Annotated in this window: 50 protein-coding genes (1 of these 50 only partly in view); 31 read left to right on the forward strand and 19 right to left on the reverse strand. The window is 61.6% G+C overall.

Going from position 1 to position 57,492, the window contains the following annotated elements; genetic code table 11:
• The 3 genes from AC1RP7_RS19885 to AC1RP7_RS19895 all read left to right on the forward strand — a co-directional run.
• Positions 1-181 (forward strand): hypothetical protein (locus AC1RP7_RS19885; RefSeq protein WP_493184000.1); only part of this gene is annotated, 181 nt, incomplete at its 5' end.
• Between the two features lie 27 nt (positions 182-208).
• Positions 209-1,096 (forward strand): threonine/homoserine exporter RhtA, encoded by an 888-nt coding sequence (gene rhtA / locus AC1RP7_RS19890; protein ID WP_057713888.1) that lies wholly within the window; start codon positions 209-211, stop codon positions 1,094-1,096.
• A gap of 169 nt (positions 1,097-1,265) precedes the next feature.
• Positions 1,266-1,547: a hypothetical protein gene (locus AC1RP7_RS19895; RefSeq protein ID WP_090456987.1), complete on the forward strand. Its 282-nt coding sequence runs from the start codon at positions 1,266-1,268 to the stop codon at positions 1,545-1,547.
• Between the two features lie 14 nt (positions 1,548-1,561).
• Here the strand turns inward: AC1RP7_RS19895 and AC1RP7_RS19900 are convergent, their stop codons facing one another.
• Positions 1,562-2,122: a TetR/AcrR family transcriptional regulator gene (locus tag AC1RP7_RS19900; protein ID WP_218494496.1), complete on the reverse strand. Its 561-nt coding sequence runs from the start codon at positions 2,120-2,122 to the stop codon at positions 1,562-1,564.
• 93 nt (positions 2,123-2,215) lie between these two features.
• Between AC1RP7_RS19900 and AC1RP7_RS19905 the strand changes: the two genes are divergently transcribed.
• Both AC1RP7_RS19905 and AC1RP7_RS19910 read left to right on the forward strand, forming a co-directional pair.
• Positions 2,216-2,944: an SDR family oxidoreductase gene (locus tag AC1RP7_RS19905; RefSeq protein WP_057713885.1), complete on the forward strand. Its 729-nt coding sequence runs from the start codon at positions 2,216-2,218 to the stop codon at positions 2,942-2,944.
• Positions 2,945-2,982: 38 nt separating this feature from the next.
• Positions 2,983-3,573 (forward strand): 2-hydroxychromene-2-carboxylate isomerase, encoded by a 591-nt coding sequence (locus tag AC1RP7_RS19910; RefSeq protein ID WP_057713884.1) that lies wholly within the window; start codon positions 2,983-2,985, stop codon positions 3,571-3,573.
• A 108-nt stretch (positions 3,574-3,681) separates the two neighbouring features.
• Here the strand turns inward: AC1RP7_RS19910 and AC1RP7_RS19915 are convergent, their stop codons facing one another.
• From AC1RP7_RS19915 to AC1RP7_RS19935, 5 genes are all read right to left on the reverse strand, one after another.
• The gene (locus AC1RP7_RS19915; RefSeq protein ID WP_493181020.1) at positions 3,682-5,490 is read right to left on the reverse strand and encodes a M24 family metallopeptidase; all 1,809 of its coding nucleotides are present in this window, start codon (positions 5,488-5,490) and stop codon (positions 3,682-3,684) included.
• 65 nt (positions 5,491-5,555) lie between these two features.
• A complete protein-coding gene (locus tag AC1RP7_RS19920) occupies positions 5,556-6,713 on the reverse strand; it encodes a cysteine desulfurase family protein (protein ID WP_057713882.1) in 1,158 nt (385 codons plus the stop codon).
• Between the two features lie 206 nt (positions 6,714-6,919).
• The gene (locus AC1RP7_RS19925) at positions 6,920-7,534 is read right to left on the reverse strand and encodes a LysE family translocator (protein ID WP_493181021.1); all 615 of its coding nucleotides are present in this window, start codon (positions 7,532-7,534) and stop codon (positions 6,920-6,922) included.
• 101 nt (positions 7,535-7,635) lie between these two features.
• Positions 7,636-7,905: a hypothetical protein gene (locus AC1RP7_RS19930; RefSeq protein ID WP_057713880.1), complete on the reverse strand. Its 270-nt coding sequence runs from the start codon at positions 7,903-7,905 to the stop codon at positions 7,636-7,638.
• A gap of 117 nt (positions 7,906-8,022) precedes the next feature.
• Positions 8,023-8,394, reverse strand: coding sequence for an antibiotic biosynthesis monooxygenase (locus AC1RP7_RS19935; RefSeq protein ID WP_493181022.1), 372 nt, complete (start codon positions 8,392-8,394; stop codon positions 8,023-8,025).
• 96 nt (positions 8,395-8,490) lie between these two features.
• Here AC1RP7_RS19935 and soxR point away from each other — a divergent pair, with 96 nt between their 5' ends.
• From soxR to AC1RP7_RS19985, 10 genes are all read left to right on the forward strand, one after another.
• A complete protein-coding gene (gene soxR / locus AC1RP7_RS19940) occupies positions 8,491-8,946 on the forward strand; it encodes a redox-sensitive transcriptional activator SoxR (RefSeq protein WP_090456997.1) in 456 nt (151 codons plus the stop codon).
• Between the two features lie 126 nt (positions 8,947-9,072).
• Entirely contained in the window at positions 9,073-9,531 is a 459-nt protein-coding gene (locus AC1RP7_RS19945; RefSeq protein ID WP_493181023.1) for a VOC family protein, read from the forward strand.
• 289 nt (positions 9,532-9,820) lie between these two features.
• Positions 9,821-11,023, forward strand: coding sequence for a PepSY-associated TM helix domain-containing protein (locus AC1RP7_RS19950; RefSeq protein ID WP_057713876.1), 1,203 nt, complete (start codon positions 9,821-9,823; stop codon positions 11,021-11,023).
• Positions 11,020-11,562: a PA2404 family protein gene (locus tag AC1RP7_RS19955; RefSeq protein ID WP_493181024.1), complete on the forward strand. Its 543-nt coding sequence runs from the start codon at positions 11,020-11,022 to the stop codon at positions 11,560-11,562. The genes AC1RP7_RS19950 and AC1RP7_RS19955 overlap by 4 nt, the downstream gene beginning before the upstream one ends.
• Positions 11,559-11,888: a hypothetical protein gene (locus AC1RP7_RS19960; protein ID WP_057713874.1), complete on the forward strand. Its 330-nt coding sequence runs from the start codon at positions 11,559-11,561 to the stop codon at positions 11,886-11,888. The genes AC1RP7_RS19955 and AC1RP7_RS19960 overlap by 4 nt, the downstream gene beginning before the upstream one ends.
• Complete coding sequence (locus tag AC1RP7_RS19965; protein WP_493181025.1) at positions 11,885-12,460, forward strand: DUF6162 family protein; 576 nt, start codon at positions 11,885-11,887, stop codon at positions 12,458-12,460. The genes AC1RP7_RS19960 and AC1RP7_RS19965 overlap by 4 nt, the downstream gene beginning before the upstream one ends.
• Before the next feature lie 35 nt (positions 12,461-12,495).
• Complete coding sequence (locus AC1RP7_RS19970; protein WP_493181026.1) at positions 12,496-13,422, forward strand: metal ABC transporter substrate-binding protein; 927 nt, start codon at positions 12,496-12,498, stop codon at positions 13,420-13,422.
• Between the two features lie 83 nt (positions 13,423-13,505).
• Complete coding sequence (locus AC1RP7_RS19975; RefSeq protein WP_493181313.1) at positions 13,506-14,264, forward strand: metal ABC transporter ATP-binding protein; 759 nt, start codon at positions 13,506-13,508, stop codon at positions 14,262-14,264.
• Positions 14,264-15,163 carry a metal ABC transporter permease gene (locus AC1RP7_RS19980; protein ID WP_003226663.1) on the forward strand — a complete coding sequence of 300 codons (900 nt, stop codon included), beginning with the start codon at positions 14,264-14,266 and terminating at the stop codon, positions 15,161-15,163. The genes AC1RP7_RS19975 and AC1RP7_RS19980 overlap by 1 nt, the downstream gene beginning before the upstream one ends.
• Positions 15,164-16,066, forward strand: coding sequence for a metal ABC transporter substrate-binding protein (locus AC1RP7_RS19985; RefSeq protein ID WP_493181027.1), 903 nt, complete (start codon positions 15,164-15,166; stop codon positions 16,064-16,066).
• A 185-nt stretch (positions 16,067-16,251) separates the two neighbouring features.
• On the opposite strand, the gene AC1RP7_RS19990 is transcribed toward AC1RP7_RS19985, so the two are convergent.
• From AC1RP7_RS19990 to AC1RP7_RS20005, 4 genes are all read right to left on the reverse strand, one after another.
• Entirely contained in the window at positions 16,252-16,479 is a 228-nt protein-coding gene (locus AC1RP7_RS19990; RefSeq protein WP_057713869.1) for an MbtH family protein, read from the reverse strand.
• A gap of 81 nt (positions 16,480-16,560) precedes the next feature.
• Positions 16,561-17,961 carry an aspartate aminotransferase family protein gene (locus AC1RP7_RS19995; protein WP_057713868.1) on the reverse strand — a complete coding sequence of 467 codons (1,401 nt, stop codon included), beginning with the start codon at positions 17,959-17,961 and terminating at the stop codon, positions 16,561-16,563.
• A 197-nt stretch (positions 17,962-18,158) separates the two neighbouring features.
• Positions 18,159-19,484 carry an ATP-binding protein gene (locus AC1RP7_RS20000; protein WP_057713867.1) on the reverse strand — a complete coding sequence of 442 codons (1,326 nt, stop codon included), beginning with the start codon at positions 19,482-19,484 and terminating at the stop codon, positions 18,159-18,161.
• Positions 19,481-20,161: a response regulator gene (locus AC1RP7_RS20005; RefSeq protein ID WP_493181028.1), complete on the reverse strand. Its 681-nt coding sequence runs from the start codon at positions 20,159-20,161 to the stop codon at positions 19,481-19,483. Before AC1RP7_RS20005 ends, AC1RP7_RS20000 begins: the two co-directional genes overlap by 4 nt.
• 154 nt (positions 20,162-20,315) lie before the next feature.
• On the opposite strand from AC1RP7_RS20005, the gene dsbD reads away from it, so the two are divergent.
• Genes dsbD through dsbG form a run of 3 tightly spaced genes read left to right on the forward strand, consistent with a single transcriptional unit; the run spans position 20,316 to position 23,649 of the window.
• Positions 20,316-22,052 (forward strand): protein-disulfide reductase DsbD, encoded by a 1,737-nt coding sequence (dsbD, locus tag AC1RP7_RS20010; protein WP_493181029.1) that lies wholly within the window; start codon positions 20,316-20,318, stop codon positions 22,050-22,052.
• Positions 22,052-22,906, forward strand: coding sequence for a TlpA disulfide reductase family protein (locus AC1RP7_RS20015; protein WP_223532737.1), 855 nt, complete (start codon positions 22,052-22,054; stop codon positions 22,904-22,906). Before dsbD ends, AC1RP7_RS20015 begins: the two co-directional genes overlap by 1 nt.
• Positions 22,882-23,649, forward strand: a complete 768-nt coding sequence (gene dsbG / locus AC1RP7_RS20020) for a thiol:disulfide interchange protein DsbG (protein ID WP_057713862.1) — start codon at positions 22,882-22,884, stop codon at positions 23,647-23,649. Before AC1RP7_RS20015 ends, dsbG begins: the two co-directional genes overlap by 25 nt.
• 94 nt (positions 23,650-23,743) lie before the next feature.
• Here the strand turns inward: dsbG and AC1RP7_RS20025 are convergent, their stop codons facing one another.
• The gene (locus tag AC1RP7_RS20025) at positions 23,744-24,556 is read right to left on the reverse strand and encodes an alpha/beta fold hydrolase (protein WP_493181030.1); all 813 of its coding nucleotides are present in this window, start codon (positions 24,554-24,556) and stop codon (positions 23,744-23,746) included.
• A gap of 222 nt (positions 24,557-24,778) precedes the next feature.
• The gene (locus AC1RP7_RS20030) at positions 24,779-37,777 is read right to left on the reverse strand and encodes a non-ribosomal peptide synthetase (RefSeq protein ID WP_493181031.1); all 12,999 of its coding nucleotides are present in this window, start codon (positions 37,775-37,777) and stop codon (positions 24,779-24,781) included.
• Positions 37,778-38,153: 376 nt separating this feature from the next.
• Here AC1RP7_RS20030 and AC1RP7_RS20035 point away from each other — a divergent pair, with 376 nt between their 5' ends.
• A complete protein-coding gene (locus tag AC1RP7_RS20035) occupies positions 38,154-38,702 on the forward strand; it encodes an RNA polymerase factor sigma-70 (protein WP_057713859.1) in 549 nt (182 codons plus the stop codon).
• Positions 38,703-38,833: 131 nt separating this feature from the next.
• Here the strand turns inward: AC1RP7_RS20035 and AC1RP7_RS20040 are convergent, their stop codons facing one another.
• The 3 genes from AC1RP7_RS20040 to AC1RP7_RS20050 all read right to left on the reverse strand — a co-directional run bounded on the left by AC1RP7_RS20040 (position 38,834) and on the right by AC1RP7_RS20050 (position 41,461).
• A complete protein-coding gene (locus tag AC1RP7_RS20040) occupies positions 38,834-39,847 on the reverse strand; it encodes a GNAT family N-acetyltransferase (protein ID WP_493181032.1) in 1,014 nt (337 codons plus the stop codon).
• Between the two features lie 75 nt (positions 39,848-39,922).
• Positions 39,923-40,741, reverse strand: a complete 819-nt coding sequence (locus tag AC1RP7_RS20045; protein ID WP_349734900.1) for a substrate-binding periplasmic protein — start codon at positions 40,739-40,741, stop codon at positions 39,923-39,925.
• 93 nt (positions 40,742-40,834) lie between these two features.
• Positions 40,835-41,461: a TetR/AcrR family transcriptional regulator gene (locus AC1RP7_RS20050; protein ID WP_218494478.1), complete on the reverse strand. Its 627-nt coding sequence runs from the start codon at positions 41,459-41,461 to the stop codon at positions 40,835-40,837.
• A gap of 178 nt (positions 41,462-41,639) precedes the next feature.
• Between AC1RP7_RS20050 and AC1RP7_RS20055 the strand changes: the two genes are divergently transcribed.
• From AC1RP7_RS20055 to ppnP, 8 genes are all read left to right on the forward strand, one after another.
• Positions 41,640-43,442 (forward strand): acyclic terpene utilization AtuA family protein, encoded by a 1,803-nt coding sequence (locus AC1RP7_RS20055; protein ID WP_493181033.1) that lies wholly within the window; start codon positions 41,640-41,642, stop codon positions 43,440-43,442.
• Positions 43,443-43,454: 12 nt separating this feature from the next.
• A complete protein-coding gene (locus AC1RP7_RS20060; protein ID WP_057713854.1) occupies positions 43,455-44,324 on the forward strand; it encodes an SDR family oxidoreductase in 870 nt (289 codons plus the stop codon).
• A gap of 3 nt (positions 44,325-44,327) precedes the next feature.
• Positions 44,328-45,944 carry a geranyl-CoA carboxylase subunit beta gene (gene atuC / locus AC1RP7_RS20065; RefSeq protein ID WP_057713853.1) on the forward strand — a complete coding sequence of 539 codons (1,617 nt, stop codon included), beginning with the start codon at positions 44,328-44,330 and terminating at the stop codon, positions 45,942-45,944.
• Between the two features lie 25 nt (positions 45,945-45,969).
• Positions 45,970-47,127, forward strand: coding sequence for a citronellyl-CoA dehydrogenase (atuD, locus tag AC1RP7_RS20070; protein ID WP_108219601.1), 1,158 nt, complete (start codon positions 45,970-45,972; stop codon positions 47,125-47,127).
• Positions 47,124-47,921 carry an enoyl-CoA hydratase/isomerase family protein gene (locus AC1RP7_RS20075; RefSeq protein ID WP_090457028.1) on the forward strand — a complete coding sequence of 266 codons (798 nt, stop codon included), beginning with the start codon at positions 47,124-47,126 and terminating at the stop codon, positions 47,919-47,921. The genes atuD and AC1RP7_RS20075 overlap by 4 nt, the downstream gene beginning before the upstream one ends.
• Before the next feature lie 119 nt (positions 47,922-48,040).
• Positions 48,041-50,002: an acetyl/propionyl/methylcrotonyl-CoA carboxylase subunit alpha gene (locus AC1RP7_RS20080; protein ID WP_493181034.1), complete on the forward strand. Its 1,962-nt coding sequence runs from the start codon at positions 48,041-48,043 to the stop codon at positions 50,000-50,002.
• Positions 50,003-50,072: 70 nt separating this feature from the next.
• Positions 50,073-50,615: a 3'-5' exonuclease gene (locus tag AC1RP7_RS20085; RefSeq protein WP_057713849.1), complete on the forward strand. Its 543-nt coding sequence runs from the start codon at positions 50,073-50,075 to the stop codon at positions 50,613-50,615.
• 69 nt (positions 50,616-50,684) lie between these two features.
• On the forward strand, positions 50,685-50,969 hold the full coding sequence (gene ppnP / locus AC1RP7_RS20090; protein WP_007940055.1) for a pyrimidine/purine nucleoside phosphorylase: 285 nt from the start codon (positions 50,685-50,687) through the stop codon (positions 50,967-50,969).
• A 71-nt stretch (positions 50,970-51,040) separates the two neighbouring features.
• On the opposite strand, the gene AC1RP7_RS20095 is transcribed toward ppnP, so the two are convergent.
• Both AC1RP7_RS20095 and AC1RP7_RS20100 read right to left on the reverse strand, forming a co-directional pair.
• Positions 51,041-51,847, reverse strand: coding sequence for an MOSC domain-containing protein (locus AC1RP7_RS20095; RefSeq protein ID WP_090457032.1), 807 nt, complete (start codon positions 51,845-51,847; stop codon positions 51,041-51,043).
• Positions 51,848-52,039: 192 nt separating this feature from the next.
• Entirely contained in the window at positions 52,040-52,975 is a 936-nt protein-coding gene (locus tag AC1RP7_RS20100; RefSeq protein ID WP_007973464.1) for a chemotaxis protein CheV, read from the reverse strand.
• Between the two features lie 463 nt (positions 52,976-53,438).
• Between AC1RP7_RS20100 and AC1RP7_RS20105 the strand changes: the two genes are divergently transcribed.
• The 3 genes from AC1RP7_RS20105 (at position 53,439) to AC1RP7_RS20115 (ending at position 55,858) form a co-directional block, all read left to right on the forward strand.
• Positions 53,439-53,909, forward strand: coding sequence for a hypothetical protein (locus AC1RP7_RS20105; protein WP_057713847.1), 471 nt, complete (start codon positions 53,439-53,441; stop codon positions 53,907-53,909).
• A gap of 399 nt (positions 53,910-54,308) precedes the next feature.
• A complete protein-coding gene (locus tag AC1RP7_RS20110; RefSeq protein ID WP_057713846.1) occupies positions 54,309-55,202 on the forward strand; it encodes a sensor histidine kinase in 894 nt (297 codons plus the stop codon).
• Positions 55,199-55,858 carry a response regulator transcription factor gene (locus tag AC1RP7_RS20115; RefSeq protein WP_057713845.1) on the forward strand — a complete coding sequence of 220 codons (660 nt, stop codon included), beginning with the start codon at positions 55,199-55,201 and terminating at the stop codon, positions 55,856-55,858. The genes AC1RP7_RS20110 and AC1RP7_RS20115 overlap by 4 nt, the downstream gene beginning before the upstream one ends.
• Here AC1RP7_RS20115 and yegS read toward each other — a convergent pair.
• Complete coding sequence (gene yegS / locus AC1RP7_RS20120) at positions 55,842-56,759, reverse strand: lipid kinase YegS (protein WP_218494472.1); 918 nt, start codon at positions 56,757-56,759, stop codon at positions 55,842-55,844. The two genes, AC1RP7_RS20115 and yegS, sit on opposite strands and share 17 nt — an antisense overlap.
• A gap of 208 nt (positions 56,760-56,967) precedes the next feature.
• Here yegS and AC1RP7_RS20125 point away from each other — a divergent pair, with 208 nt between their 5' ends.
• On the forward strand, positions 56,968-57,282 hold the full coding sequence (locus AC1RP7_RS20125) for a hypothetical protein (protein WP_224795438.1): 315 nt from the start codon (positions 56,968-56,970) through the stop codon (positions 57,280-57,282).
• A 64-nt stretch (positions 57,283-57,346) separates the two neighbouring features.
• Here AC1RP7_RS20125 and AC1RP7_RS20130 read toward each other — a convergent pair whose 3' ends face one another.
• Positions 57,347-57,492 carry the 3' end of a molybdopterin molybdotransferase MoeA gene (locus AC1RP7_RS20130; RefSeq protein ID WP_090457036.1) on the reverse strand. It continues 1,081 nt past the right edge of the window, so 146 of the gene's 1,227 nt are visible here — the last part of the coding sequence; its start codon lies off the right edge, out of view; it ends in the stop codon at positions 57,347-57,349.

The raw sequence follows: 57,492 nt of genomic DNA on the forward strand, positions 1-57,492 counted from the left end.
GTTTACCAAGGAGTTTTCCGTTTCGACTGCGCCGGAAGTGGGGCGAATTATAGACACCTGGAATCTGCCGTCAAGCATTGATTTAGGTTTTCTATCGACATGTGCAAAAACACTGCTTATATATAGACGCGCCTGCAAGGAATGCGCAGTATATTGCCCAACACAAATAGAAACGCCCTGATTCCTATATTTCGGACGATGCCACGTAATGAATGACCAGCCTCGCAGCCTAGCCTCTACCCTGTTCTCGGTTGGGCTGCTGCTCATAGCCATGGCATCGATCCAGTCCGGAGCCTCCCTGGCCAAAAGCATGTTCTCCGTTGTCGGTCCTCAGGGGACGACAACATTACGACTGATTTTTGCCAGTGTGATCATGATGCTGATACTGCGTCCATGGCGGGCAAAATTCACTGCAAAGTCCCTGCGCACCGTCATCGTCTACGGAATGGCGCTGGGCGGCATGAACTTCCTCTTCTATATGTCGTTGCAAACCGTCCCGCTGGGCATCGCGGTGGCGCTTGAATTCACCGGCCCACTGGCGGTGGCGATCTACGCCTCGCGTCGCGCGATCGACTTTTTGTGGATTGCCCTGGCTGCCGCAGGCTTACTGTTACTGATACCGACGGGAGAAACGACCACCGGCATCGATCTTGTAGGCGCCGGTTATGCCTTGGGCGCAGGGGTCTGCTGGGCACTGTACATTTTGTTCGGTCAAAAAGCCGGGGCCGACAATGGCGTGCAAACCGCCGCGCTGGGAGTAATGATCGCTGCGCTCTTCGTAGCCCCCATCGGTATTGTCCATGCAGGCTCGGCTCTGCTGAGCCCGTCATTGATCCCTATAGCCCTTGGCGTCGCCATCCTGTCCACAGCCCTCCCCTACACCCTGGAGATGGTCGCGCTGACCCGCATGCCGGCCAGAACCTTCGGCACACTGATGAGTATCGAGCCAGCCTTCGGCGCGCTATCTGGCTTGCTGTTCCTTCATGAATACCTCTCGCTGTCACAATGGATGGCAATCATGTGCATCATTCTGGCATCCGTCGGTGCCACCATGACCATGAGCACTAGCACCAGACCAGCCGTAGCGGCGGATTGAAAGCAGATATGAAACGGCTCTGGTATTTGCCGCTCAATTAGGCCATGTTTAGCCCCGCACCCCAGTGTCATGACATGGACCATTTCAGATAGGGATATCGGTACGCGTCAAGCGAAAGTGAAAGCGGCCAAACCCGGGCACAAGATCCGGGGACGCTATAAGGACAGTAATGAAACGATTTTTGATGCTGATCGCCGTACTTGCAATTGCGGGCTGCGCAGCGACTTCGGAAACACAGATCAAGCACGGTAAGAAAGGGCTGCACATCAACTGTTCCGGACTGTCTTCGTCCTGGGACAAGTGCTACGCCAGCGCCGCCAATTCCTGCGCCCCCAAGGGATACAAGGTCATTGCCAAGTCGGGAGATTCAGTGGAAGAGCCCGGCGATTACCCGTTTGGCCTCAATCCTGCGGGTTATACCAGCCGCAGCATGATTGTCATCTGCAAATAGGCAGGGCCGTCGGGTCAGGTTCTCGGGCTTGCGATCTGACGGCCAATTTCCTCGTAGCTGGAGTTCAGCACTGTGCGCTGGATATCCGGGCTAGCCAGCATGCGCGCTACGACCAGCGCGCCAATACATTGCGACAGAATCGCCCACGCCAGGCTGTCGCTTTGCAGAATACCCGCCCAACTTTCCTGAAGCCGACAAATCCAGTGCTCTGCCTGTTGACGGACAGTCAGGTCGGAACGGGCAATTTCCGCCCCCAATGCCGGCAATGCACAACCGGTTTCCGGATTCTCGACGTGAGACATACTCAGGTACTGCTTCAAGCAGCGCTCAAGCTTGTCACGGTCCTGTCCCTCCCCCAATCGCGCCAGGCTTTGCCCCAACTCGCGCTCGACAATGCTGGCGAACAACTCGTCTTTCGACGAGAAATGGCTGTAGAAGGCGCCGCCACTCAAGCCAATCGCTTTCATCAGGCCGTCCACGCCCACCGTTGAAAATCCGGACTTCTTGGCCGATACCGCACTGCTTTCCAGCAGCCTTTGCCTGGTTTCCAGCTTGTGACTGGCCGAATAACGCATTGCCTTTCTCCCTAGCTTGCTCGCCTTGACGTCTGTCGAATCATAGCATAACGTTCGTTTAGTTAACGATCGTTTACCAAAAGGGATCTACCCATGAATAACAAGAAGGTCGTTCTTATCGTCGGTGCAGGTGATGCCACGGGTGGCGCCATTGCCAAGCGTTTTGCCCGGGAGGGTTTTGTCACCTGCGTTACCCGCCGCAGTGCGGACAAGCTCCAGCCGCTGGTGGATGCCATAAAGGCCGATGGTGGCGAGGCCCACGGTTTCGCCTGCGACGCCCGCAAGGAAGACGACGTGGTCGCACTGGTCGAGCAGATAGAAAGCGAGATCGGCCCTATCGAGGCATTCGTGTTCAACATCGGCGCGAACGTGCCGTGCAGCATTCTCGAAGAAACCGCCCGCAAGTATTTCAAGATCTGGGAAATGGCCTGTTTTTCCGGTTTTCTCAATGCGCGTGAAGTGGCCAAACGCATGGCCAAGCGCCAGCGGGGCACGATCCTGTTCACCGGCGCCACTGCAGGCCTGCGTGGCGCAGCCGGCTTCGCCGCATTTGCCGGTGCCAAGCACGGCATTCGTGCGCTGGCGCAAAGCATGGCCCGAGAGCTCGGCCCCATGAACATTCACGTTGCCCATGTCGTCGTCGACGGCGCCATCGATACCGATTTCATCCGCGACAGCTTCCCCGAGAAATACGCGACCAAGGATCAGGACGGCATCCTTAACCCCGAACACATTGCCGAGAATTACTGGTACCTGCACAGCCAGCCCCGCGACGCCTGGACTTTCGAACTGGACCTGCGCCCCTGGAGCGAACGCTGGTAATTCCCCCCACACACAACAACAAGACGAGCGCCTTGAACATGAGCAAAACCGTGGAGTTCTACTTCGACCTCGGCAGCCCCGCCACCTATCTGGCCTACACCCAGCTACCGAAGATCTGCGCGCAAACCGACACCCGGTTGATCTACATTCCGCTCTTGTTGGGCGGAGTGTTCAAAGCCACCGGTAACGCCTCTCCGGCGACTGTCCCGGCCAAAGGCCGCTACATGTTTGAGGATCTGGACCGCTACGCCAAACGCTATGGCGTGCCTCTGAAATTCAATCCCCACTTCCCGATCAACACCTTGATGCTCATGCGCGCCGTAACAGGCATGCAGTTGCGCCACCCTGAACGCTTTGCAGCTTTCATCGATTGCCTGTTCAAGGCCATATGGGTCGAGGGTCGCAGCCTGGATGAACCGGCAACCGTCGCGGCAGTGCTCAGCGAAAACGCTTTCGATCCGCAAGAGGTGCTGGCCCTGACCGCCGATGAAGAAGTAAAAGCCCTGCTCAAGGACAACACCGAAAAAGCCGTTCAGCGAGGCGTATTCGGAGCCCCAAGCATGTTTGTCGACAATCAGTTGTACTTCGGCCAGGATCGACTGGACTTCGTGCTCGAAGCCTTGAGCTGAATCTCGACCACCAACCGCCCCTTCGCCGCCCTATGGCTCAGGCGCTGGATAAAGCGCCTGAGCTGCACATAAACAAACAGCTACGCCGGAACCAATAGCAGCTCCCGATCAGATAGCCGCCGTGCGGGTATTGAGCCACTCCAGCGCGGCACCTTCGACCAACGGACTCAAGCGCTCGCGCACTTCGGCGTGGTAAGCGTTGAACCACTGCTTCTCGTCCTCGGACAACAGCGAAGTTTCCAGGCAGCGCGTGTCGATCGGGCACAGGGTCAGTGTTTCGAACTTGAGGAACTCGCCGAATTCGCTTTTGCCCGCCTCACGGTTCATCGCCAGGTTTTCAATGCGCACACCCCAACGACCCGGACGATAGGTGCCCGGTTCAATGGAGGTGATCATGCCGGGTTGCATCGCGGTTTGCGGGGCTGGCGCGGCCTGATAAGCAATGACTTGCGGACCTTCGTGGACGTTCAGGAAGTAACCGACGCCATGACCGGTGCCGTGACCGTAGTCGACACTTTCCGCCCAGATGGGCGCACGGGCGATGGCATCGAGCAGCGGCGACAGAATGCCTTTCGGGAACTGCGCGCGGGACAAGGCAATCACACCCTTGAGCACGCGGGTGCAATCGCGTTTTTGCTCATCGGTCGGTGTGCCCACCGCAACCATGCGCGTGATGTCGGTGGTGCCGCCCAGGTACTGGCCGCCGGAGTCGATCAGCAGCAGGCCGTCCCCTTCGATCACCGCGTGTTCTTCTTCGGTGGCATGGTAGTGCGGCATCGCGCCATTGGCGTTGAACGCGGCAATGGTGTTGAAACTCAGAGACACATAATCCGGACGGCGTTCACGGGCCGCGGTGAGTTTTTCGTCGATGGTCAGTTCGGTGATGCGCTCGCGCCCCAGCGCCGAATCCAGCCAGGCAAAGAATTCGCACAGTGCTGCGCCGTCCTGTTCCATGGCCTGACGGATGTGTTCGGCATCGGCCAGGCTTTTTTGCGATTTGGCCAGGGTGGTCGGGTTCAGGCCTTCGATCAGGTTCACCCCGCTGTCGAGGTTGTCCAGCAAGCCCGCCGTGACCCGCGCCGGATCGACTTGCAGGCTCGCGCCGCTCGGTACGGCACGCAATGCAGTAGCGACTTCGCTGTAATCGCGCAAGGTCACCCCGTCCCGTTCGAGGATGGCGCGCAGTTCGGCGCTGACTTTGCTCAAGGCGACAAACAGCGTGGCCTGTTGCTGATTGATCAAGGCGAAGGAAACAAACACCGGGTTGAACGATACGTCGCCGCCACGCAGGTTGAACAGCCAGGCGATATCATCGAGGGTGGCGATGAAATGCCAGTCGGCACCCCGCGCCTGAAGGGTTTCACGCAGTTTGGCGAGTTTTTCGCCACGGCTGACGGTCGCCTGTGGTGGCAAGTGCTGATAGATCGGTTCGTTCGGCAGGCCTGGGCGGTCGCTCCAGACGCCGCTCAGCAGGTCGATGTCGGTGCGCAGGCGAGCGCCACGCTCTTCCAGTTTACCGCCCAGGGTCCGTGCCGAAGCCACGGCCATGACCGCGCCATCGACCGCGACAACGCCACCCTCGGGGGTTTGCTCGGCCAGCCATTCCAGTGGTCCGGGTTGACCCGGTTGCAGCTTGACCAGATCAATGCCGCTGCCGTTGAGCTCCTTGGTCGCCTGCTCCCAGTAACGGCTGTCGGCCCAGACGCCGGCAAAATCCGGGGTCACGATCAGGGTCCCGACCGAACCATGGAAACCCGACAACCACTGGCGCCCCTGCCAGTAACCCGGCAGGTATTCGGACAGGTGCGGGTCGGCCGACGGCACCAGCAAGGCGTGAATGCCCTCCCGGCTCATCAGTTCGCGGGTTTGCGCCAGGCGCTGGGGCACCGATCCATTGATCGAAAGCTGCGTATTCATCGTGTCTCCTGCTAACCACTTCATCATTATTGTTGAGTGCCGATCAATGTCGGCGCTTCGTCGCCCTATTGCCAGAATGCCGGAGCACTGGCGCAGGCTGCCTTGATCAGTTGAACCGCCTGGTCGATGTCCTGCTCGGTGGTGAAACGCCCGAGGCTCAAGCGGATGGTGCGACCGGCCGAGCGGGCATCGTGCCCCAGGGCCAGCAGTACATGGGATGGGGTATTGCTCGCGGAATTGCAGGCCGAGGTCGCGGAAAACGCGATCGAGGCCAGCAACGCCGCCGGGTTGAACTCGCCTTCGTCGAAGGTCAGGCTCAGGGTATGGGGAATGCGCCGGGTCGGGCTGCCGTTGAGACGCACGCCGGGAACGCTCTGCAATTGCTCGAGCAAGCGCTCACGCAAACGCACGATGGTGGCTTTCTCTTCATCGAACGCAGCCGCCGCCAGTGCAAAGGCCGCGCCCATGGCCGCGATCTGATGGGTCGCCAGCGTGCCGGAACGCAAACCGCCCTCATGCCCGCCGCCATGGATCTGCGCCTGCAAACGCTGTTGTGCACGCGGACCGACGTACAACGCGCCGATGCCCTTGGGGCCGTAGAGCTTGTGCGCGGAAAACGACATCAGGTCCACCGGCCACAGTGCGAGGTCGATCGCCACTTTGCCCGCGCCCTGTGCGGCGTCGACATGGAACAACGCCCCGCGATCACGCACGATCTGACCGATGGCGGGAATGTCGTTGAGGGTGCCCAGTTCGTTGTTGACCAGCATCAGCGACACCAGGAAGGTGTCTTCGCGCATGGCTTCGCTGACTGCTTGCGCCGTGATCAGGCCCTCGGCGTCCGGCGCCAGATAAGTCACGGCTACACCGGCATCCTCCAGTTGCCTGGCGGTATCGAGAATGGCCTTGTGTTCGATCTGGCTGGTGATGATATGGCCCCCGCCAATGCGGCGGGCTTGGGCCACGCCTTTGAGCGCGAGGTTGTTGGATTCGGTGGCGCCGGAGGTCCAGACGATCTGCCCGGGTGTCGCGCCGACCAGTTCGGCGACCTGGCGTCGCGCCTGTTCGACTGATTGCCGGGCCTGCTGGCCGAAGACGTGGGAACTGGAAGCAGGGTTGCCGAAATTGCCGGTAAAGCCCAGACACTCGATCATCACCTTGATGACCCGCTCATCCACCGGCGTGGTGGCGGCGTAATCGAAATACAACGGACGTTTATTCATAAAAGACTCGCAGAGCGTGTTCCGGGATCAGGAAGCTCGTGACTGCAAACGGCAAAGCGCAGCCTTGTGAGCTGCGCGCGGTTTTCAGAACGTTACCAATACCTGATCGGATGCCGTTAAAGAAGAATTACTTCATTTAAAAGTGCGTAGGAACGCTCCTGAAAAGTCAGCTTAACAGGCATCGGGCAACCGGTTGAAGCAATGCGTCAGCTAAAGCTTTCGAGTATCAGCGGATACAGCGAACCCACAAGCAGCGCGGCCATGCCCCAATTGAACAGGCGCAGCCAGCGGCGATCCTTCAGAAGATTGCGCAACAGCGTGCCGCAAGCGGCCCAGACACCCACGCTCGGCAGGTTGATGATCGCAAAGACGGCCGCGATCACGATCACATTCGTGAAGTATCCCTGCATCGGCGTGTAAGTGCTGATAGCGCCGATGGCCATGATCCAGGCTTTGGGATTGACCCACTGGAACGCGGCGGCACCCAGATAGCTGATCGGTTTCGCCTCGCCCTGCTGGCTCTCCGACATTGGCCCGGAATGGGCGATTTTCCACGCCAGATACAGCAAATACGCCGCCCCCACATAACGCAGCACGGTGTAGAGCAAAGGGTAGGTCTGGAACACCGCGCCAAGGCCAAAGCCGACCGCCACCACCAGTACGAAGAAGCCACAAGTGATGCCGAGCATGTGCGGAATCGTGCGGTTGAAGCCGAAGTTCACCCCGGAGGCCAGCAACATGGTGTTGTTCGGGCCGGGCGTGATCGAGGTGACGAGGGCAAACAGGGCGAAGCCCAGCAGCAGGTCGAGTGAGAGCGTCATGGGTGGCAGTCCGTCAGGGTCGGTCAGGTGTTGACCCTATCGCACACCTTCGGCGAAACCCATGGACAGTTACGCGAAACTTGGAGCAGTACAGTTTCGCCTCAGCTCGGACGACCGTGAAGCTGTACAGATCGCCCGACGTTCATTTCACCCTGGTTGTCGAAACCGAACGACTTTTGCGGCTGACCGAGCAGCTCGGCTTTTTTCGCGTGGTACTCGTCGAAGGACAGTCCGCGGCGGTTCAGCGCTTCCAGTGCCAGTTCCTTGCTTTCTTCAGCCGTGTAAGGCCGAAGCTCAGGGGAAACATGGCTGGCACATCCGGCGAGTACGGAGACGGCGAGCATCAGCAAAGTGGCGATCATCGGTTTCATTTCTGGCGTCCTGGCGACTGGGTTCGAGGCAATGAACACAGGCTACCCGCGCCTCCCGGGCAGCAGAAATCAACGCTTTCAATAGTGGCTATCAAGAAATGGCGATCATTGCCCTTGTCAGCGCCAGCCCACCAGGCTGCAGTGCAATGCATTGTCGTGGCTGCGCTCCAGGCTGTGCAGGACCTGGAACGAGCCGAAGGTCACGGCCTTCGCCTGATGGGCGCGGATCAACTGCCAGAAATCCTCTTCGCCGCTTTCAAAGGACCGGAACGCAGCCTCCCCGGCTTCGCGGGTTTGCCATTGCAGATAATTGAGTACCCGCCGGCCATCATCGCTGGCCTGGATGCTGGCACTGAGAAAGCCGCGGTGCTGCCGGGCCAGATGTTCGGTCTGCGCCGACAATGCCAATACCAGCGCGGGTTGTTGATGCGGCTCGATCTGGAACTCGATCAGTTGAGTAAAGCTGCGATTGTTCTCTGAGGCTTGCATGAAATGTCCCCCACTCACATGTAAGGCGAATCTTGCGATCCGAAGGTGTGCAGGGTAAAACCTCAAGTTAACTAGAGGTCAAGAGGCAATTTTTAAATGATCACCCCGGAAAACCTGCACAAGGAACTTACCGTTGGCCAAGTCGCGGCGCGCAGCGGTGTGGCGGTCACGGCGCTGCACTTCTATGAGTCCAAGGGGCTGATCAAGAGCAACCGCAATCAAGGCAACCAGCGCCGCTATCCCAGGGAAGTGCTGCGACGGGTGGCCTTGATCAAGGTTGCCCAGCGCCTGGGAATTCCTTTGGCGGAAATCGGCGAAGCCCTCAAGTCACTGCCCGACAACCGGGCGCCGACGGCGGCGGACTGGAAAATGCTGTCGGCGCAATGGAGCCGGGAACTGGATGAGCGCATCAACCAACTGACCCTGCTGCGCGATCGCCTCAACGGCTGCATCGGGTGTGGTTGCCTGTCGATGGAGGCTTGTCCATTGCGCAACGCAGGCGATGTGCTGGGAGAGCGCGGGCCAGGAGCGCACTGGTTGGAGCCAACTTGATGGCACTTGAATGGCGCTGCTGCTCGTCGGGCACTCGGTGAGGCGAAAGAGGCTGGCCTATATTTATTCGGTCGTACAACGGCACAGGTACTTTCCATTCACAAAACAACAACAGGGAGTTCCATCATGAGCGTCAAACCCATTCCAGAGGGGTATCACAGCGTCACCCCCTATCTGGGCATCAACAAAGCCGCCGAAGCCATCGCCTTCTACAAAAAAGCCTTCGGCGCCATTGAAATCATGCGCCTGGACATGCCCGATGGCGGTGTCGGCCACGCGGAACTGCGCATTGGCGATTGCCCGATCATGCTGGGCACGCCATGCGATCAAGGACCGTTGAGCAACCCGGACAATTCGCCGTCCGTGGGTCTGCATTTGTACGTGACGGATGTCGACAAGTCCTACAAACAGGCGATCGATGCCGGCGCAACCGTCGTATCGGAGGTCAAGGATCAGTTTTACGGCGACCGTTCAGGGACCTTGAAAGATCCCTACGGGCACCTGTGGTTCCTGGCCACGCACAAGGAAGACCTGACCCAGGAACAGATCGAGCAACGGGCCAACGAGATGTTTGCCCAAGGTTGATATCTTTGGTGCTGGAGCGGGCCTCTTCGCGAGCAGGCTCGCTCCCACAAGGGTCCCGTCTTCAGCAGCACCGCCGACATGCCAATCACTTGCGCAAGCAAGCCCGCCCGCGACCTGTCGACAATGAGAAACATTTTCTTTCATTTCCCCTTTCGGGATTTCCCCTGCTCATCCGTCCTACTTAGATGCAGTCCTTTCGCGTAGGCAAAAGCCACGACCGGACCTTCTGGGCGCTCATCCCTGCGAAGCCCGCAGCCGAGCTGCCTCTCATCCAGGCAAGACCTCCAACATGTCAAAGAAGTCCCGTTCAAAAATCTGGTTCCTGGTCCATAGCTGGCTGGCATTGCCGATCTGGTTTTTCGTGCTGATCGTCTGTGTAACCGGAACCCTGGCCGTCATCAGTCAGGAGATCGTCTGGCTGGCCAACCCGCCAATGCGCGCCAGCCAGCCCTCGGACGACGCCCCGCTACTCAGTTATCAGCAGGTCATCGAGGCCATCAACAAGGCCGAACCGCAGACCGTGGTGCAGAGCATCAGCCGCCCCGACGAGTCGCATTTCGCCCTGGATGTCGAAGTCAGCTACCCCGACGGGCGCTCGGTGGTGATTTATGTCAATCCGTACAGCGGCGTGATCCAGGGTGTCGCGCCGGAGTTCAACTTCCGCGCCTTCACCCGGGCGCTGCACGGCTGGTGGCTGGTGCCGTTCACCAACGGTTACAGCTGGGGCTGGTACCTGGTGTCGTTTCTCGGCTTGCCGCTTCTGGCATCGCTGGTCACGGGGCTGGTGGTCTACAAACGCTTCTGGAAAGGCTTTTTTCGGCCAACCCTGCGTATTCGCCACGGCGCGCGGATTTTCTGGGGCGACTTTCACCGTTTGAGCGGCATCTGGTCGATCTGGTTCATCGCGGTGATTTCCATCACCGGCACCTGGTTCCTGATCCAGGCATTGCTGTTCGATAACCAGATTTCCATTTCCACGGAAAAGATCATCCCGGCGATGTCCCGCGAAGCGGTGCCGCTGTCAGCCGATGGCTCGCCCCCGCCGCGTATCGACCTTGATCGCGCGATTGAAATCGCCACGCAGAAAATCTCCGGGCTGGAGGCCAGCTTTGTCAGCTTGCCGGGCAATGCCTACAGCCACCTGGATGTCGGCGGACGCGGTTGGTATCCGTTGATGTTCCAGACCGCCACGATCAACCCGTACAACGGCGAAATCGCCGCCTCGCGCCTGATCTCGGACCGTTCGACCCTGGAGTTCGTCACCGAGTCCATGCGCCCGCTGCACACCGGCGATTTCGGTGGCCTGTGGATCAAGCTGATCTGGGCGTTCTTCGGCCTGTTGCTGAGCATGATGGTGCTCAGCGGTCTGTTGATCTGGACCAAACGCACGGCACTGGCCACGGCCAATGCCTTCAAGCGCAGCAACAAAAAACAGCGTGGCACCGCGGCGCAACCGGTCACGAACAACGAACCCTCGGAGGCCCACCTGTGAGCAAAGTCATTGCGGCCTCGCAACCCTCGCGCCTGCACGTGTTCTGGCACAAATGGCGCTTTCATCTGAACGTCCTGTTACTGCTGATTCCCCTGGGTTTCATGCCCAAGTACTTCGCCGACGAGGCATTGATGCGCGGCGACAGTGGCCTTGGCGAACGGGAGGTCGGCGAAGTCCGGGTCGGTCCCTGGAGCCTGCGCCTGGCGGAATTGCGCAACGCCGCGCCCATGCTCGACGGCCCGGCCGGTTACATGAAAGGTTTCAACGCCGCGTTGTGCGAGGCCTGCATCGGCCAGGTCAAGGCCACTTACCTGCGTATCGGCAAGCCCCGCAGCCTGCGCGCCGCCGGGGTGATTTTCTTCGGCACCCCGTACCGCATGGGTGCCTCGCTGCCCGTCCCGGAAAAGACCACGGCCGACGCCGAACTGTGGATCACCATGGAAGGCTGGGACGGCGCCATGCATCAGGCATCCATTCCTTTGACCCAGGCCTCCCCCGCCACCATCGCCTGGCTGAACAAACAAGGAGGCAAACCATGATCACCCCTCTTCGCCCGCTCAACGCCGTGTTGCTGGTGCTCTGCGCCGGCTTCAGCGCCGCCGCCCTGGCCCACAATCCGATGTGCGAATGCAAGGCCATCGACGCGGAGCAGATCAAGTGCACCGGCGGTTTTTCCGACGGCAGCGGCGCTCCTGGCGTGACCCTCGATGTGATCGGCTACGACGAAACCATCCTGGTGCCGGGCAAGCTCGGGCCTGATTCGACCCTGACCTTCAAGAAGCCCGGCGCCGAGTTCTATGTGCTGTTCGATGCCGGCCCCGGTCACGTCGTGGAAATCGACCAAGCGGACATCGAGGCACCATGAGCACTCCAACGACCCAAGTCGTGCGCCCGGCCGGGGCCGGTCATGAAACCCTCTATGTTCTGCTGCTGTGCCTGACGATCCTGGCGGTGGCCGGCTCGGTGGTGCTCTGGCGCGGTGAATCCCATGAGGTGAGCAGCGTCAGCAGCCATCAACTGGATGCGCGCCGTGACCTCAGTGCATCCGAGCAAGGTATCTACGCCGATTTGCGGGTGACGCTGGACGAGATCCATTTGCTGCGCCAGGAACAGCAAGCGCTGCCGACACCCGAGTTGCTGGCCGAGGAAGGGTTTGCCCCGTTTGCCCGGGACGCCAGCTCCGTCAGCCGGGGTGGCCATGCCTGGCAAATGCTCGACGCCAAGGCCTATTTCGGTCAGAGCCAGAAGCCGACGGTCGCCGGTTCGTTTCTGCTGCGCCTGAGCGCAACCGCCGACGCTGCACCGGACATCTGGCTCAACCGCACCAGCACGCTCACGGCACCGACCGACCTCAGCGATGCCGCGCTCGAAAGCGCCGGCTGGCAGCAGGTCATCGCGCAATTCGATGCCGGTGTGACCCGCCAGCACCGGCACTGAACCCTCGCCTTTTTCCGAGAGAAGACCGCTTTCCCATGCCCAATTCATCTCAATGTTCTTTTTTGCGCCTGCTGCTGGTCGGCTTGCTCGCCTGCCTGCTGCCATCCCTGGCCAGCGCCGACGAAGCCAAGCGCCTGCGCATCGGCATCACCCTGCATCCCTACTACAGCTACGTGGCGAACATCGTCGGCGACAAGGCCGAGGTGGTGCCGCTGATTCCAGCCGGTTTCAACCCGCATGCCTACGAGCCCCGCGCCGAAGACATCAAGCGCATCAGCGGGCTGGACGTGATTGTGCTCAACGGTGTCGGCCATGACGACTTCGCCGACCGCATGATCGCCGCCAGCGAAACCCCGAACGTGCCGGTAATCGAAGCCAACGAGAACGTACCGCTACTGGCCGCCACCGGCGTGGCCGCACGCGGTGCCGGCAAGGTGGTGAACCCGCACACCTTCCTGTCGATCAGCGCCTCGATTGCCCAGGTCAACAACATTGCCCGGGAGCTAGGCAAGCTCGATCCCGCCAATGCCAAAACCTACACCGAGAACGCCCGCGCCTACGGCAAGCGCCTGCGCAAGATGCGCGCCGACGCCCTGGCCAAACTGACCCAGGCACCGAACGCGGAACTGCGGGTGGCCACGGTACACGCGGCCTACGACTATCTGCTGCGCGAATTCGGCCTCGAAGTCACGGCCGTGGTCGAGCCGGCCCACGGTATCGAGCCAAGCCCGAGCCAGCTGAAAAAAACCATCGATCAACTGCGTGAACTGGACGTGAAGGTGATCTTCTCGGAGATGGACTTTCCTTCCACTTACGTCGACACCATCCAGCGCGAATCCGGCGTGAAGCTGTATCCGCTGTCGCATATTTCCTACGGCGAATACACCGCCGACAAGTACGAAAAGGAAATGACCGGCAACCTCGACACTGTGGTGCGGGCGATTCAGGAGTCGGGCCAATGACATCGAAAGAAACCATCCTGGCCGATGCAGAATCCCCTGTGGGAGCGAGCTTGCTCGCGAAGGCGTCGTGTCAGTCGACCACCATGTTGCCTGATACACCGCCATCGCGAGCAAGCTCGCTCCCACAGGTTTTGGGGCCGACGCTGGATTTTGCAGGCGTCAGCCTGACCCTCGGGCGCACGACGATCCTCGACAACGTAACCTTTCAGGTCCGCCCCGGCAGTGTGCACGCACTGGTCGGCCCCAATGGCGGCGGCAAGAGTTCGCTGATCAAGACCCTGCTCGGGCAAATGCCTCACCAGGGCCGCTTGAACCTGCATTGGCCAGCCGAGCCGGGGACCATCGGCTATGTGCCACAGGCACTGGAGTTCGACCGGGGCTTGCCAATGACCGTCGACGATTTCATGGCCGCCATGTGCCAGCGTCGCCCGGCCTTTCTCGGCTTGAGCAAACACTACGCGACGGCGATTGGCGAGGCGCTGGAGCGGGTCGGCATGCAGGACAAACGCAAGCGCCGCATGGGCGCGCTGTCCGGCGGCGAACGGCAACGGGTGTTGCTGGCCCAGGGGCTGATTCCGCCTCCGCAATTGCTGGTGCTCGACGAACCGATGTCGGCCCTCGATGAGGCCGGTATCCGGGTGTTCGAACGCTTGCTCGGCGACTGGCGAGCGGCGGGCATCACCGTACTGTGGATCGAGCACGACCTGGAAGCGGTCGGGCGCCTGGCCGATCACGTCACCGGGCTCAATCGCCGGGTGCTGTTCGACGCCACGCCGCAACAGGCGCTGACACCGGAGCGTCTGTTGAACCTGTTCTCGACCCACCCACGGAGCCTTGCCTGATGAGTTACGAAGCTTTTCGCCTGATGGTCCAGGGCTGGGCGTCGTCGGGTTATCTGCCCGAGGCGCTGGCCTATGGATTCGTGGTCAACGCTCTGCTCGCCGGTCTGCTGATCGGCCCGGTACTGGGAGGCTTGGGCACGTTGGTGGTGGTCAAGCGCTTCGCGTTTTTCTCCGAGGCGGTCGGTCACGCCGCCCTGACCGGCGTGGCCATCGGCATCCTGCTCGGCGAACCCTACACCGGCCCCTACGGCAGCCTGTTCGGCTACTGCCTGCTGTTCGGCATCCTGCTCAATTACCTGCGCAACCGCACCGGTCTGGCACCAGATACCTTGATTGGCGTGTTTCTCTCGGTGTCGCTCGCCTTGGGCGCTAGCCTGCTGCTGATTCTGGCGGGCAAGATCAACGTGCACATTCTGGAAAACGTGCTGTTCGGCTCGGTGCTGACGGTCAATGGCAATGACCTGCTGGTGCTGGCCATCGTCGGTTCGCTGGTCATGGCCCTGGCCTTGCCTTTGTACAACCGCATCATGCTCGCCAGTTTCAACCCGCAGTTGGCGGCGGTGCGCGGGGTGGCGGTGAAAACCCTGGATTATCTGTTCGTGATTCTGGTGACGCTGATCACCGTCGCCGCCGTGAAGGTCATCGGCGCGATTCTGGTGGGCGCCCTGCTGGTGATTCCGGCCGCCGCGGCACGCCTGCTCAGCCAATCGCTGAAGGGCTTTTTCTGGTGTTCGGTGCTGATCGCCACGGTCAGCACACTGTGCGGGATTCTTGCACCGATTGTCTTCGACCTGCCGATCCCGTCCGGCGCCGCGATCATCCTCGTGGCCGGTATCGCCTTCGCCCTGGCCGCCATCGCGCGCGGCGTCGTCCCCAGCCTGAAAGGGAACCTTGGATAAATGATTTTTTCACTGCGCCAACTGACCCTCGCCATCGCCCTGTGCGGGCTGGCGACAACGACCATGGCCGCCGACAACGGCAAACCGCTGCGTGTGCTGGCCTCCTTGCCGATTACCTATGGCCTGGGTGAGGTCTTGCTCAAGGGCACCGATGTCAGCCTCGAACGCGCGACCCCGGCCAACCTGCCCGGCAGCCGCCAGACCGCCTACTTCACCGGCCGTGGCGCCCCGGCGCTGGCCAAACTGGCAAGCGACGCCGATGCGGTGATCGGCCTGCGCTCACTGTGGCCGGATGACCCGCTGTACCCGATCGCCCGGCGCAGCAATATCCGCATCGTCGAAGTGGACGCCGCTCGCCCCGTGGACGGCGCCCTGCCCGGCATAGCCGTACAGCCCGACAACAAGGTCGACGGGCTGAACAGTCAGCCGTGGTTCTCCAGCAATAACATGGGGCGCATGGCCGATGTGATGGCGGCGGACCTGGTGCGCCTGGCCCCCAAGGCCAAGCCGAAGATCGACGCCAACCTGGCAACGCTCAAGCAGCGCTTGCTCAAGCTCAGCGCCGACAGCGAAGCGCGGTTGGCCAATGTGGACAACCTCAGTGTGATGAGTCTCAGCGATCACTTCGGCTACCTGATCGGCGGTCTCAATCTGGAATTGATCGGCCAGGATGCACGCGCCGATGCCGAGTGGACACCGGAGGCGCTGAAGCAATTGGGCGCAACGCTCAAGGACAATGGCGTGACGGTGGTGCTGCATCACCGGCAGCCGTCGGATGCGCTGAAAGCGGTGATTGCCGGGTCGGGTAGCCGATTGGTGGTGTTGAGTACCGATGCCGAGGACCCGGTCGCGGAACTGGAGGGGAATGTGGATTTGCTGATCAAGGGGTTGAGCGGCGTTTAAGGTCTGTACGACCGCGTTATCGTTCATCGCGAGCAAGCTCGCTCCCACAGGATATGTGCCATGCCGCAGATCACTGTGGGAGCGAACTTGCTCGCGATAGCGGCCTGATAGTCGACACAAGACTCCAGACCTGAAAAAGCCCGCTGACTGTCACCAGTCCAGCGGGCTTCTTTTTGCATGACGGATCAGTGCGCCACAGCCGCCTGCTCGTCCATCTTCTGCCGCAGGCTCAATGGACGCATGTCGGTCCAGGTTTCTTCGATGTAGGCCAGGCATTCCTTTTTCAGCCCGCTTTTACCCACGGTGCGCCAGCCTTGTGGCACGGCTTTGTAGTCGGGCCAGATCGAGTATTGCTCTTCGTGGTTGACCACGACCTGAAAGAGGATGTCCTCGCGGTCGAATACTGACGTCATGCTGTCTCTCCATCGTTATCGGGCGGGTTGCGTTGTGCACGCAACCGTTATGTAGAAGGAACGATCCGCAGGGCGGAAAATTTAAGGATTGGCCGTGGCGGCGGCCAGGGCTCGCCCGAAAATCTCGGCCACGCGATCGATTTGCGCAGCGGTAATCACCAGTGGTGGCAGGAAGCGCACCACCGCGCCGTGACGGCCACCGAGTTCCAGGATCAAGCCACGCTTGAGGCATTCGCGCTGCACCAGGGGTGCCAGACGGGCGAAAGCCGGTGGATGGCCTTGGGCATCCAGCGCGCCCGTCGGGTCCACCAGTTCGACGCCGAGCATCAAGCCACGTCCGCGAATGTCCCCCAGTTGCGGGAAGTCCCGCTGCAGGATGCGCAGGTGCTCGGCCAGACGCTCGCCCATCGCGGCGGCATGCTCGCAGACCTTGTGTTCGACCAGATAACGCATCACCGCGCAACCGGCGGCCATGGCCATCTGGTTGCCACGGAACGTCCCGGCATGGGCGCCCGGCAGCCAGGTGTCGAGCCAGTCGCGATAGACCACCACCGCCAGCGGCAGGCTGCCACCGATGGCCTTGGACATCACCACGACATCGGGAATGATCCCGGCATGCTCGAAGGCGAACATCTTGCCGGTGCGGGCGAAGCCACTCTGGATTTCGTCGACGATCAGCGCGACACCCGCCTGTTCAGTGATCCGCCGCACACCGCGCAACCAGTCCAGATCCGCCGGAATCACCCCGCCCTCGCCCTGCACCACTTCCACGATCACCGCCGCCGGCAATTGCACACCAGCCTCGGGATCATTGAGCAGGTTTTCCAGGTAACTCAGGTTGGCTTTGACCCCTTGCGCGCCGCCGAGCCCGAACGGGCAGCGGTAATCGTAAGGGTACGGCATGAATTGCACGCCGCTGCCAAGCAAGGCGCCCAAGGGCTTTTTCGGCCCCAGACTGCCCATCAGGCTCAACGCGCCCTGACTCATGCCGTGATAGCCACCCTGGAACGAGATCACGGTGCTGCGACCAGTGGCGGTACGCACCAGTTTCAGTGCCGCTTCCACGGCGTCGGTGCCGGTCGGGCCGCAAAACTGGATCTTCGCTTCAGCGGCCAGGGCAGGCGGCAGCAGCCCGAACAGATCCTGGACGAACCGGTCCTTGACCGGCGTGGTCAGGTCCAGGGTGTGCAGCGGCAGCTCATCGGCCAGCACTTGCTGGATGGCTTCGATCACCACCGGGTGGTTGTGCCCCAGGGCCAGGGTTCCGGCTCCGGCCAGGCAATCGATGAAGGTGCGGCCTTCGACATCTTCGACGTAGATGCCCTTGGCGCGCTTGAGTGCCAGGGGAATGCGTCGCGGATAGCTGCGGGCGTTGGATTCCTGCCGGCTCTGACGGGCGAGCAATGGCGATTCGTTGAATTGATAAAGCGTCTCGGCGGACGTCGCCGGCTGCTCTTCGATAAGGTTGGTAGCGACTGACATCTCTCGACCCCTCAATAAGGTTTTCCTGTTCTGGAAACGCATCAGCGCTTGAGGGATTTAGGCGGTAACCCGGAAACCTTTGCAGGAGCGAGCTCTGCTCGCGATGGACTCAAGAACAGCGCGTGCATTCAGAAAGCACGCGTTATCGTTATCGACCATCGCGAGCAAGCTCGCTGCTACAGGGGAGGTGGTGTTTTTCAGACCGGTTGCAGCGGCATCGTCAGCTCAACCCGCAAGCCGTCCGGCCGGCTATCGAAATGCAGCGTGCAACCGCAACGCTGAACGATGGCCTGCACAATCGCCAGCCCCAGACCACATCCGGTGCTCTGACCGTTGCGCCAGAAGCGCTGGGTCAGGTGTTGCAGATCTTCTTCGGCAATCCCCGGCCCATGGTCGCGCACCACAAACTGCACACGATTGCCGGTGGTTTCCAGGCTCAACTCCACCGCTTTGTCGGCGGGAGTATGGCGCAGTGCGTTGTCGAGCAAGTTGCGCAGCGCGGCAATCGACAGCACGGCGGGCATTTGTACCGGCGCGGCGGAAACCTTGCCCGGCGCCTGAAACCTGATGCGCTGGCGATCGCCGCTTGCCGCGTCCTGGATCGCCAGTTTCGCCACTTGTTCGGCGTTGCACTGCACACCGTCGTCGAATGACAGGCTGCCCTCGACGCGCGCCAACAACAGTAATTGTTCGAGGGTCCGGTGCATGCGGTCGGCGCCCTCTTCGGCCCGGGCCAGGGACTGGTCCCGGGCGCTGCCTTGCGTCATCCGCGCCACTTGCAGGTGGGTCTTGATCGCGGTCAACGGGCTGCGCAGTTCGTGGGCCGCGTCTCCGGTCAGGCGACGTTCGCGCTCGATGGTCTTGCCGATGCGCTGGAGCAACTGGTTCTGGGTTTCCAGCAAGGGTTGCAGCTCGCTGGGCAGTGGCTGGATCTGCAAGGGTTCGAGGGAGTCGGCGCTACGGCGCATCAAGGCATCGCGCATGCGGTTGAGCGGCGCCAGCCCCTGGCCGATGCCCAGCCAGAGCAAACACAGGCAACCGAGCAGCGCCACGCCCACCGGCACCGAAGCGGCCAGCAGGATCGACATGTTCAACGCCTCACGCTCGATCTGCCGGTCGGCGGTGGTGATGCGCAGATCGCCCCGGGCCAATGTGAAACTGCGCCACGGCGCGCCGTCGATCATCTGATCGTGAAACCCGAGTTTCTCGGCCTCCAGGGTCTGCTGCGGATCGGTGTGACTGCGGGCAAGGATTTCGCCGCGCAACGAGCTGACCTGGCACGCCATGCCACCCGGAATGTTCAGCTGTTCGGCACTGAAGTGGGTGCCCTCGCCCTTGCTCGGCACGGGCGGCAGTTGCTCCATCAGGCCGGCGACCATGCGTGCCGAGGCCACCAGGCGCTGGTCGAGGGAAAACATCATTTGATTGCGCAGATCGCTGAGCATCCAGGCCGCGGCCAGGGCCCAGATCAAGGCAAATGCGGCGCCGAGCGTCAGACTCAGGCGCAAACGCAAACTCATCACTTCAATTTTTCTCCGCCATCAGCCGGCCCCAGGCGATAGCCCAGGCCGCGCACGGTCTCGACAATGCCGTTGCCAAGCTTGCGCCGCAGGTGATGGATATGGACGTTAAGGGCGTTGCTTTCCAGTTCGTCGTTGAAACCGTAGACGCTGTCCTTGAGTTGCTCGGTGGACAACACACGGCCACGGTTATGCAGCAAGGCTTGCAGCAATGACTGCTCACGGCGCGACAGGTCCACCGGCTGCCCCGCGAGCGTGGTTTCGCGGCTGCTCGGGTCGTAGGTCAGGGCACCATGCTCGATCAGGTTGACGCTGCGCCCCGCCACCCGCCGCAACAGCGTGTGCAAGCGTGCAGCGAGTTCGCGCAAGTCGAACGGTTTGAGCAGATAGTCGTCGGCACCGGCTTGCAGGCCATCGACGCGATCAGTGACCGAGTCCCGGGCGGTGAGGATCAAAACCGGCAACTCCAGGCCTTGATGGCGCAACTGCTGCAGCAGCTTGAGGCCATCCTCGTCCGGCAACCCAAGGTCGAGTACCATCACGTCGAACTCCGCCACCTTGAGCATCGCCCGGGCGGCGGACGCCGTGGCGACGTGTTCCACGGTCAGGCCCTGGGCGGTCAGGCCGGCGACGATACCGCTGGCGATCAATTCATCGTCTTCGCAAACCAGTACGTGCATGGGGAGCCTCGTAGAAATAAAGCCTATTAAGCCGTTGACCGATTAAGTCGACATTATGCCGCAAGCGCCACCGCCACAAGGCCGGGGCGGTTAATCATCGGTTAATCGCCACCCGCCACTGTGCACCTCATTAGCACAGGACAAAGGCTTATCCATGCGTCGTCTGTTTTTACTTTTTACTCTCTTGATCGTGGGCCTGGCCCAGGCGGGAACCAATCCGTTCGACACCAAACCTGAATTCCTCCCGGTTGATAAAGCCTTCGCGTTTACCTCTGAACGCCTGGAATCCGGTGAAACCCAGCTCTATTGGCAGATCACCGACGGCTATTACCTGTATCAGAAACGCTTGAAGTTCGATGGCTTGCCTGCCGACCGGCATCCTGTGCTACCGGAAGGTGAAGCCCACAGCGACGAGTTTTTCGGTGAACAGCAAGTCTACCGTCAGGGCCTGGAACTGAAAATTCCGGCGGGTGCCAGCGGTCAGGTCAAGGTCAGTTACCAGGGCTGCGCCGATGCCGGCTTGTGTTATCCACCACAAACCAGAGTCGTGGACCTGGGCAATACCAATGCATTGAATGCGACCACTGAAGCGCCGGACCAGGCGCTGGCCAGCAGCCTGCAACAACGGGCGCTGGGCTGGAGCCTTCTGGTGTTCTTCGGCCTGGGCCTGTTGCTGGCCTTCGCGCCATGTTCATTACCGATGCTGCCAATTCTGGCCGGGTTGATCGTCGGCAGTGGCGCCACGCCCAGACGCGGATTCGCCCTGGCCAGCAGTTATGTAGTCAGCATGGCGCTGGTGTATGCGGCAATGGGTGTCCTGGCCGCCTCCCTCGGGGCGAACCTGCAAGCCTGGTTGCAGAACCCCTGGCTGCTGGGCAGTTTCGCGACGATTTTCGTGCTGCTGGCGCTGCCGATGTTCGGTTTCTTCGAACTGCAACTGCCGGTGGCCGTGCGTGATCGCCTGGAAAACGTCTCGCGCAATCAACGCGGCGGCAGTCTGATCGGCGCCGGGGTGCTGGGGGCGCTGTCCGGTCTGCTGGTTGGCCCCTGCATGACCGCACCACTGGCCGGCGCCCTGCTCTACATCGCGCAAAGCGGCAACGCGCTGCATGGCGGATTGATTCTGTTTGCCATGGGCATCGGCATCGGTGTGCCTCTGCTGGTGTTGGTGACTGTCGGCAATCGTTTCATGCCCAAGCCAGGCGCCTGGATGAACCTGGTCAAAGGCATTTTCGGCTTCCTGTTCCTCGCCACCGCATTGTTGATGCTGCGTCCGGTGGTCGACGAATCCCTGTGGGTCGGCTTGTGCGGTGCGCTGTTGTTGATCGCGGCCTACAGCGCCTGGAAACAGTCGGAAGGTTTTGGCCGTATCGCGCACCTGTTTGGCGCCAGTTCGTTACTGCTCGGTTTATGGGGTGGCCTGTTGGTGATCGGTGCGGCTGGTGGCGGCGATGATCCGTTCAAGCCATTGCAGGTCTACCGCGCCTCGAACCAGGCTGTGGCCGCCGTGCCGGTTGGCCACGATGCCTTCATCACCATCAAGGATCCGCAGGCACTGCAACGGGAACTCGACGCCGCACAGGCTCAGGGTCAGTGGGTGCTGCTGGACTACTACGCCGACTGGTGCGTGTCGTGCAAGGTCATGGAGAAACAGGTCTTCGGCAAAACCCGTGTCCTCGAAGCCTTGAGCGATGTGCGCTTGCTGCGACTGGACGTCACCGCCGACAATGCCGCCAGCCGTGAACTGCTCGGCCGTTACCAAGTGCCAGGGCCACCGAGCCTGCTGTGGATTGGCGTAGACGGTGAAGAGCGGCGCAGCCAGCGCATCACCGGCGAGGTCGATGCCGATACATTCCTGCAACGCTGGACCACCACCCGAGACGCCCGTTAATGCTGACTTTCACCCTCGGCACCTTTGCCATCGCGCTCAATCACCTGCTGTTGATCAGTGCGCTGGCGCTGGCCACTTTTGTCGGCTGGCGGGTCGCCAAGCGTGGTGGTGAAAACCCTGAGTCGGTGCTGTTCAGCCTGTTTCTGATGGGCATGCTGGCAGCCCGAATCAGTTTCGTGGCGGCCTATTGGGTGCACTATCGCAACGATCCGTGGCAGGTCATCGACCTGCGCGATGGCGGTTTCCTCGCCTGGCCGGGGGTAGTGGTCGTTTTGCTCGCCACGCTGTATCGCGGCTGGCGTCGCCCAGGTCTGCGCCGTCCATTGGGCTTTGGCGTGGCCAGTGGCCTGGCGTTCTGGCTGTTGGCGACGTTCTCCCTGTCGATTTATGAACAAGGCACACGCCTGCCGGAAATCACCCTGCGCAACGCCGCCGGCGAAACCGTGCAACTGGCCGACTACAAGGGAGGCCCGTTGGTGATCAATCTCTGGGCCACCTGGTGCCCGCCGTGCCGCCGGGAAATGCCGGTGCTGGAAAACGCCCAGCAACAACGGCCGGACCTGACGTTCCTGTTCGTCAATCAGGCAGAAAGCATGCAAAGCGTCGCGATCTTTCTGGAAACCCAGGGCCTGAGCCTGTCCAACGTGCTATTCGACGGCAGTGGGCGTCTGAGCCAGGCCGTCGGTTCCATGGCATTGCCGACTACGCTGTTCTACAACCCCGAGGGTCGCCTGCTGGGCAGCCATCTGGGCGAGTTGTCGGAAGCCAGCCTGGCCCGCGCGCTGGAAAACTTCGACACCGTACCCGCCACCTCTTCAAGGAAACTGCCATGCCCCGCCTCCGCCACCTGCTGACCCTGAGCCTCGGTGCTGCCCTGCTGCACCTGCCATCGGTGCAGGCCGAAGAGTTGCCCGATGCCATCAAGAAAATCGAGGCCAAAGGCGCGAAAATCGTCGGCCAGTTCGACGCCCCCGACGGCTTGCGTGGTTATGCCGCGCAATACCAGAACCGCGGCATGGCGCTGTACCTGACCCCGGATGGCAAACACGTGTTGCTGGGCAACCTGTATGACGCCGAGGGCAATGACCTGAGCAGCGCACCTTTGCAGAAACTGGTGTACGCACCGATGGCCAAGGAAGTCTGGGCCAAGTTCGAAACCAGCAACTGGATCGGCGACGGCAAGAAGGATGCGCCGCGCGTGGTGTACCTGTTCAGTGACCCGAACTGCCCGTACTGCAACATGTTCTGGGAACAGGCCCGACCGTGGGTCAAGGCCGGCAAAGTGCAGTTGCGCCACATCATGGTGGGCATCATCCGCGAAGACAGCCCCGGAAAATCCGCCGCGCTGCTCGCCGCCAAAGACCCGGAAAAAGCCCTGCAGGATCACGAAGCCGCTGGCAAGGAGAGTTCGCTCAAGGCCTTGAAGGAAGTGCCGCCGGCGATTCAGGCAAAGTTCGCGGCCAACATGCAATTGATGGAAGAGCTGGAGTTGCAGGCGACGCCGGCGATTTTCTACATGGATGACAAGGGCAATCTGCAACAGCAGCAAGGCGCGCCGTCGCCGGATAAGTTGGCGAAGATTCTCGGGCCGAAGTGAGTTCAGCGCCCCCATCGCGAGCAAGCTCGCTCCCACAGGGAAAGGTGATCACCTGTGGGAGCGAGCTTGCTCGCGATGGCGTCGGTAGATTCGACTAATTTCTGTCGGCCAAAAATGCCAACAGGGTTTCAGTCACAAACCCAGGGTTCTCCAGATTGGAAATATGCCCCGCCTCCGGCACCAGCACCCACGGGCAGCCAATCAGCTCAGCCATTTCACGGGCTTCACCCGGTGGCCGAGGCTTGTCCTGATCGCCGCACATCACCAGTGTGGTCGCTGCGTCCAGTTCGCCCAGACGCGATAACTGGTCATCGCGCCCAAATGTAATCCGCCCCATCGGCGCGATGCTTTCACGCAGGCGATCCGCGGGTAGAGCCGCGAGGGAAGCACGAAAGTCCCGGTAGAGCGCCGACTGCGGATCAATGCCCGGCCGGAAGAAAATCGGCACCACGATATCCAGCAGCGCTGGCGTGATGACACCCGCCTCTTCGATCTGCTTCAACAGTGAAAAGTAGTACTGGCGAGTCGGCTCCGGTTCGGCGCCGGCGTAGGTGTCCATCAGCACCAGTCCGTTGATCCGCTGCGCTGCCGATAAGGCCAGGCGCGCGCCCCACATGCCGCCGACCGACAGGCCGACCAGCGTGACCCGCTCGATGTCCAGATGATCGATCAGGACCAGGGCCTGACGCGCCAGGTCATCCAGCGACGTCGTACCGACAGGCAACGGCCCGGATTGGCCGTGCCCCCACAGGTCCAGGGCTATCACACGATACTGTTGCGAGAGCGCGGCAATCTGCGGCGCCCACATGGCCTGGTCCCACAGGTAACTACCGGCCAGCAGTACCGCCGGGCCGGTACCTTGATCGATGTAGTGGAGGGCTTGTCCGTCTATCGTTACGAAGGGCATCGACTGTCTCCGCGAGCACAAAGGGAGCCCGAAGACTGAGCGGCTGACGGATCGCAGTCAATCGCGAGAATGTATGCGTTTGTACAACCGCCATCGCGGGCAAGTCGGATCGCCGCACCGCCGCTCCCACAGGGATTCATGCTGATCACAAATGATGTGTTCACCACCACCCACTGGGGGAGCGAGCTTGCTCGCGATGGGGCCAGTACTGACGCCAGGGAATCAAAGCCCCTCCAGCTCCGCCATCAGGTCATTCAAGCGATCCACTTTCTCCTCGGTGAGCTCGCTGGCCGTCAACCCGTCGATGTACCGGGCCAGTTCTTCCACCGTGCTGCATTCGAACATCGCCCGCAGCGGCACATCCCGTTGCAGGGATTTCTGCACCCGCGAGGCGATTTGCGTGGCCAGCAGCGAATGCCCGCCCAACTCGAAGAAATTGTCGCGAACGCCCACTCTCTCGACCTTCAGTACCTCGGCCCAAATGTCTGCCAGGGTCTGCTCCAGCTCATTGCGCGGCGCCTGGTAATCCTGGCTTTGCAATTGACCGATCTCCAACGTCGGCAGTGCCTTGCGGTCCAGTTTACCGTTGGCGTTGAGCGGCAGCTTGTCCAGCCATAACCAGTGCAGCGGCACCATGTATTCCGGCAGTTCGGCGCGCAGGCGTTGCTTGATGCACTCCAGGCGTTCAGCCGGATCGAGCGCAACATCCGCCGCGACCAGATAGCCCACCAGGTGCTTGCCGTTCGCCCCTTCCTGCACACCCACCGCCGCATCGCGGACTTGCGGTTGTTCGTGCAGGCGAGCTTCGATTTCACCGAGCTCGATGCGGTAACCGCGGATCTTCACCTGATGGTCGACCCGGCCGACATATTCCAGAACGCCGTCACTGCGACGGCGGGCCAGGTCGCCGGTGCGATACAGGCGCTCACCCGGTGCGCCAAACGGGTTCGGCACAAACACCGGTGCCGTGCGCAGCGGATCGCTGACATAGCCGCGACCGACCCCGGTCCCCGCCACGCACAGTTCACCCACCGCGCCCAGCGGCACCAGTTCCAGCGCTCCGTCGAGCAGGTACAATTTGTTGTTGTCAGTCGGCGTACCGATCGGCAGGTAACTGCCGCGAGTCGACGCCATATCGACGCGGAAGAACGCCACGTCATCCGAGCACTCCGCCGGGCCATAGGCATTCACCAGGCCGATCTGCGGATAGCGCAGCAACCATTGATGCGCCAGTTCCGGCGGCATCGCCTCCCCCGTCGGCAACATCCAGCGCAGGCCATCGAGGCTCATGCGTTCCTGGGCGAGCATGCCCTGGATCAGCGAAGGCACGCTTTCCAGCACGGTGATGCCCTGGCTTTGCACATGGGCCAGCAAACCCTGGGGATCGTGGGCAATGGTGTTCGGCACGATGTCCACCCGTGCGCCGAACAACGGCGCGGCGAGGAACTGCCACACGGAAATGTCGAAGCTTTGCGACGCGGTTTGGGCGATCACGTCGGCGTCGCTCAGGTTCAGGTACGGCACCTTGCTCAACTGGTTGTTGAGCATGCCGCGCTGTTCGACCATCACGCCTTTTGGCAAACCGGTGGAGCCAGAGGTGTAGATCACATAGGCGAGGTTGTCCGGACCACTGTAGACACCAGGATTGTCCGCCGACAGCGCAAGGGCCTGGACTTCCTCCCAGACCAGCAGCCGTGGCCGGCTGGAGCAGCCGAACTCCTCGAGCAAGGCCTGCGCCTGCTCACGACAGGCTTGCGTGCACACCAGCAATGGCGTGCGGCTCAGATCGATGATCCGGCTCAGACGCTGACCCGGCAAACCCGGATCCAGCGGCAGATAGCCCGCCCCTGCCTTGAAGCTGCCGATGATCATGCCCAGCAAGTCGAGGCTACGTTCGGCCAGCAAGGCCACCGGTTGATCGCGCCCGACACCGGCGGCGATCAATGCATGACCGAGGCGGTTGCCGCGCTGGTTCAGCTCCAGATAACTGTATTGCCGGTCCAGACAACTGGCGGCAATTCGCAGTGGGTGCCGGGCGACCTGCGTTTCGAACAATGAAACGTAGCTCTGCTCCAGCGGGTAATCGTGTTCGCTCTGGTTGCAGCCATGGATGAGGAAGTCCTGCTCCTCAGCCCCCAGCAACGGCAGGTCGGCCATGTCGCCATGGAAACCTTCCACCAATGCCAGCAGCAGACGCTTGAACTCAGCGAGCATGCGCTCGACCGTGACCTCATCGAAGTAGCGTTGGTCGTAGGACAGGTGCAAGCCCAGGTCATCGCCCGGATAGCACACGGCCGTGAGCGGGAAGTTGGTATGGGTTCGGCCCGAGTCCGAGGTCGCGTTGAGGCTCTGCGCACGGTCGAGCACCGAGACTTCCACCGGGGCGTTTTCGAACACGAACAGGCTGTCGAACAGCGGCTGGCCTTTGGGCAGTTCGCTTTGCTCCTGGATGTTCACCAGTGGCAGGTATTCGTATTCACGCAGTTGCATATTGTTGTCGAGCAGACCGGTGAGCCACTGGCGCACGCTGCATCGCTGGCCGTCCTCAGGCATTTTCACCCGCAGCGCGATGCTGTTGATGAACAGGCCGACGGTGCGCTGCATCTGCGGCATGTCCACCGGACGCCCGGCCACGGTGACGCCGAACAGCACGTCGCGATCACCGCTCAAGCGCCGCAGCACCAGAGCCCACGCCGCCTGGGCAAAGGTGTTGATGGTCAACTGATGGGCCTGGGCCAGTTCGCGCAATTGCGCACCGTCACGGGCATCGAGCCTTGTATAGCGGTCGCCGACGATCATGCCGCCGCTGTCGCCGGCATGTTCACGCAGCAATGGCCGGTCGCTCGGGATCGGCGTGGTCCGTTCGAAACCCTGCAGGTTGGTTTTCCACCACTGCCGTGCTTCGGCCAGGCTCTGATGCTGCAGCCAACCGATGTAGTCGCGATAACGTGGTGGTACCTCCAGCTGCGCTTCCCGGCCTTCGCCGAGGGCGCTGTAGATCTCGAAGAAATCATTCATCAGCAGCGAACGGCACCAGGCATCGATGAGGATGTGGTGGTTGCTCATCATGAACCAGTAACGCGCCGCGCCCACACGGATCAAACGCAAGTGGAACGGCGCCTGGTTGAGCAGATCAAACCCCGCCTCGCGTTCGGTCTTGAGCAAGGTTTGCAGCTTCGGCTCTTGCTCGGCTTCGGCGAGATTGCTCCAGTCGAGGTATTCGATCGGCGTGCTGCCCGGTTTGTGGATCACTTGCAGCATGTCTTCGCCGACGTTCCAGCAGAACGACGCGCGCAATGCTTCGTGGCGGGCGATCACTGCTTGCCAGGCCTGGGCGAAACGCTGCGGGTCCAGTTCGCTGTTGATGCGGTAGCGGTCCTGCATGTAGTACAGGCCGGTGCCCGGCTCCAGCAAGGTGTGCAACAGCATGCCTTCCTGCATCGGGGTCAACGGGTAGACGTCTTCGATGACGGCGGCCGGGACCGGCAGCGCATCCAGTTGAGCCTGGCTGAGATTCGCCAGCGGGAAGTCCGACGGCGTCAGGCCACCCGCGTCGTCGCGCAGGCAATGCTCGATCAGGCTGTTCAACTCACCGAGGTAGGCATCGGCCAACTCGTCGATGGTTTGCCCATCGAAGCGTTCGGCGCTGAAAGTCCAGCGCAGTACCAGTTCACCGCCATACACCTGACCGTCGACGCTCAGCTCGTTGGGCAACGGGGCATTGGCATCGTGGGCCGCACCAATGGCTTCATCCAGTGGATGGAACAGCGCGTCCGCCCCGAAGCTCTGGTCGAACTGGCCGAGGTAGTTGAAGGTAATCGGCGCCACCGGCAACTGCGCCATGCTGTGGCGGCTCAGGTCATCGGCGAGGTAACGCAGCACGCCATAGCCCAGGCCTTTGTGCGGCACGGCACGCAATTGCTCCTTGATCGCCTTGATCGACACGCCCTGCCCGGCGGCTTCTTCGATGTTCAGCGGCGTCAGGCGCAGTGGGTAGGCGCTGGTGAACCAGCCGACGGTGCGGGTCAGGTCGATCTCGTCGAACAGCGCTTCGCGGCCGTGGCCTTCCAGTTGAATCAGCGCCGATGGCTGACCGCTCCAGCGGCACAGCACGCGGGCCAATGCGGTCAGCAGCAAGTCGTTGACCTGGGTGCGATAGGCACTCGGTGCCTGTTGCAGCAACTGCCGGGTACGCTCGCTGTCGAGGCGCACACTGACGGTTTGCGCATGTCGGTTCTGCCGCCCGCCTGCGGGGTGATCACAGGGCAAATCGGCAGTGGGCCCGGCCAGGTGCGCCTGCCACCAGCCCAGTTCTTCGCGCAGGGACTCACTGCCGGCGTAGGCTTGCAGCCGTGCGGCCCAGTCCTTGAAGGCGCTGGTTTTCGCCGGCAGTTTCACCGACTGCTGCGCGTCCAGTTGGCGGTACACGGTTTGCAGGTCGTCCAGCAGTACGCGCCATGAAACACCATCGACGACCAAGTGGTGAATCGCGATGAACAGCCGTTGCTGGCCCTCGGGACCATCGACCAGCAACACGCGTATTAGCGGTCCCTCTTCGAGGTCGAGGCTGCGCTGGGCATCGGCGAACAAGGCCGCGCATTTGTCCATCGACGAAACGCGTACCTGCCACAACACCGGAGCCTCGGAAATCGGCTGATGCTGTGCTTGCCACTGACCGGCGACCTTGCTGAAGCGCAGACGCAAGGCGTCGTGCTGTTCGATTACCGCCAGCAGCGCTTGCTCCAGTCGATGGGGCTCCAGAGGTGCGGTCGGTTGCAGCAACAACGCCTGGTTCCAGTGCTGGCGCTGCGGGATGTCGGTGTCGAAGAACCAGTGCTGGATCGGCGTCAGACGCGACTCACCCATGATCAAGCCCTGCTCGGCGCTGACCTGCTCGCTGCGGCTGGCCACGGCGGCGAGGGTCTGCACGGTCTGGTGCTGGAACAGGTCGCGAGGGCTGAAGTGAATGCCCTGCTGCCGTGCCCGGCTGACCACCTGGATCGACAGGATCGAGTCACCGCCCAACTCGAAGAAGTTGTCGTTGAGGCCGACCTGTCCGACGTTCAGCACTTCGCACCAGATCTGCGCGAGGCTGACTTCAAGCTCGTTGCTCGGCGCTACGTAGTGATGGCGATTCAGCTCCGGGTCCGGCGCCGGCAGCGCGCGGCGGTCGAGTTTGCCGTTGGCGGTTAGCGGCATGCTGCCCAGCAGGATCAGGTGCGTGGGCACCATGTAGTCTGGCAGTTGCGATTTCAGATGCGCCTTGAGGGCCTCGCGCAAGACCGATTGCTGTGCTTCGTTCTGTTCGGCGACGTCAGTCACCAGATAGCCGACCAGTTGCTTGCCACTCGGTGCATCGAGCGCCAGCACAACGGCTTCACGAATCGATTCATGCTCCAGCAGACGGGTTTCGATCTCGCCCAGTTCGATGCGGAAACCACGAATCTTCACTTGATGGTCGATGCGTCCGAGGTATTCCACCAGGCCGTCGGCGCGCTGGCGCACCAGGTCGCCGGTGCGGTAGATACGTTCGCCGTTGGCGGCAAACGGATCGGCCACAAAGCGCTCCGCGGTCATGCCCGGACGCTGGTGATAACCCTGGGCCAGACCCGCGCCACCGACGTACAACTCGCCCGTCGCGCCTTGCGGCACCAACGCCAGGTCGGCGTCGAGAATGTAGGCCACGCGGTCGCCGATGATGCTGCCGATCGGCACGCTGCCAGCGCCCTCTTCCAGCACTTCAGGGGCGAGACTGGCCAGCGGCATGACCACGGTTTCGGTCGGGCCGTAGGCGTTGAAGAACAGGCTCGGCTTGAAGGCTGCGCGAATGCGCGTCAGGTGTTCACCGGTCAGCGCTTCGCCGCCGGTGATGATCATGCGCACCGCCAGGGTTTCATTTTGCGTTGCCAGCCATTGCGCCAACTGGCTGCCATAGCTCGGCGTGAATCCGAGGACATTGATCTGATGACGACGGATCAGGCCACAGATTTCTTCCGCGTCCCACTGCCCTTGAGCCCGCAGCACCACTTGCGCACCGCTGAGCAGCGGCACCAGCAAACGCTCGGTGGCGGCGTCGAAGTTGATCGAATAGAAGTGCAGTTCGCAATCGTCAGGGCGCATGGTGAAACGCTCGATCACCGCGCGGCAGTGCATGGCGATTTCGCCGTGGGATACCACCACGCCTTTCGGTTTGCCGGTCGAGCCCGAGGTGTAGATCAGGTAGGCCTGATGCTGCGGCAGGCTGATCAACGGCAACTCGGTGGCCGGGTAATTGGCCAGTGCAGCGGCGTCTTCTTCAAGACACCAGCGGCCAACGGTCGCCGGCAACTCGCCCAGGGCCTTGAACATCGCCGCGTCGCTGAGCAGCAAACCGATGCCGCTGTCATTAATCATGTAATGCAAGCGGTCCAGCGGGTATTCCGGATCCAGCGGCACATAGGCGCCGCCAGCCTTGAGGATCGCCAGCAGGCCGACGACCATCTCCAGCGAGCGCTCCAGTGCCAGCCCCACACGAACCTGCGGTCCGACGCCACGCTCGCGCAGCATCCAGGCCAGGCGATTGGCCCGGCCGTCGAGTTCGGCATAGCTCAGGGTTTGCCCGGCGAAGGTCAGGGCCGGAGCGTCCTGGCGCATCAAGGCTTGCTCGGCGAACAGGTGATGGATGCACTGGTCCAGCCGATGCTCGCCCGGCTCGACGCCGAGGCTGTCGAGCAGATGTTGTTGTTCGCCACACGCCAGCAGCGGCAGTTCGCTCAAGCGCTGCTGCGGATCGGCAATCAGCGCCTCCAGCAGGTTGCGCCAATGCCCGGCCATGCGCGCAATGCGCGGCTCGTCGAACAGATCGGTGCTGTAGGTCAGGCAGCAACCCAGGCGATGGTCCAGGTCGGTGACTTCCAGGTTGAGGTCGAACTTGGTCGCGCGGGCATCGTTGGCCAGGTACTCGACCGTCACGCCGGCCAGGGTACGGCTTTGCTGGAACTCCCAGCGCTGCACGTTGCACATCACCTGGAACAATGGGTTGTAGGCCGCGCTGCGGGGTGGTTGCAAGGCTTCCACCAGATGATCGAACGGCAGGTCCTGATGGGACTGGCCTTCGATCACCGTGTGGCGCACCTGCTCGAACAACTCGCCCACGGACATCTGCCCGTCGAGCTGGCAGCGCAGCACTTGCGTGTTGAGGAACGCACCGATCAGCCCTTCGCTTTCCGGGCGAATGCGGTTGGCCACCGGCGCGCCGATGCGCAGATCGGTCTGGCCGCTGTAGCGGTACAGCAGCGTGGCCAGGGCGGCGGTCATGGTCATGAACAGGGTCAGGCCGTGTCGCGCATTGAAGGCGCGAACCCGTGCCGCGAGGTCGTCGCTCAGCTCAAAGCGATACAACTCACCCTGATGGCTTTGCACCGGCGGACGCGGACGGTCGGCCGGCAACTCCAGCAGCGGGTGTTCGCGGCCCAGTTGCGTTGTCCAGTAATCGAGCTGGCGCTGACGCTCGCCGGACTCCAGCCACTGACGCTGCCACACGCTGTAATCCAGGTACTGCACCGGCAACGGCGCCAGCGGTGATTCACGGTCATCGACGAACGCTTCGTACAGCGCGCTGAGCTCCCGGGCAAAAATGTCCATCGCCCAGCCTTCGGTGACGATGTGGTGCAGGGTCAGAACGAAGTAGTGTTCCTGTTCGGCGGTCTTGACCAGGCAGGCGCGCAGCAAGGGTCCGGTCTCCAGATCGAACGGCTGGTGCGCTTCGTCGTCGGCCAGTTGCTGGACCTGCCACTCGCGGACCTCGGCATCCAGCGCGGTGAAATCCTTCCACGCCATGCGCACGCCGGTCTGCGCGTGTACTTGCTGGCGGGCGACGCCGTCGATGCTCGGGAACGTGGTGCGCAGGGTTTCGTGACGCAGGATCAGGGCTTGCAGCGCGGCCTCGAAGCGCGCCACGTCGAGCACGCCACGCAGCCGCGCCATGCCGCCGACGTTGTAGGCCGGGCTGTCGGGCTCCATCTGCCAGAGGAACCACATGCGCTGCTGGGAATAGGACAGCGGCACCGCCTGCCCGCGGTCGATTTTTTCAATCGGCGGCTGTTTGTTGGTGCTGCCACTGGCCTGGATCAGGCGAACCTGTTCGGCAAACGCACCGAGTTCGCTGTGCTCGAACAGCGCCCGCAGCGGCAACTCGACGTCGCAGGCCTGGCGGGTGCGGGAGATGATTTGTGTGGCCAGCAGCGAGTGACCGCCGAGGGCAAAAAAATCATCGCGCAAACCGACTTGCGTCAAACCCAGCACTTCGCGCCAGATGCCGGCGATGCGTTGTTCCAGTTCTGTCACAGGCTCGACGTGCTCGCGAACCTGCCACTGCGGTTCCGGCAACGCGCGGCGGTCGAGCTTGCCGCTCGGGCCGAGGGGCATTTGGTCCAGGCGCATCAGTTGCGCCGGCACCATGTATTCCGGCAGTTCGGCGGCCAATGCGCTTTTCAGGCGCGCGGTTTGTTCGACCTCGTCCCCGGCATTGTCCGCAGCGGTGTAGTAACCGATCAACTGCGCCCCGGCCATGGTGTCGCGCACCAGCACCACGGCTTGCGCAACGCCGTCCTGGGCCAGCAGCCGTGCCTGGATTTCCTCCGGCTCGACCCGGAACCCGCGCAACTTGACCTGTTGATCGAGACGACCGAGGTATTCGATCACGCCATCCGCCGTCCAGCGTGCCCGGTCGCCGGTGCGATACAGGCGTGCGCCCGGCTCGCCCAACGGATCGACCACAAATCGTTCGGCCGTCAACGCCGGGCGACCGAGGTAACCACGGGCCAAGCCAACGCCGCTGATGCACAACTCACCCGGCACACCGACCGGAACGGGACGCAGGTCGCTGTCGAGCACGCGGCAGATCACATTGCCCAGCGGCCGGCCAATCGGCGAGCGTTCGCCATCGGCGCTGGAGCATTGCCAGTGGGTGACGTTGATCGCGGTTTCGGTCGGTCCGTAGCGATTGTGCAGTTGCACCGCCGGCAGTTGCACCAGCACCCGGTTGCGCAGCTCCGCGGGCAAGGCCTCGCCCCCGGAGAACAGCCGGCGCAGGCTGGTGCATTCAGCACTGAGCGGTTCGTCGATGAACAGCGAAAGCAGCGGCGGCACGAAGTGCAACGTGGTCACGCCGTACGCTTGCACCAGCTGCGCGATGCGATGTGGATCGCGGTGTTCGCCGGGACCGGCGATCAACAGACGTGCGCCTGTGATCAGCGGCCAGAAGCACTCCCACACCGACACGTCGAAACTGATCGGCGCCTTTTGCATCAGCACGTCGGTTTCGTTCAGGCGATAAGTGTCCTGCATCCATTGCAGGCGCTCGGCCAGCGCCGCGTGGGTGTTACCGACGCCTTTGGGCTGGCCGGTGGAACCGGAGGTATAAATCACATAGGCAAGATTGTCGCCGTGCAGATGCAGCCCCGGCGCATGGCTTGGCCAACTGTCCAGGTGCAGGGTGTCCATGGCGATCACACTGACACCCTCGCTGGCCGGCAAGCGCTCGAGCAGTCGGGTATGCGTCAGCAGCAATTGAACACCGCTGTCGCTGAGCATGTAGGCCAGGCGTTCGGCGGGGTAATCCGGGTCCAGCGGCACGTAGGCGCCACCGGCCTTGATGATCGCCAGCAGGCCGATCAGCAGTTGCGGCGAACGCTCGCAGGCGATGGCCACGCAGACGTCCGGGCCGACGCCTTTGTCGCGCAGGTAATGGGCCAGACGGTTGGCCTGGGTGTGGAGTTCGGCGAAGTCCATCTGACCGCCCTCCCAGATCAACGCCGGGCGCCCAGGTGTCAGCCGGGCTTGTTGGTTGAGCGATTCGGGCAGCCATTGACTGGCCGCTGCGCAGGGTGCGCTGGCCCAGTCCGATTGCTGATGCTGCTCGGCGGCCGTCAACAGCGGCAGGTCACCGATGGCGATGTCCGTTTGCTCGCAGACAGCCCGCAGCAGGTTGCTGAAATGGTCGGCCAGGCGCTCGATGGTCGCGGCGTCGAACAGTTCGTTGGCGTAGTCGAAGGACAAGGTCAGGCGACCGTTGCGGTCTTCTTCGCTGTGCAGCTGCACATCGAACTTGGCTTCGCGGCTATGCCACGGCAACTCTTCGGCCAACAGCCCCGGCAGGCGCTTCAAGGCGCCAAGGTCCCGTTGCTGATGGTTGAACATGACCTGGAACAGGCCCTGTTCACGGGCCTGCGGGAAGGCCTCGAGCAGTTGCTCGAACGGCAAGTCCTGATGCGCTTGCGCACCCAACGCCGCCTGACGGGTCTGCGCCAGCAACTCAACGAATGGCAGACTTGAGTCCACTTCGGCACGCAGCACCTGGGTATTGATGAAGAAGCCGATCAGACCCTGGGTTTCCAGGCGTGGACGGTTGGCATTGGGCACGCCGATGCGGATATCTCGTTGGCCGCTGTAGCGGTGCAACAAGGTCTGGAACGCAGCCAGCAACAACATGAAGACGGTCGATTCATGGGCCTGGGCGGTCTGACGAATCGCATCGCTCAGGGGAGCGCCCAGACGCACGGTGTGGCGAGCGGCGCTGTGCAGTTGTTGTACTGAGCGTGGATGGTCGGTGGCCAGGCTCAGGGTTGGATGTTCATCACCCAAGCGGTCTTTCCAATAAGCCAGTTGCCGCTCGCCTTCCCCTTGCGCCAACCATTGCCGTTGCCAACTGCCGTAGTCGGCGTACTGCGTCGGCAATGGCGCCAGCACCGCTTGCAAGCCCTGGGAGGCGGACGCATACAGGCGCGAGAACTCGTCGATCAACACATTCAGCGACCAGCCGTCAGCGATGATGTGGTGCAGGGTCACCAACAACTGATGGTCTTCGTCGTCGAGGCGCACCAGCGTCACCCACAGCAGCGGGCCTTTCTCCAGATCGAACCGGGTCCGTGCTTCGTCCTCGCGGATCTGCTGCGCCCGGGCCTCACGCTCGGCGACCGGCAGGTCGCTGATGTCGATCAGTTGCAGGTTGAACTCACCCGCCGGATCGACCTGTTGCAGCGCCACGCCATCACGCTCGAAGAATCGTGTGCGCAGGGATTCGTGGCGCTCGATCAACTGCTGGAAACTGGCGCGCAAGGTGTCCTCATCCAGCTCGCCACGCAAGCGCAAGCCGCCAGGAATGTTGTAGGCGCTGCTGTGTGGGTCGAGTTGCCAAGTGATCCACAGGCGGTTTTGTGCCAGGGATTGCGGCATCGGTTGCTGGCGCGACAGTGCCGTGATCGCGCCCTGGGCCAGACCACCGTCCTGTTGCAGACGGGTCACGACATCGGCGAATGCGCCGAGGGTCGGCGCTTCGAACAGCAGGCGCAGGCTCAACTCCAGACCCAACTTTTCCCGCAGACGCGCCACCACTTGCGTCGCTGCAATGGAGTTGCCGCCAAGCAGGAAGAAATGATCGTCGGCGCCCACCTGCGCCACTTGCAACTGCTCACACCAGATACGTGCGATCAAGCTTTGCAGCGTCGATCCCGACTCGCTATTGCCCGTGCTTTCGTTGCTGGCCGACGGGAACACCGCGTAGCTGTCGAGACTGCCGTCCGCCAGGCGATTGCGACACGCCGAACGCTGCAATTTACCGCTGGACGTTTTGGGCAGCGCGCCCGGATTGAGCAGCACCACCACGCTCGGTGCCTCCTGATACGCCTCGGCGACGGTCTGGCGAATGGCTTTGATCAAGGATTCAGGCGGCAGTATTTTCTGCACGCTGCGGCTGATTTCAGCGGCGATGCCGATGCCTTCCTGACCGTCAACCGTGACGGCGAAGGCGGCGACGCGTCCTTTGCGCACCACTTCCACTTCGCGCTCGACAGTCTGTTCGATGTCCTGCGGGTACAGGTTGTGCCCGCGCACGATCAGCATGTCCTTCAGGCGCCCGGTGATAAACAGTTCGCCGTTGCGCAGAAAACCCAGGTCACCGGTGCGCAGCCAGGTCTGCCCGGCGTGCTGGACGAAGGTCTTGGCGGACGCCTCGGGGTTGCGCCAGTAGCCTGAGGCGATGCTCGGCCCGCTGGCCCAGACTTCGCCGACGACGTTGTCGGCCTGTTTGCTGAGCGAGACAGGATTGAAGATCAACACCGCGTGCGCCGGCTGGCTGATACCGCAACTCATGATCGGGCTGCCCTCGCCCGCTTCGATGCGGTTCTGCGCCAGGGCCTGATCGTCTACCCGCAGGTTGCCGATGCCTTGGCCGCGAGCTGTGCCGGCCACGAACAAGGTGGCTTCGGCCAGACCGTAGGAGGCCATGAAACTGTCCGCGGTGAAGCCGCAGGTCGCGAACTTCCCGGCGAAGCGTTCCAGAGTGTCGAGGCGAATCGGTTCGGAACCGGAATACGCCACGCGCCAGCCACTCAGGTCGAGCCGTTCCAGGGCCGACTCGCTGACCCGCTCACTGCACAAGCGATAGGCAAAATCCGGCCCGCCGCTGATGGTGCCGCCGTATTCGCTGATCGCCTCCAGCCAGCGTAACGGCCGACCGAGAAAATACGCCGGGGACATCAACACGCAAGGCACGCCGCTGAAAATCGGCTGCAGCAAGCCGCCGATCAGGCCCATGTCGTGATACAGCGGCAGCCAGCTGACGATGACGTCGTCGGGGTTCAGGTCAATGCCGAAACCGTGGCGAATCAGCAATTCGTTGGCCACCAGATTGCCGTGGCTGACTTGCACGCCTTTGGGCAGCGCGGTGGAGCCAGAGGTGTATTGCAGGAAGGCGATGTGATCGTCCTGCAAGTCCACCGCGACCCAGCGCTCGGCCAGTGCACCGTCGAGGGTATCGACACACAACAGCGGCGGCGCGCCGTCGATCTGCTGCAACCCATCGCGCAGCCCGGCGCTGGTCAACAGCAAGCGAGGCTGGGCGTCGCTGATGATCGACAACAGGCGCTCCTGGTGATGACGGCGTGTCGACTCCGGCGGGTAGGCTGGTACCGCGATCACCCCGGCGTACAGGCAACCGAAGAACGCCGCAACGTAATCCGGGCCACTGGGGAACAGCAACACCGCGCGGTCGCCAACATCCGTCCGGGCCTGCAACGCGCCGGCAATCGTCCGTGCCCGCAGATCCAGTTCGCGATAGCTGAGCACCACAGCCTGGTCCGGGGTCTCGGCGAGAAAGCGCAGGGCCACCCGATCCGGCGTCAGCGCCGCGCGGCGCTGAAGGGCTTGGACCATTGTGCTGGGGAGTTCGAACGCGTCGGTCATGAGGTTTCCTGCCTGAATTCGGCTTGGTAGGAGCGAGCCTGCTCGCGAAAATCCGAAGAACGCCGCGGGGTGTCAGGCGCCCATCGTTGACGACCATCGCGAGCGAGCTCGCTCCTACAGGGTGATGAGGGTTGCGCTGTGCAATTCACCAATGAGAACGGATGACGTCTGGAAATAATTAGTCGCCAGGCTGGAACGCAAAGCGGACTGAAGTGAGTCAGCGTGTCGCAGTTCTCACTCTTTACCTTTGTAACGCATTAGTTCTTTTTCTCATTTGACAATCATTATCATTAAGCCTAATTTGTCGCTCGATGTGTAGGACGGCCCCCCGGCTCATTCGCCGTCCCACTAACCTTTTGGCAGCAAGGTGATTTCCATGATGGAACCAGTATCCACAAGCAGGTGCGATACACCGCTACTTCAGGCATTCGTCGACAATCGATTGATTCTGGTGAAGATCGCAGCCCGAATTACCGGTTGCCGCTCACGTGCCGAAGATGTTGTGCAGGATGCATTCTTCCGGCTGCAATCGGCCCCGCCCATCACCAGTTCGATCAAGGCTCAGCTCAGCTACCTGTTCCAGATCGTGCGCAACCTGGCGATCGACCACTACCGCAAACAGGCGCTGGAGCAGAAGTATTCCGGCCCTGAAGAGGAAGGGCTGAATGTGGTGATCCAGGGTGCGTCACCGGAAACGTCGCACATCAATTTCTCGACGCTGGAGCACATCGCCGATGCGTTGACCGAGTTGCCGAGCCGCACCCGCTACGCCTTCGAGATGTACCGCCTGCACGGCGTACCGCAAAAAGATATTGCCAAGGAACTTGGCGTCTCGCCGACCCTGGTGAACTTCATGATCCGTGATGCGCTGGTGCACTGCCGCAAGGTGTCGGGCCAGCGTGGCGATATGGCTGCTCGCCACTAAGTTCTGAAATCTGCATCGCGCCCATCGCGAGCAAGCTCGCTCCCACAGGTTCAGCGCACACAGGAAAATGTAGGAGCGAGCCTGCTCGCGATGGGGCACTCAAGAGCGCCGAAGATATTTAGCCTCAAGCCTCAGGCCAGTGCGCACCGATCAAAAAACCGCTCCCGCCCCAACACCATCAGGGCCGCGCGCTTGTGCGGAAAGTCGAACTCTTTCTCGCAGTGAAAGCGCTGCTCTTGCATGTATCCGATCATCTTCGCGTTATCGGCACGCGGCTCGGCAACCACGCGCTGCGTGCGCGGGTCATCGAGAAACAGATAATGCACCAGCGCCGATAACCAACTCGCCACCTTGTGCGGACCGCGGTGATTTTCTTCGCCCACCAGCATGTGAATGCCACGGTCGTAATCGCCGGTCTCGTAGAACGGCGCGATGCGATCTTCCCTGGCCCAGTAGGCCTCGAAATAAGCGAAGGGCTGATCGTCGAAACAACCGATCAGCGTCAGCGTGTGCGGGTCGGCTTCGAGTTTGCTCAGGTATTGGCGATGCTGTTCGAGACTGCCCTCCTCCTGCCAGAAACTCGCGACACGCGGGCTGTTCTGCCAGCGGTTGAAGCGTGCCAGGTCTTGCTCGATGTCCAGCGTGCGCAGGGAAACCCGGGCACCCAGCCGTGCATCGAAGCGTTGATACACTTCACCACGGGGTTTGACCGGCCGCCGTGGATGACGCTTGCCGTCGGTGATGAGCATTTGCTGCGGGTAGCTGCCGGTCAGGGAATGCCCCAGCCAAGGCTGCGGCAACTGCCAGAACAAGGTGCGCTCGCAGTGATACTGGCCGTTGACGGGAGTCGGAATCAGCAGACCGCTGAACACGGCTTCGTCCGGCACCTCTTGCAGTTGCCAGACCAGGCGCTGACAGTCGGGGTTGCGAGCGAACAGCCAGTAACAGGCCGCCCACAATGCCTGTCCTTCAGGGCGACTGAAACGCTCCTCCAGTTGCACGTGCAACTCGGGGCCACGATTCAGCCGCAGGGCAAGCAACGGTTGCCCTTCCAGACTGAGGCTTAGGCGGCAATCGGTTTCATCAGCGGCAAGACGACTGCCTGTCGGCAGACACAGGGCAGTCAGGTCATTGAGATTGGGCATGGGTCGGGCTCACGATAGTCGTCGACAGTTCAACGAAGTGACGTGAGCCAGGGCGGGAAATTTAGCCAAAGACCGTCAATTGGCAACTTGTGGCGCCGCTGCGTTGCGCTGGACCGGCACCAGGGCAATCTTGTACGGATCGAAAATCCTCAGCATCTGGCCATTGTCCCGCAAGCCTTGCAGCACCTTGGCGAATGCCTCGCCGCTGATGGGAGCCGTCGGGCGCAGGATGGCGTAATGGTGATAGACCTGATCGATGCGTTGGGACGCCAGCAACTCGCCGGCGACTTTTTCATTGCGCAGGAAGTAGTCGCTCAGGTACGAACGCGTGACCAGGGCGATGTCGGCCCGGCCGCGCAATACCATCAGCAGATTGCTGTCATGGGAATAGGTCAGCGTGGCGTTGTAGTTTTTCGCGAGGTACAGGGGGTCGGCATTGAAATTGGCGAACTCGTAGTGATAGCCGCTGAACAGTGCCAGGCGCTTGCCGTTCAGGTCGGCGAAATAGCTTTGCTGTCGATCGGGTAGGCGTTGCGCGACAAAAATTTCGGCGTCCTCCAGCCCCATGTCGACGGCTGTGTGGGGGATCTCTTCCCAACCCCAGGCGGGATTTTCGAAGATGGCCATGTCGACCCGGCCCTGCTTGAAATCACCGAAGCGCCGGGGAATGGAAGTGGGCACCAGGACAAACTGGTAGTCAGTTTGCGATGCGTTCAGGGCCTCGACCAGTTGCGGCAGCAACCCGGTATCGGCCCCGGATTCCGGGCGCACGGTGTAGGGCGGAAAGTGCGCGGCACCGATGCGCACCAGTTGCGCAGCCTGGGACGGCATCATCGTTGACGCCGCAAGCATCGTCAGCAAAAGCCGCGAGGCTGACCGAATTGGCGAACCCATCAAAACGTCCCCACTCCCTAATAAAACGGTACCAATGCATTCAAGCTAGGCGGTTTTGTCCAGTTAGCCAGTTTAATGCTGGCCAACACAAGCTTATTGCCGGTCTTCCAGCACCAGAATCAACGCCTCATCGGCCAACTGATCGAGACTCATGCTGCCATCGGCGCGAAACCAGGTGGTGGTCCAGGACAATGCGCCAGTCAGGAAGCGTCGGGTGATGAACACATCGCCGCGGATAAACCCGGCGGTCTTGGCTTCGCCCAGTACTTGCAGCCAGATGTCTTCGTAGATGTCCCGCAGCGCCAGGACCTTGGCCTGGCCCTCTTCGGACAGCGAGCGCCATTCGTAGACCAGCACGGCCATGGCCTCGCCGCTACCGCCCATGATCGACTGCAATTCACACCGGATCAGCGCCAGCACCTGCTCACGCACATTGCCGGCCTCGGCGATGGCCGCACGCATCAACGCGGTGTTGTAGCGAATGGTTTCTTCCATCACGGCGCGCAGGATTTCGTCCTTGCTCTTGAAGTGATGGAAAATGCTCCCGGACTGAATGCCCACGGCGCCGGCCAGGTCGCGCACGGTCGTGCGCTCATAGCCTTTATTGCGGAACAGGTGGGCCGCCACTTGCAGCAATTTGCCACGGGCGCTGTCCGGGTCGGTCAATTGGCCGTCGTCCACCAATTGGCGCATCACCCTCAGGGCTTTTTGCTCGTCCACCCGTTCTCTCCTACAGTCGTTCAATCAATAACGCCGATCCCCCCGAAAACAGCGGGGTTGCGCGGGCAATTTAAGCGCATGGATGCAACCAAGCAAGCGCTTGGGCAGAAGATAATCAAGTCATTTACAAACCAAGCGCTTGCTTGGTAATGTCGACGCACTTCGGTTGGAGGTGGCTATGGAATGGACTGCGCCTGAAACAATTCGCATCGGTTGTGCCAGCGCCTTCTGGGGCGATACCTCGACCGCTGCCGCGCAACTGGTGGAACACGGGCATCTGGACTATCTGGTCTTCGATTACCTGGCCGAAATCACCCTGTCGATCATGGCCGGCGCGCGGATGAAAGATCCCCAGGCCGGCTATGCGGGCGACTTCATCGAAGTGCTCGCGCCCTTGCTGGGGCAACTCGCGCAGCAAAACATCCGGGTCATCAGTAATGCCGGCGGGGTCAACCCCCAAGCCTGCGCCGCCGCCCTGCAAGCGGCCTGCGACAAGGCCGGGGTGGCGCTGAAGATCGCCGTGTTGCTGGGTGATGACCTGCAGCCGCAATTCAAAAAGCCGGGCAACCTGGGCATTCATGAAATGTTCAGCGGCGCGCCCCTGCCATCGATGTGCGTCTCGACCAACGCCTACCTCGGCGCACCCGGCATTGTCGAAGCCCTGCGCCTGGGGGCGGACATCGTGATCACCGGGCGGGTGGTCGACAGTGCGGTGGTCAGCGCCGCGCTGGTGCATGAATTCGGCTGGTCGTGGCACGACTATGACAAGCTCGCCCAGGCGGCATTGGCCGGGCACATCATCGAATGCGGCGCCCAGTGCACGGGCGGCAACTTCACCGACTGGCGCGACGTGCCCGACTACGAACACATCGGTTTTCCCATCGTCGAAGTCAGCGCCGACAGCCAGTTCATCGTCAGCAAACCCGAAGGTACGGGCGGGCTGGTCACGCCGCTGACAGTGGGCGAACAGATGCTGTACGAAATCGGTGACCCGCGCGCGTATCTGCTGCCCGACGTGGTGTGCGATTTCACTCAGGTCAAACTGCTGCAACAAGGCAAGAACGCGGTGCAGGTGCACGGCGCCAAAGGCCTGCCGCCGACCGCTCAATACAAAGTCAGCGCCACGTACCCCGATGGTTTTCGCTGCACCGCCAGTTGCCTGATCGCCGGCATCGATGCCGTCGACAAGGCGCGGCGTGTCGGCGATGCGATCATCAACAAGACCTCGGAAATGTTCCGCCAGCGCGGCTGGGCGCCGTACAGCGACGTGAGTATCGAGTTGCTGGGCAGCGAGGCCACCTACGGCCCCCATGGCCAGCGTCAGGACAGCCGCGAAGTGGTGATCAAACTCGCGGTGCGCCATCCGGACAAGCAGGCTTTGATTGTGTTCTCCCGGGAAATCGCCCAGGCCGCCACCAGCATGGCGCCGGGGCTGACCGGCATTGTCGGTGGCCGGCCGACGGTGTATCCGCTGATCCGGCTGTTCTCGTTCCTGATCGACAAAACCGCCTGCACGCTGGACATTGATTTCATGGGTCAGCGCCACCCGTGTGCCCTGCCCGCCCTCGATGTGCTCGACCCGCTGGACCTGCCAGCCCTGCTCGCGCCACCGAAACCGGATGGCCTGGCCGACGCCAGTGTGGCCCTGGTCAAACTGGCGGTCGCCCGCTCTGGCGACAAGGGCAACCACAGCAACATCGGCGTCATGGCCCGCGAGCCGGAGTTCCTGCCATGGATTGCAGAAGCCTTGACCCCGGAAGTGATCGTCGACTGGATGGGCCACGTCCTCGATCCAATCCACGGGCGGGTCGAGCGCTGGTACTTGCCCGCCAGCCACAGCCTGAATTTCCTGCTGGAAAACGCCCTCGGCGGCGGCGGTGTCGCCAGCCTGCGAATCGATCCGCAAGGCAAGGCCTTCGCCCAGCAGCTGCTGGAAATCCAGATCCCGGTGCCGCAGCGCATCGCCGACCAGTTCAACTAGAGGATTGCCGCCATGGCCTACGATTCGATTTTCAAAGCCGATTTGTTTGCTGGCCAAAACATCATCGTCACCGGTGGCGGCAGTGGCATCGGCCGCTGTACTGCCCACGAACTGGCGGCCCTCGGCGCCCATGTGCTGCTGGTCGGGCGCAATGCCGACAAGCTGAAAACCGTTGCGGCGGAGATCGCCGACGACGGCGGCAAGGCCGACTGGAGCACCTGTGATATCCGCGAGGAAGAAGCGGTGACGCATCTGGTCAGCGAGCTTATCCGCAAGCACGGTCCGATCCACGGCCTGGTCAACAATGCTGGCGGGCAATACCCCTCGCCCCTGGCCTCGATCAATCAGAAGGGTTTCGAAACCGTGATGCGTACCAATCTGGTGGGCGGCTTCCTGATGGCCCGGGAAGTGTTCAACCAGTCCATGAGCAAGCACGGCGGGGCCATCGTCAACATGCTCGCCGACATGTGGGGCGGCATGCCCGGTATGGGCCACTCCGGCGCGGCACGTTCGGGCATGGACAACCTGACCAAGACCGCCGCGTACGAATGGGGTCATGCCGGGGTGCGGGTCAATGCCGTGGCGCCGGGCTGGATTGCCTCCAGCGGCATGGACACCTACGAAGGCGCCTTCAAGGCCGTGATCCCGACCCTGCGCGAACACGTGCCGCTCAAGCGCATCGGCACCGAATCGGAAGTCAGCGCGGCGATAGTTTTCCTGCTCAGCCCGGCAGCGGCGTTTGTCAGCGGCAGCACCTTGCGCATCGACGGCGCCGCCAGCCTCGGCGGACGCGCCTGGCCGATCCATAAAGCGACCAACAGTGAGTCGTACAACGGTTTCCACCGCGCCTACATACCAGACGTATTGAAGGACAAGGAATAACCCATGCCGGTGATTCAGTCGCAACTCGACCCCCACAGCGAGTCGTTCGCCCAGAACCGTGCGGCGATGCTGAGCGCCATCGAACAAGTTCGCGTGCTCGAACAGAACCTGCTGAACAAGGCCGCCGAAGCCAGGCCAAAGTTCGAAAAACGCGGCCAATTGTTGCCTCGCGAGCGCCTCAACCTGCTGCTGGACCCCGGCGCACCGTTTCTCGAACTGGCCAGCCTGGCCGGCTACAAGCTGCACGACGACAAGGATGGCAGCTCCGCCGGTGGCGGCTTGATCGCCGGTATCGGCTACGTGTCCGGCGTGCGCGTGCTGGTGGTGGCGAACAACAGCGCGATCAGGGGCGGGACCATCTCCCCCAGCGGCTTGAAGAAATCCCTGCGCCTGCAACAGATCGCCATGGAAAACAAACTGCCAGTGATCACCCTCGCCGAAAGCGGCGGCGCCAACCTCAATTACGCGGCGGAAATTTTCGTCGAAGGCGCGCGCAGCTTTGCCAATCAGGCGCGGATGTCGGCCATGGGGTTGCCGCAGGTCACCGTGGTGCACGGCTCCGCCACGGCGGGTGGTGCCTATCAGCCGGGGCTGTCGGATTACGTGGTAGTGGTGCGTGGCAAGGCCAAGCTGTTTCTCGCCGGCCCGCCACTGCTCAAAGCCGCCACCGGCGAAGTCGCCACCGATGAAGAATTGGGCGGTGCCGAGATGCACGCACAAACCGCCGGCACCGCCGAATACCTGGCTGAAAACGACGCCGACGGCGTGCGACAGGTACGCGAGATTATCAGCCTGTTGCCGTGGAACGAACAGTTGCCTCCACTCCCCGAACGTCGCTGGGAGGAGCCGCTCTACCCCATCGACGAACTGCTGGGCCTGATCCCGGATGATCCGAAAAAACCCTACGACGCGCGCGAAATCATCGCCCGCCTCGCCGACGCTTCGAACTTTCTTGAATTCAAGGGCGAGTTCGATCAGCAGACCCTGTGCGGTCATCTGAAAATTCAGGGCCGCGCCTGTGGCTTCATCGGCAACAACGGCCCGATCACGCCAAAAGGCGCGAGCAAGGCCGCCCAGTTCATCCAGCTGTGCGACCAGAGCCAGACGCCGCTACTGTTTTTCCACAACACCACCGGGTTCATGGTCGGCACCGAATCGGAACAGCAAGGCGTGATCAAGCACGGCGCGAAGATGATTCAGGCGGTGGCCAACGCCCGGGTGCCGAAGCTGACCATCGTGGTTGGCGGCTCATACGGCGCGGGCAACTATGCGATGTGCGGTCGCGGTCTCGACCCGCGTTTCATCTTCGCCTGGCCCAACAGCCGTACCGCCGTGATGGGCGGCGCGCAAGCGGGCAAGGTGCTGCGCATCGTCACCGAGGCCAAACAGGCCAAGGACGGCCTGGTGCCCGATCCGAAAATGCTCGACATGCTCGAACAGGTCACCGCGCAGAAACTCGACAGCCAGTCCACGGCGCTCTATGGCAGCGCCAACCTCTGGGACGATGGTTTGATCGACCCGCGCGATACCCGGACCTTGCTGGGTTACTTGCTGGATATCTGTCACGAGGCCGAGGTGCGGCCATTGCAAGCCAACAGTTTCGGTGTGGCGCGGTTCTAAGCCGACTATCAGGAGAACAATAAAAATGATCTTCACCCAGGAACACGAAGCACTGCGCCGCACCGTTCACCAGTTCGTCGAGCACGAGATCAACCCGCATGTCGAGGAATGGGAAAAGGCCGGGCGCTTCCCCATCCACGATATCTTCCGCAAGGCCGGCGACCTCGGATTGCTGGGTATTTCGAAACCGGAAAAATTCGGCGGCATGGGGCTCGACTACAGCTATTCGATCGTCGCCGCCGAAGAGTTCGGCACCATCCATTGCGGTGGCATTCCGATGTCCATCGGCGTGCAGACCGACATGTGCACGCCTGCGCTGGCCCGGTTCGGTTCCGATGAACTGCGCGAGGAATTCCTGCGCCCGGCCATCAGCGGTGAGCAAGTCGGCTGCATCGGCGTCTCCGAAGTCGGCGCCGGCTCTGACGTCGCCGGGCTGAAAACCACGGCGCGCAAGGACGGCGACGATTACGTGATCAACGGCAGCAAGATGTGGATCACCAACTCGCCGAGCGCCGACTTCATCTGTCTGCTAGCCAACACCTCGGACGACAAACCGCACATCAACAAGTCGCTGATCATGGTGCCGATGAACACACCGGGCATCAGCTTGAGCTCGCACCTGGACAAGCTCGGCATGCGCAGCTCGGAAACCGCCCAGGTGTTTTTCGACAACGTGCGCGTACCGCAGCGCAACCGCATTGGTCATGAAGGTGCGGGGTTCATGATGCAGATGCTGCAGTTCCAGGAGGAACGCCTGTTCGGCGCGGCCAACATGATCAAGGGCCTGGAGTACTGCGTCGACAGCACCATCGAATACTGCAAGGAGCGCAAAACCTTCGGTAATGCGCTGATCGACAATCAGGTGATCCACTTCCGCCTGGCGGAACTGCAAACCGAAATCGAATGCCTGCGGGCGCTGGTCTATCAGGCCACCGAGCAATACATCAAAGGCCAGGACGTCACGCGCCTGGCCTCCATGGCCAAGCTCAAGGCCGGGCGGCTGGGCCGCGAAGTCAGTGACAGTTGCCTGCAATACTGGGGCGGCATGGGCTTCATGTGGGACAACCCGGTGGCCCGGGCTTACCGCGATGTACGGCTGGTGTCGATCGGCGGCGGCGCCGACGAAATCATGCTGGGAATCATCTGCAAACTCATGGGCATTCTGCCGGGGAAAAAGAAATGAACAGCCTGCCGGTTTGCCAGACTTTGCTGCTGGAGCTGCACAACGGCGTGTTGCACATCACCCTCAACCGCCCCGAAAGCCGCAATGCGATGAGCTTGCAAATGGTCGCCGAGTTGCGCTCGGTGCTGGCCGCGGTACGCGATAAACCAGGGGTTCGCGCACTGGTGATCGGCGGCGTCGGCGGGCACTTCTGTGCCGGCGGTGACATCAAGGATATGGCCAACGCCCGCGCTCAAGGCCCAACTGCGCACCGGGATCTGAACCGGGTGTTCGGTACGCTATTGCAAGAAGTGCAACACGCTCCGCAAGTGGTGATTACCGTGCTGCAGGGCGCGGTGCTCGGCGGCGGTCTCGGCCTGGCCTGTGTCAGCGATATCGCCCTGGCCGATCACCAGGCGCAATTCGGCCTGCCGGAAACCAGTCTCGGCCTGTTGCCGGCCCAGATCGTACCGTTCGTGGTGCAACGCATCGGCTTGACCCAGACCCGGCGCCTGGCCCTGACGGCGGCGCGTTTTGATGGCCACCAGGCACGGCGCATGGGCCTGGTGCATTTTGTCGAACATGATCCGCAGGCCCTGGCCGAGCGTCTCGATGAGGTGTTGGCCCATGTGTTGTGTTGCGCGCCGGGGGCGAATGCGGCGACCAAGAAACTCTTGCTCGCAAGTGCGGGTCAGCCCTCCGATGCCCTACTGGATCAGGCTGCCGAATGGTTCAGCGAAGCGGTGACCGGAGCCGAAGGCATCGAGGGAACGATGGCCTTCGTGCAAAAACGCAAACCGGGGTGGGCCTCCTGAAAAGCATCGCGAGCAAGCTCGCTCCCACCTTGGATTTATGTCGTTTATAAACCCTGTGGGAGCGAGCTTGCTCGCGATGAGGCCCGACCAGACACCGCTAAAAATCAGAGAGCCTACCCATGCCCGGACTCAAAAAAATCCTCATCGCCAACCGCGGTGAAATCGCCTGCCGCATCCAGCGCACGGCCCAGGCGCTGGGCTATCGCACGGTCGCCGTGTTCAGCGACGCTGACGCCGATGCACTGCACGTGCGGATAGCCGACGAGGCGGTCAACATCGGTCCGGCCCCGGTGCAACAGTCTTACCTGAACATCCAGGCCATCCTCGACGCAGCCCGGCGCACGGGCGCGGATGCGATCCATCCGGGCTACGGATTCCTCTCGGAAAACGCCGGGTTTGCCCTCGCGTGCAGGGACGCTGGCATCACCTTCATCGGCCCCAGCCCCGAGGCCATTGAACTGATGGGCAGCAAGCGCCTGTCGAAAATCGCCATGATCGAAGCCGGTGTGCCGTGCATCAACGGCTATCAAGGCGCCGGGCAGGACGATGCCGCCCTGGGCCGTGAAGCCGAGCGCATCGGCTATCCGTTGATGATCAAGGCCAGCGCCGGCGGCGGGGGACGCGGTATGCGCCTGGTGCACGACGCCAGCGACTTGCTGGAACAGATTCGCACCGCGCGCTCCGAAGCCCTGAACGGTTTTGGCAGCGGTGAACTGATCCTCGAACAGGCACTGGTCGAACCCCGTCACGTCGAGGTCCAGCTGTTCGGTGACCGGCATGGCAACCTGATTTACCTCGGCGAGCGCGATTGTTCAGTGCAGCGCCGGCATCAGAAAGTCATCGAGGAAGCACCCTGCCCGGTGATGACCGCCGAGCTGCGCCAGGCCATGGGCGAAGCGGCGCTCAAGGCCGGGCGAGCGGTAAAGTACGTCGGCGCGGGCACCGTGGAGTTTCTGCTGGATGCGCGCGGGCAGTTCTACTTCCTGGAGATGAACACCCGGCTGCAAGTGGAGCACCCGGTGACCGAACTGATCACCGGGCTGGATCTGGTGGCCTGGCAGTTGAGCATCGCCGAAGGGCAACCGCTGCCATTGCGTCAGGAACAGGTGCAACTCACGGGCCACGCCATGGAAGTGCGCCTGTATGCCGAAGACCCGGCCCAGGGTTTCCTGCCGCAAACCGGGCGCGTCGTGGCCTGGGAACCGGCATTGCAGGACGGCGTGCGGATCGACCACGGCCTGATCGAAGGCCAGGTCATCAGCCCTTTCTACGACCCGATGCTCGGCAAGCTCATCGCTCACGGTGCCACCCGCGAAGAAGCCCGTCGCAAATTGTTGCGGGCGGTCCAAGACAGCGTGCTGCTGGGGCTGAAAAGCAATCAACGCCTGCTTGCCAGCCTGCTGGAACATCCGCAGTTCGCCAGCGGTGATTTCAGTACCGGGTTCATCGCGCAGCACTTCACCGATCACACCTGCCTGCATCCCGAAACCCCTGGCGCGCACCACTTGGCCATCGCCGCCGCCCTGTTCTATCAGGCTGCGGCGCAGGCTCACCTGTCCCCGCTTGGCGGTTGGCGCAACAACGCCAGCGTGCCGCTGCACTATCGCATCGGCCTTGAGGATCAGGACTGGCCGGTAGCGTTGCAGGCGATCCCGGGCGAGCCGTTACGCATTCAGGTCGCCGAGCGCAGCCTCGAACTGAAGATCATCCACAGCGACGGACGCTGGGCCACCCTGGATATCGAAGGCGTTCGCCAACGCCACGCTTATCGCCTGGAGGCCGGGCGTCTTTGGCTGTTCACCCGACCGGGCAGTCTGCAGTTCGTGGATCGCACCCAGGCGCAGGTTACCGGCCAGGCCAGTGTCAGCTCCGGCACCCTCAAGGCACCGATGGACGGGGCGATTGTCGACGTCCTGGTCAACGAAGGCAGCCAGGTGACCAAGGGCCAACTGCTGGTGGTACTGGAGGCGATGAAAATGGAGCACCCATTGAAATCGGGCATCGACGGTGTTCTCAAGCGCTTGCAAGTCAAAGTCGGGGATCAGGTGAAAAACCGGCAGATTCTATTGGAGGTCGAATAAGCCGCTAGGCGGAACCACCGGGTTTGGCTACGCTCAAAGCTATCAGGACGCGGATACCAGGAACCCTGCAATGCCTCATTGGCTGGTCATTGATCTGGAGGCCACCACCGATGAGGGTGGATGGCCCGTAACAGATATGGAAATCATTGAAATCGGCGCCACTCTGGTGGACCGCAAGGGGCGTGAACTGGACCAGTTCCAGCGCTTCGTCCGCCCTGTTCGGCGGCCGTTGCTGACGCCGTTTTGCCGCGAGCTGACGCACATCACCCAAGCCAACATCGATGCCGCGCAACCGCTGGGCGAAGTCTGGCCGGCGTTCGAACGTTGGCTCGGCCAACACCACACGCGACTTGAGGGCTGGGCCAGTTGGGGCGATTACGATCGCAAACAACTGCTTCAGGATTGGCAGCAACTGGGACTCGCCAGCATGCTGGCCAACGTACCGCACATGAACCTCAAACAGCGTTTTGCCAAGGCCAGGCGCCTGGAACGTCCGTTGGGATTAAACGGCGCGTTGCAACTGGCCGGCTTGCAGTTCAACGGCCAACAACACCGGGCGCTGGAAGATGCGCGCAATACCGCACGCCTGCTGCCGCTGGTTCTGCCGCTTTAGACAGGTGACGACGCCAAGGGCCTTGTGCATACTGGCCAGCCCTTTTTAGCCCTTTTCGAGGAATCGCCCATGTTTAAAGTCAACGAGTACTTCGACGGCACCGTCAAGTCGATCGCCTTTGGCACCGCAGAAGGTCCAGCGACCATCGGCGTCATGGCTCCGGGCGAGTACGAATTCGGCACCAGCCAGCGTGAAATCATGCATGTGGTCAGCGGCGCATTGACCGTCAAACTGCCCGACAGCAGCGACTGGGAAACCTTCGCCGCCGGCAGCCAGTTCAACGTACCGGCCAACAGCAAGTTCCAGCTGAAAGTCGCCGTCGACACCGCTTACCTGTGCGAATACCGCGGCTAAAACCCGCAGGCTTCACTGCAATAAAAAATGCCCGTGTTTTTCGACACGGGCATTTTTCGTTCTGCGCAAAATTACTCGAGGATCTCCACCGGCATGCCGACTTCGAGTCGTCCGTTGCCGTCGTTGACCAGGTTCTGGCCGAACATTGCGCCGTCTGCCTGCGAGCGATACTTCTGCAAGGTGGCCAAGGGTTCGCGATCATCGCTGCGCTCCCCGGTTTGCGGGTCAATGGTGGTCAGGATGCAGCGTGAACAGGACTTGACCACGCGGAACTCGACCTCGCCGATACGGATACGCTTCCAGCCGTCCTCGGCGAAGGCTGCACTGCCTTCGATCACCAGGTTCGGCCGGAAACGCAGCATCTCCAACGGACGCCCGACCCGTTGCGACAAGTCCTCGAGGGAGGCCTGACCAATCAGCAACAGCGGATAGCCGTCGGCGAACGCCACCTGGTCGTCATCCTTGCCGTAGCCAGCTTCCGTCATCCGCGCCCGATCCAGTGGCACTTGCACCAGGCGTGTCGGTTTGCCGATGAACTGGCTGACCCAGGCCCCTGCTTCATCGCCTGCATCGGGGACGCGCAAGGTATCGCGCCAGATCGTCACGCCACGCAGTTCTGCATCGTTACCGGGCACAGCAATGTCGATCGGCGATTGGCCGGGCGCGCTGAGGGTCAAGCCACCTTCGGCATTCCACAGCGCCGACAACTGGCTCATCTGCGCCACCGCACGCTGGGTCAGGAAACGCCCGCTGGCCTCATCCACCAGCATCCAGCGTCGATCGCCGTCCAGCCCCAGCTTGTCGAGGCCGACTTGCTGCAAGACCTCGCCTTTGCCGGATTTCAACGGATAACGATACAGCGCGCTCAGACGCAACATGGCCAGCTCCCTGGTAGGTAAAAACGCCACCCTATACGAGCTTGGTCAGCGAATCAAAGTGCAAAAACCCTGCAGGAGCGAGCTCGCTCGCGAAAAACCCAAGGACGCCGCTGGGCTCCGGTTTACGCGTTATCGTTCAAGACCATCGCGAGCGAGCTCGCTCCTACATCCTACAGGTTGACCATGGCCTGATCAGGCCGGTACTTCGTCGAGCATCAAACGCTGGCGCACCACGTCGACGAGTTTGTCCGGCTGGAATTTGGAGAGGAAATTGTCGCAGCCGACCTTCTTCACCATCGAGTCGTTGAAGCTGCCGGACAGCGAGGTGTGCAGCACCACGTACAAGCCGCGCAGGCGCGGGTCGTTACGGATCTCGGTGGTCAGGCGATAGCCATCCATTTCCGGCATTTCCGCATCGGTGAAGACCATCAGCAGTTTTTCGGTCATGTCCACGCCGGTATCAGCCCAGGCCTTGAGCATGTTCAAGGCCTTCAACCCGTCGCTGGCAATATGCATCTTCACGCCCAGCTGTCCCAGGGTATCGCGCAATTGCGCCAGGGCCACGTTCGAGTCATCCACCAGCAGCACCTCACGGCCACGGGCGCGTTCCAGCACCGGATCTTCGAGCTTGTCGCGGGAGACTTTGGCGTTGTACGGGACGATTTCGGCCAGAACCTTTTCGACGTCGATGATTTCCACCAGTTGATCATCGACCTTGCTGATGGCCGTCAGGTAGTGCTGGCGGCCGGCGCTGCTCGGGGGCGGCAGGATGGCTTCCCAGTTCATGTTGACGATCCGGTCCACGCCACCGACCAGGAAGGCCTGAACCGAACGGTTGTATTCGGTGACGATAATCGTGCTGCCAGGCCCCGGCACCAGCGGGCGCATGCCAATGGCCTGGGAAAGGTCGATCACCGGCAGGGTCTGGCCACGCAGGTTGACCACGCCGCACACAAAAGGATGCCGCTGCGGCATCAGCGTCAACTTTGGCAGCTGCAGGACTTCCTGTACTTTAAAGACGTTGATCGCGAACAATTGCCGTCCGGCGAGCCGGAACATGAGAATTTCCAGGCGATTCTCACCCACCAGTTGCGTGCGTTGGTCTACCGTGTCGAGAATGCCGGCCATCAATGACTCCAGGTCTTGTTCGGATGAATTCACTCAAGGAAGGTTATCGGCTGTTTTTGCCGAAGCTTGACCCTCTCTAAAATGCCACGCCCGGCCATTGATGTCACATTAACATCATGCTTTACTGGCGCGGTGATTACATCTGCTGCACTTCTGCGCCCCGCGACCATTGTTCGAGCGAAAAGTTCCACTGCGTAAGGGATTCCCCTATCAATAATCAGGCGCAACCTGATATTCGCAATATCCGATAGCCATTAATGTGACGCCATTCTCATTGCATGAACGGAGTCAGGCTTTTGTGTGCGATCGCAAGTCAGTGGCCAACCACACTCTCGTGTTCCCCAGCCTGCTTCCGGGCCAGCCGCTACTCGTTCATCCGACGACTCGGTAATGCCGGAGTTCCGACCGCCCTCGTCGACACACACGATATCCCCTCATTTGACATGACGTTGTGGAGATAAGTATGCCGAACGACCGTAAAGAGTGGGCCCAGCGTCTCACGGGGTTTCTTGTCGAGGCTGAAACACTCCTGGCTAAAACCGAGGAATGCCTGAGTCATCTGCAGTTGATCAGCAATGACAAGGACGCCATCGACTGTTTGCTCAGCACACTGCTCAAGCTGGCCAACAAGGCTGATGCCCTGGCGTTGGCGGCCGTGTCTGAATTTTCTCTGCATATTCATGGCCTGCTGAACCACGCACAGAACACCATGTGTCTGCACGACGAGGCGCTGAGTGCCCTGAAAGACTGCCTGACCCTGGTTGCCTGGCAACTCGAACTCATCGACCAGACCACCGGACAGCTCAGTCTCGACGACAGCGAGCAGGTCACCCTGATCGAAGCCTTTGCCTTTCAGGTCGGGCAAAGCCGGTTTCAACCACCTGTCAACTCCAGGCCCTTCACCCTCGTATCCTATTCAGAGCGACAGGCCTGAACTTGCCAAACCATGCCGCATGGCGTGTTTTGGTTATCAATACCGCGCTGTAACTTGAGTGCGCACATGTCGCAAATGAATATTTCGTAGCTATAAGCGACACTTTTAAACAACCGGCATTTTGCGACGGCAACAACCCACTTGTTCCATTATGGAAGCATCGTCAAAACGACTGGATTCCTGACTTTTCGGACATACATACGGACGCGACCAACGGTATCTTAGGTGCTACTATGCCGCCTGTTAGTTGACGCCAATTAATGGCAGTGTGATCGCAGCCGAATACAGCTCGCTGCAGTTCGCAGCTGAACTCCTCGGCGCTCCACATTAAAAAAACAGGGGCCTGTCAGCCAGCATGACCGGTCAGCCCGCAGCGAACATCCATTGGCTCCATCCGCTATGCACGCCAGCCTCAAGTCAATCGCCACGTGGCCACCCTCCCGAGCAAATGCACGCCTATTCACGCTGTTGCTATGTGCCTGCTCGACCCTCGGCAGCTTGCTGGTCCATGGCTTGTCCATTCCGTTGCCCCTGTCATTGCTGGTGCTCAACGTTGCGGCGCTGACCAGTGTTGCCGTGCAGTACTGCCTCTCGCGCAAATCGATCAAATTCCAGCCTCAGGAACTGGCGGACCGGCTGTTGCAGGTCCAGGAAAACGAGCGTCACCGGCTGAGCCGCGAACTGCATGACGACATCGGTCAATTGCTGACCGCTGCCAAACTGCAAAGCGACTGGCTCAAACGCCGGATGCCCGAAGAGCTCCAGGGACAATGCGCGGTCCTCTGCGACACGCTGGAAGAAACCCTGGCCAAAGTTCGTGACGTATCCGCCATTCTCAATCCCCGGCAGTTGACCAGCCTTGGACTGGAAGCCAGTCTGCGGGCACACCTGCTCAAGACCCTAGCCAACACCCCGGTGCACTGGAGCCTGGAATGCCAGCAGCGCCTGACCGGCATACCGGAGGAAATGGCCGTGGCAGCTTTCCGTATTACCCAGGAAGCGGTCACCAACATCCTGCGACATGCCCAGGCCAAGAACCTGCTGGTATGCCTGCAGCGCCTGCCTCAAGGCCTGAAGTTGCAGATCAGCGATGATGGTCAGGGTTTCGCGCCCGCAACAGACCCTGGTCGTGAAGGGCAGCGCGGTATGGCCGGGATGTCGGAACGGATCGATCAACTGGGCGGCACACTGACCGTTACCAGCGAGCCGGGCAAAGGCACTCAAATCGAAGCTCTTTTTCCCTGGGCGCCCCGTGCGCTCGAACGGGCCAGTTCGAATAAGGTTATGCATTGACTTGTAACTTACTACTGGTGGATGACCACTCGCTGATCAGGGCTGGCGTGCGCGCCCTGGTAATGGATCTGCCCGGCTATGCCGTCATCGGTGAGGCCAGTGACGGCTCGCAGCTGCTCGAAATGGTTGGGCGTCTCTCCCCGGATATTATCCTGCTGGATATTTCGATGCGCCAGACCGGCGGCCTCGAAGCCTTGCAGCAACTCAAGCGGGTGCGCCCGCAGAGCAAGGTCCTGATCCTCTCGATGCACACCGACCCTGCCCTGATCATGCAGGCGCTGGAGTCCGGAGCCCATGGCTACCTGCTCAAGGACACCACGGCGACCGAACTCGAGCACGCGCTGGAAGCCTTGCGCAACAACGAGCGCTATCTGAGCCCGGCCATTGCCCACACAGTGATCACTCAGGCACTGACCCGAAACCAGAAGCACCGACCCGAACCTGCCGACTCGCACAACCTGACGGCACGTCAGCTGGAAATCCTGCGGTTGATCGTTCGCGGAAAATCCACCCGAGAGATCGCCAACGGCCTGGGGTTGAGCGTCAAGACCGTCGAAACCCACCGCTCGCAGATCATGAAGCGCTTGCAGATCTACGATGTGGCCGGCCTGGTGCTGTTTGCCGTACGTGAACAAATCATCAGCCTCGATGACTAGGCACTTCACTGTCGCGTAACAACGGCGAATTCTCAGGTAGATGCACGAGTAAAGCCGCCGGGCGAACCGAGAAACGCAGGCTGTCCCCTTCCAGCGGTTCACCGTCAAGGTTGATGTACAACCCTTCCGAAACCTTGATCTCGACCCAGGGCAGGCGCGCCCGAACAAACATGCTGTCGATGCCAAAGCCTTCGGTCAGCAGGTTTTTCAAAGTACTGACCACTTCCTGCGGTGCCGGCAGGATGCTGATATCCAGCAAACCGTCATCAACCAGTGCCTGCGGGCACAATTCCCGCCCGCCTCCGGCCTGCCGACCATTGCCGATGCCCAGGGCCAGCAGATCGCCGCGCCAGTGAAAGTCCGGCCCCTGCAATTCACCGTACGCGGTATGCAGCTCATTGAAGCGTGACAAGCCGGTGAACAGATACGCCGCACCGCCGAGGATTTTCTTCAGATCCTCCGGGGTGTTCGCTGTGACATGACTGCCGAACCCACCGGTCGCCATGTTCAGGAATATCTGCCCATCAACCTCCCCCAGATCAATGGCAGTCGGCACGCTATCGAGCAGCTCCAGCGCCTGATCGGGTTCCAGGGACACACCCGCCGCACGCGCAAAATCATTGGCGGTACCTAGCGGCATCAATACCAGGCTGGCTTTTATCGAATGCTCCGCCATAGCCTCGGCAATATCGCGCAAGGTGCCATCGCCACCACCGGCAATGATGTATCGATACCCGGCCGCCAACGCTTCGCCCACCAGCCTTTGCGCATCGCCGGCTTCCCAAGTCAATCGAACAGCCAGCTCCCGACCTCGCTCACGCTGGCTTTCGACGGCGGTGCGAACCGCCTCGTTGAGCGCTTGCTTGCCATGCAGAATCAATAGCGCCTTGCGATCGCTCATTACTCACTCCCGGTTTGGATGGCATCTGGGAGATGTTGACCGCGAAGGCTCCGGTAAAAGTCGCCAGAAATCGAATTATTTCCAGTCGGAAGGCCTTGGCCCCCATACGGCAGGACTTTTCTTACAAAACGTTAGGAATCGGCTCAATTGACCGAAAATCTGAATTGGTAGACTTTGAGGATCCAGCTGGACATCACAAGGACGTGCCATGCAACACCAAAACCTCGCATCACCGGCCATCCTGGTCTTGCCGCTCGCAGATAACAAAAATACAGGCCATCGAGCTGAATGCCGCAACAGCACAAAAGCCACGGGAGAAATTGATATGGAACCTCGCGTCACCGAGCTGGAAACACACCTCAAGTGCATACGCCGGGACATTGAAGAAGCCCGGGATGACGTCAAATCCATCAGGCACCGGCTTGTCTATTCCGCCTGCGGAACAGCCGTGATCCTCTGTCTCCTTGGCTGGATCGCCAATAGCCGTTTCGAGCAGGTCATTTCATTGCTTCTGGCCCATTGAGTGCCCTCCCACACAAGACCCGACTCAATCAACCGGGTCTTGTGTGACAACGCCGCTGAAGCTATCAGCTCAGGACTTCGCTCAGCGGAATGAAGAAAACGCTATCGCCCTGAACCAGCGTGCGACCTTCCAGGACCTCTACCAGTCCATCAGCCCAGGCAGCGCTGCGCAGAACACCGGAACTCTGGTTTTTGTAGATCGTCGCCCTGC

Source organism: Pseudomonas sp. GW822-FHT01E03 (assembly GCF_058802985.1).

Excerpts from the sequence above, each read along its gene's own strand:
- rhtA (WP_057713888.1), top strand. The coding sequence starts at position 209 with ATGAATGACCAGCCTCGCAGCCTAGCCTCTACCCTGTTCTCGGTTGGG.
- AC1RP7_RS19895 (WP_090456987.1), top strand. The coding sequence starts at position 1,266 with ATGAAACGATTTTTGATGCTGATCGCCGTACTTGCAATTGCGGGCTGC.
- AC1RP7_RS19900 (WP_218494496.1), bottom strand. The coding sequence starts at position 2,122 with ATGCGTTATTCGGCCAGTCACAAGCTGGAAACCAGGCAAAGGCTGCTG.
- AC1RP7_RS19905 (WP_057713885.1), top strand. The coding sequence starts at position 2,216 with ATGAATAACAAGAAGGTCGTTCTTATCGTCGGTGCAGGTGATGCCACG.
- AC1RP7_RS19910 (WP_057713884.1), top strand. The coding sequence starts at position 2,983 with ATGAGCAAAACCGTGGAGTTCTACTTCGACCTCGGCAGCCCCGCCACC.
- AC1RP7_RS19915 (WP_493181020.1), bottom strand. The coding sequence starts at position 5,490 with ATGAATACGCAGCTTTCGATCAATGGATCGGTGCCCCAGCGCCTGGCG.
- AC1RP7_RS19920 (WP_057713882.1), bottom strand. The coding sequence starts at position 6,713 with ATGAATAAACGTCCGTTGTATTTCGATTACGCCGCCACCACGCCGGTG.
- AC1RP7_RS19925 (WP_493181021.1), bottom strand. The coding sequence starts at position 7,534 with ATGACGCTCTCACTCGACCTGCTGCTGGGCTTCGCCCTGTTTGCCCTC.
- AC1RP7_RS19930 (WP_057713880.1), bottom strand. The coding sequence starts at position 7,905 with ATGAAACCGATGATCGCCACTTTGCTGATGCTCGCCGTCTCCGTACTC.
- AC1RP7_RS19935 (WP_493181022.1), bottom strand. The coding sequence starts at position 8,394 with ATGCAAGCCTCAGAGAACAATCGCAGCTTTACTCAACTGATCGAGTTC.
- soxR (WP_090456997.1), top strand. The coding sequence starts at position 8,491 with ATGATCACCCCGGAAAACCTGCACAAGGAACTTACCGTTGGCCAAGTC.
- AC1RP7_RS19945 (WP_493181023.1), top strand. The coding sequence starts at position 9,073 with ATGAGCGTCAAACCCATTCCAGAGGGGTATCACAGCGTCACCCCCTAT.
- AC1RP7_RS19950 (WP_057713876.1), top strand. The coding sequence starts at position 9,821 with ATGTCAAAGAAGTCCCGTTCAAAAATCTGGTTCCTGGTCCATAGCTGG.
- AC1RP7_RS19960 (WP_057713874.1), top strand. The coding sequence starts at position 11,559 with ATGATCACCCCTCTTCGCCCGCTCAACGCCGTGTTGCTGGTGCTCTGC.
- AC1RP7_RS19965 (WP_493181025.1), top strand. The coding sequence starts at position 11,885 with ATGAGCACTCCAACGACCCAAGTCGTGCGCCCGGCCGGGGCCGGTCAT.
- AC1RP7_RS19970 (WP_493181026.1), top strand. The coding sequence starts at position 12,496 with ATGCCCAATTCATCTCAATGTTCTTTTTTGCGCCTGCTGCTGGTCGGC.
- AC1RP7_RS19975 (WP_493181313.1), top strand. The coding sequence starts at position 13,506 with ATGTTGCCTGATACACCGCCATCGCGAGCAAGCTCGCTCCCACAGGTT.
- AC1RP7_RS19980 (WP_003226663.1), top strand. The coding sequence starts at position 14,264 with ATGAGTTACGAAGCTTTTCGCCTGATGGTCCAGGGCTGGGCGTCGTCG.
- AC1RP7_RS19985 (WP_493181027.1), top strand. The coding sequence starts at position 15,164 with ATGATTTTTTCACTGCGCCAACTGACCCTCGCCATCGCCCTGTGCGGG.
- AC1RP7_RS19990 (WP_057713869.1), bottom strand. The coding sequence starts at position 16,479 with ATGACGTCAGTATTCGACCGCGAGGACATCCTCTTTCAGGTCGTGGTC.
- AC1RP7_RS19995 (WP_057713868.1), bottom strand. The coding sequence starts at position 17,961 with ATGTCAGTCGCTACCAACCTTATCGAAGAGCAGCCGGCGACGTCCGCC.
- AC1RP7_RS20005 (WP_493181028.1), bottom strand. The coding sequence starts at position 20,161 with ATGCACGTACTGGTTTGCGAAGACGATGAATTGATCGCCAGCGGTATC.
- dsbD (WP_493181029.1), top strand. The coding sequence starts at position 20,316 with ATGCGTCGTCTGTTTTTACTTTTTACTCTCTTGATCGTGGGCCTGGCC.
- AC1RP7_RS20015 (WP_223532737.1), top strand. The coding sequence starts at position 22,052 with ATGCTGACTTTCACCCTCGGCACCTTTGCCATCGCGCTCAATCACCTG.
- dsbG (WP_057713862.1), top strand. The coding sequence starts at position 22,882 with ATGCCCCGCCTCCGCCACCTGCTGACCCTGAGCCTCGGTGCTGCCCTG.
- AC1RP7_RS20025 (WP_493181030.1), bottom strand. The coding sequence starts at position 24,556 with ATGCCCTTCGTAACGATAGACGGACAAGCCCTCCACTACATCGATCAA.
- AC1RP7_RS20030 (WP_493181031.1), bottom strand. The coding sequence starts at position 37,777 with ATGACCGACGCGTTCGAACTCCCCAGCACAATGGTCCAAGCCCTTCAG.
- AC1RP7_RS20035 (WP_057713859.1), top strand. The coding sequence starts at position 38,154 with ATGATGGAACCAGTATCCACAAGCAGGTGCGATACACCGCTACTTCAG.
- AC1RP7_RS20040 (WP_493181032.1), bottom strand. The coding sequence starts at position 39,847 with ATGCCCAATCTCAATGACCTGACTGCCCTGTGTCTGCCGACAGGCAGT.
- AC1RP7_RS20045 (WP_349734900.1), bottom strand. The coding sequence starts at position 40,741 with ATGGGTTCGCCAATTCGGTCAGCCTCGCGGCTTTTGCTGACGATGCTT.
- AC1RP7_RS20055 (WP_493181033.1), top strand. The coding sequence starts at position 41,640 with ATGGAATGGACTGCGCCTGAAACAATTCGCATCGGTTGTGCCAGCGCC.
- AC1RP7_RS20060 (WP_057713854.1), top strand. The coding sequence starts at position 43,455 with ATGGCCTACGATTCGATTTTCAAAGCCGATTTGTTTGCTGGCCAAAAC.
- atuC (WP_057713853.1), top strand. The coding sequence starts at position 44,328 with ATGCCGGTGATTCAGTCGCAACTCGACCCCCACAGCGAGTCGTTCGCC.
- atuD (WP_108219601.1), top strand. The coding sequence starts at position 45,970 with ATGATCTTCACCCAGGAACACGAAGCACTGCGCCGCACCGTTCACCAG.
- AC1RP7_RS20075 (WP_090457028.1), top strand. The coding sequence starts at position 47,124 with ATGAACAGCCTGCCGGTTTGCCAGACTTTGCTGCTGGAGCTGCACAAC.
- AC1RP7_RS20080 (WP_493181034.1), top strand. The coding sequence starts at position 48,041 with ATGCCCGGACTCAAAAAAATCCTCATCGCCAACCGCGGTGAAATCGCC.
- AC1RP7_RS20085 (WP_057713849.1), top strand. The coding sequence starts at position 50,073 with ATGCCTCATTGGCTGGTCATTGATCTGGAGGCCACCACCGATGAGGGT.
- ppnP (WP_007940055.1), top strand. The coding sequence starts at position 50,685 with ATGTTTAAAGTCAACGAGTACTTCGACGGCACCGTCAAGTCGATCGCC.
- AC1RP7_RS20095 (WP_090457032.1), bottom strand. The coding sequence starts at position 51,847 with ATGTTGCGTCTGAGCGCGCTGTATCGTTATCCGTTGAAATCCGGCAAA.
- AC1RP7_RS20100 (WP_007973464.1), bottom strand. The coding sequence starts at position 52,975 with ATGGCCGGCATTCTCGACACGGTAGACCAACGCACGCAACTGGTGGGT.
- AC1RP7_RS20105 (WP_057713847.1), top strand. The coding sequence starts at position 53,439 with ATGCCGAACGACCGTAAAGAGTGGGCCCAGCGTCTCACGGGGTTTCTT.
- AC1RP7_RS20110 (WP_057713846.1), top strand. The coding sequence starts at position 54,309 with ATGCACGCCAGCCTCAAGTCAATCGCCACGTGGCCACCCTCCCGAGCA.
- yegS (WP_218494472.1), bottom strand. The coding sequence starts at position 56,759 with ATGAGCGATCGCAAGGCGCTATTGATTCTGCATGGCAAGCAAGCGCTC.
- AC1RP7_RS20125 (WP_224795438.1), top strand. The coding sequence starts at position 56,968 with ATGCAACACCAAAACCTCGCATCACCGGCCATCCTGGTCTTGCCGCTC.